The sequence below is a fragment of the Caloramator sp. genome (assembly GCF_020054765.1).
In the GTDB taxonomy this organism is placed as follows: Bacteria; Bacillota; Clostridia; order Clostridiales; family Caloramatoraceae; genus Thermobrachium; species Thermobrachium proteoclasticum.
Window position 1 is genome coordinate 1 of sequence record NZ_JAIHAO010000005.1, and the last position, 57,507, is coordinate 57,507.

Here is a 57,507-nt window from a genome sequence, read left to right on the forward strand (position 1 = left end):
CCTCGCGATGCCATCGTCCTGATGGCCGCTCGGCTCGGCACGTCCTGTGCCGAATTACGGACTTTTTCAAAGTCGAAAAGCTAAGAATTGCTAAAGCTCTCACTAAAGGACCCATTGAAATCCATTCATAGGACTTTTTCATAATTTAGCTAACAAGTAGGTTTGTCAACAATCTCAAAGAGAGGCATCATAGATGCCTCTCTTACTTTATCTCGTATATGTTTTTATAATCCACATAGAAAACCTCATTTTCTGTTATTGCTATATGTCCTGATTCATAGGGCTTTCCATCAACTGAAATATAAACTTTATCAACATTATAGTAATCACCAAGTGTATTTACAAGGCTTTGCAGTATCATTGATTCTAATGAGGAACCTGCATTCATTTCCTCAATGAATTTACTGTTAACATCTACATATACCTTGTTTTGACTGTTGTTAAAGTAAAGTTTGTTTATTTTTGTATTTGGCCCAAATACCTTATTTAAATCTTCCTTTGGAGGATTTTTTAAAAATTTTTCTATTGTGGTATTAACATTTTCATTTGTATAGAGTGAAACCTTTTCAGTTTTAAACGCAAGTTTTTCGTTATTGAAATCTGGATAATAGAATTTCATTGTTTGAACGTATGGTGTATTTTCAACTATTTTTTCAAGGTTGCTCTCAATTACTACATCTCCACTTTTATAAACTGTTTTTACAAAACCAATATTTTTTACATAGTAGTCAAAAATTTTGTAATCATTTCCTTCTGTTGTAACTTCCACAGCTGAATATTCCCCACTTGGGGTAGTTATTTTTGCCTCTGTATTTGAGATATACCTCTTTAATCCATCCTTTGTTGTCCAACTTGTTCCCTTTTCTATGGGTTCCTTCAATAGAATGTCATAGTTTGCATTTGTAGATGAAAGCAGATTTTCTTTATAGTAGTATTCTTCTCTTGAAGATATTAATCTTAATTCTCCATTCTTTATTTCATACACCTTTGATAGCGTAGTTCCAGGGTTTACATCTCTTATTTGTATCCTATCTCCTTCAATGTAGTCTACATAGGTTTCGTGCTCAGCATATTCATTACCAATACCTTGATATTTCATAAAAACGTTTTCTTTAAAGGGAAAATAATCTTTAACTGTAAGTTTGGTGTTATCTTTAGGCGTTGTATCTGTAGGTTTATTAGATTTTGAGCAGGATGCAAAGGAAGATAAGATTAGAACACTTGATATAGTAATACAAATAATTTTTTGAATCCTTTTCATATTATCCCTCCAATCTTTGTATATACATATTATACACCAATAGTGGGTAAAAAAACCATAAATAATGTTTACAGAAAAATTAAAATTTATTATGTTTACTTTTTAGATGTATATGATATACTAACATAGGAAAAGTTAATAGGACAGTTCGAAACCATCCTGTCCTTAAACAAAACTACGGGCTTTAGCTACAAATCTGTAGCTTTTAAGGGGCTGGTAGCCCCTTTTTTGATTTTTTGGAGGTGAATTATGAAAAAGATTGGTATAACAACAACAGTACCACAGGAGGTTTTGATTGCAGCAGGATATAAGGTTATTGACTTAAACAACATATTTGTTACATCAAATAATTATATGGAGTATATTGATATAGCAGAAAAGGATGGTTTTCCAAAGAGTATGTGTGCCTGGATTAAGGGGCTCTATGGTGTTTGTATTAAGGAAGGAATAAAAGAAGTTGTAGGTGTTATTGAGGGGGATTGCTCTAATACAAGGGCATTAGTGGAGGTTTTAAAGTTAAAGGGAATAAAGATATATCCCTTTGCATATCCCAACTCCCACAAATTAGAGGATGTAAAAAAGTCATTAGATGATTTTATGGAGATATTTAATGTTAAAAAATCTGATGTTGAGGATGTAAGAAATAGGCTAAATAAGGTAAGGGAACTTTTGATTGAAGTAGATAAGTTAACGGTAGGAGGATATGCTACAGGCTTTGAAAACCACCTATATTTAGTTTCATCCAGTGATTTTAATGGAGACTATTTGGAGTTTGAAAATACACTTAAACAAAAGATAAAAGAAATAAAGGATAGAAATAAAAAAGATTATCCTATAAGACTTGCCTACATTGGAGTTCCACCAATGATGGGTGATATATATGATTTTGTAGAGGGCATTGGTGCAAAGATTGTTTATAATGAGGTTCAAAGGGAATTCTCCTTCCCAAGATTTAAGAATAATAAGGACATATATGAGCAGTACTATGACTACACATATCCCTATGACATTGAGTTTAGACTTCAAGAAATAAAAAGGCAGATTAAAGAAAGGGAGATAGATGGTGTCATACATTATACTCAAGCCTTTTGTTATAGGGGAATAGAGGATATTATAGTAAAAAGTAAGTTGGAAGTTCCTGTTATAAACATTGAGGGAGATAAATTAAATGAACTTGATGCAAGAATAAAATTAAGGCTTGAGGCCTTTGTGGATATGTTAAAGGATAGAAAGGAATGGGGAAGGTGAGGATACTAGGAATAGATTTAGGAAGCAGAGAAGTTAAAATTGTTCTTTTTGAAAATGGCAGGATTGTTAGAAAAAATAAGATTAGTACAATGAGATTTTATAGAGATTACTGCGTCAAGGATAATGGTTTAATTATAGATAAAGAAAAACTTGATATGGGTGAGTTTGATGTTGGAATTTCAACAGGATATGGAAGAAATAATATAAACATAAAGGACTTTACTCCAATTAATGAGGTAAAGGCACATATATATGGTGCAATATTTCAAACTGGGCTTAATGATTTTATTTTATTAGATTTAGGAGGACAGGATGTTAAGGTTGTGAGGGTTGAAAAGGGTGTAATGACAGATATAGAACTCAATGATAAGTGTGCTGCATCCTGTGGAAGATATTTAGAAAATATGGCAAACATTTTAGAGGTTGATTTAGACTATATGACAAAGTTTTACAAAGAGCCAGTTTACTTAAATTCCACCTGTGCAGTTTTTTCAGAATCTGAGCTTATAGGGAAAATAGCAGAGGGAGTACCTATAGAAAATCTTTGTGCAGGTGTAAATTACTCGTTATATAAAAGATTAAGTCCAATGCTTACAAGGTTTAAAGCAAATAGAATAGTCTTATCAGGTGGAGCCTCCCTTAATAGTGCTTTGATAGAATATTTAAAAAAAGATTATAATGAAGTAATAACTTTACAGGATGCACAGTTTAATGGTGCAATAGGATGTTGTTATTATGGAGAAAGGATGGGATTAAAATGAAAAAGGCTGTTGTACTTTTATCAGGAGGATTGGATTCAACTACTGCATTGTATCTTGCAAAATCACAAGGATTTGAAACCTATGCCATATCCTTTGACTATGGTCAAAGGCACGATAAGGAGCTTGAATGTGCTAAAAGGGTAGCAGAGGCAGCAGGTGTTAAGGAACATATTATAGTTAAAACTAATATGGATGCTTGGGGAGGTTCGGCATTAACTGACAAAAACATTGATGTTCCAGAGGGAGATGTAAATAGAAGTGATATACCAATAACTTATGTTCCAGCAAGAAATATGATATTTTTAGCCTTTGCGGCATCCTATGCAGAAAAGATAGGTGCACAGGATATATTTATAGGTGTAAGTGAAGTTGATTATTCAGGATATGTTGATTGTAGGCAGGAGTTTTTAGATGCAATGGAGCAGGCTATAAACAAAGGCACTGTTTGTGGAGTTGAGGGAAGAAGGATAAAGATAAATGCACCATTTATAAATATGACTAAGGCAGAGGAGATTAAACTTGGAATGGAACTTGGAGTTGATTATTCTCTAACTTGGTCCTGCTATAAAGGTGAAGAAAAGGCCTGTGGAGTATGTGACAGTTGCCTTTTAAGGCTTAAGGCCTTTAAAGAGGCAGGATTTGAAGATCCAATTGAATATAAGGAGGAAAAATGATGCTTACTGTATCTAAAGAATTTGCCTTTGAGGCTGCCCATATGCTATCAGAACACGAGGGAGATTGTAAAAATCTACACGGACACAGCTACAAAATGATAGTTGAAGCTACAGGGGATATTAGAGATGGTATGATTATAGACTTTAAAGATTTAAAAAGGATTGTAAAGGACACTATTATAGATAAAATAGACCATTCATTTATTTATTTTAATGATTCAAAGGATGAAGTAGAACACCAAATAGCAGATATTTTAAAAAAGGCGGGAAAAAGGATATTTGAGGTTAATTATAGACCTACTGCAGAAAATATGGCAATGGATTTTTATAATATTTTAAATGATAAGTTAGCGGATAAAGGGATGAGGGTTGTATCTATAATACTTTATGAAACACAAACAAGCTTTGCAAAGGTGGTAGGTTAATTGAAAAGAGAAGAATTTTTAAATGAAAAAATACCTATGGTTGAGATATTTAACAGCATATCAGGAGAAGGAATAACAAGTGGTTTTTTAACAACATTTGTAAGGGTATATGGCTGTAATTTAAGATGTAGCTATTGTGATACAAAATACAGCTATGATGGAGAATATAGTCTAATGACACCTATTGAAATTTTAGGTGAGGTTAATAGATTAAACTGCAAAAGAGTTATTGTTACAGGTGGAGAACCACTTGATGAAGAAAAGAAAAGATATATTCCACTTTTTCTTGCACAAAATGGTTATGAGGTTAGAATTGAAACAAATGGAAGTGTAAGACTTTATGACGAGGATGAAATATATCAATTTACCAGTAAAAAAGAAAGGAAAAATCTCTTTTACACATTGGATATAAAATGTCCCTCCTCCAATATGGATAAATTTAATATATTTGAAGAAAACTTCAAAAAATTAATCTGGGGTGACGAAATAAAGTTTGTTGTGGGAAATGTTGATGATTTAGATTATTCAATGGAGGTAGTTAAAAAGTATAAAGAATATTTCAAAGGAGTTACATTAAATTTTTCTCCTGTGTTTTCAAAGATAGAACCAAGTCAAATTGTAGATTATTTAAAGATAAGAAATAAATTTTTTGCTGAAAATAATTTAGATGTAAGGCTCAACCTTCAACTTCATAAAATTATCTGGGATAAGGATAAGAGGGGAGTATAATATTAATGGCAGCCATATCACTTATAACTTTTAATTATATTTGATAAGTATGAGAACTTGGTATAAATAAATGTTTTTTTAGGGAAAATAATAGTGATTGAGAGGAGGGGTTTTATGGCAAGTAGAGAACAATTAAAAGCAGTTGCAGCATCTTGTACTAAATATCAAGCAGAAGGATTTACATCTTCAGCAGGGGTAGTTGATAAAAGCTGTGAAAACTGTGTAAACTTTGATGGTTATAAGTGTACAGTAAACGCTTTTGATAAGGTATTAACAGGATTAGACCAAGGATAAAAATAACAGCCACATAGAATTATACTATGTGGCTGTTATTTTTGTCTATTTTTCAATAATAGAGATATTAAATAAGAATGATTGTTCTTTTGTTTGAGGGTGATTTTGAAATAAAGGTTGGATGAAGTAGATTACTCCTAAAATGCATTGCAAAAATATTAACGGAAGAAAAAACTTTAAATGTTAACTTTATATATAGTTGAAAAATTCTGAAAAATAATATACTATTAAATTAATAAATATATAAGGGGTGATACTGTGAAGGTTATAAAAAGGGATGGTAGTTTACAGGAATTTGATATTGATAAGATTATAAAAAGCATAAGAGCGGCTTCAGATGATATAGGAGAACCACTTAATGAATCTGATTTACATAATATTGCAAAGGACATAGAGGATGAGATAAAGGGGCTTGGAAAAGAAGAGGTTTCCTTTGAAATAATAAGAAGAATAACAGTAGATATATTAAATAAAGAGGGCTTTAAGGATGTTGCAAAGGCTTATATTGAATATTAGTTTATTACATAGCTGTCACAAAGGTGGCAGCTATGTATTTTTGTGCTAAAATTATAATTATTATGGGTATAGTAATTAGTATAAATAATAGTTTTAGACTTTTTATTGTTTACGTACGAATTTAACCTCTTAAATAACACTATAAAAAGTTCAAGGAGGATATTATGGTTCTGATAGTAGATAACTATGATTCATTTACATATAATCTATATCATTATTTTTTAATATTAGGAGAGAAGACCATAGTTAAAACAAGGGATGAGATAAGTATTGATGATATTGAAAAGCTAAAGCCCAATTATATTGTTTTATCACCAGGGCCAGGGCAACCAGATGAGTCTATTTTATCTTTAGAAATACTTGAAAAATACAAGGGAAGGATACCAATACTTGGAGTATGTCTTGGGCATCAGTGTATAGGACACTTCTTTGGTGCAGAGGTTGTAAAGGGCAAAAGTCCTGTCCACGGAAAGGTTCATAAGATATTTCACGAAGGGAAGGGTGTTTTTAAGGGTTTAAAGAGTCCTTTAAATGTAACAAGGTATCATTCTTTAGTTATAGATGAAGGGACTTTGCCTAACTGCCTTGAGGTTACTGCAAGAACTATAGAGGGAGAAATTATGGGGGTAAGACATAAGGAGTTTGATATAGAGGGGGTACAGTTTCATCCTGAAGCAATATTAACAGAAAATGGTCTTGAAATGCTTCAAAACTTCCTAAGGAGGAGCAAAAATGATTAGATTAGACTATAAGTTAGACGTTTTTAAGCTCTATAATTTGCTCATAGATTTTAAGCCACAGCTTTTAGAAAGTAGCTATATGGTTAAGGATACTGGAGATTATTCTATTTTGTGCTTTAAGCCAAAATATAGTATAAGCTATTTAGACGGGAAAATAGCTGTTGATTATGGGGACAGAGTTGAAATAATTAAGGAGCTACCTTTAAAGGTTTTAGATGAATATATTAAGAGAAATAAAGAGTTAAAAACAGGATTGATTTTTGATGGAGGATTTGTTGGATATCTATCCTATGATTTTGGCGAAGAGATTATGGGGATAAGGGGGAAGGATAACTCTCCTATAAAAATACCAAGCATCTACTTTGAGTATTTTGAGGACTATATAGTTGTAGATAACAGAAATAAGCTTACATATATAGTTACAGACGATGAGGAGATTATGGATAGAATTAAAACTAATAATTATGCCGAGACTATAGATGATATTGATGTAAATTTAAAATCTAATCTTGAATTTGATGAATACTGTAGGGCAGTTGAAAGGGTTAGGGAGTATATAAGGTGTGGTGATGTATATCAGGTAAATATTTCACAGCAGTTTTATGGAAGAGGTAAATTAAACCCAATATATATCTATTCTAAATTTAGAAGGGCAAACTATGGTCCCTATAATGCATTAATAAGAGTACAGGATAAATACATACTCTCAACTTCACCAGAGCAGTTTTTAAGAAAAAGAGGAGATACAATAACCACAAGGCCAATAAAGGGTACGGTTAAGAAGGTTGAGGATAAAGAAGAAAACGAAAGGTTAAAAAGGGAGCTTCATGAAAGTGAAAAATGTCGTTCGGAATTGTTAATGATTATAGATTTAGAAAGAAATGATTTATCAAGGATATGCATACCTGGTACAGTAAAGGTTGAAAGCCTATTTGATGTAGAGGAATATTCAACTGTTAACCACCTTGTTTCAACGATACAAGGCAAATTATTAAAGGATATTGGATTTAAAGAGATAATAGAGGCTATGTTTCCAGGAGGTTCTATAACAGGTGCTCCAAAGCTTAGGTCTATGGAGGTTATAAATGAAATTGAAAAGGTAAATAGAGGAATATATACAGGTTGTATAGGATACATTTCAAACAATGGTAATATGGACTTTAATATAGCAATAAGAACAGCTGTTATGGACAAAGAAAATATAATATACAATGTAGGTGGAGGAATTGTATGGGATTCTAACCCTGAGGATGAATATGAAGAAACACTCCATAAGGGAAGGGCGATTTACAATTCCCTTGTTAAAGGAGGGAAAAGATGATTGATTTGTTTGATAGGGGAGTAGCCTTTGGGCTTACTCCTTTTGAAACATTATTTGCATATAAGGGAGAAGTCCTTTTTTTAGATGAACACTACAAAAGACTTAAAAGAAGCTTAAAAATACTTGGGATAGATAATAACTTAATCTTTGAAAAGTTTAAAGAAGAAGCACTAAATTCAATTAAAGGTATAAATAATCCTGTTGTAATTAAAATTATATATATAGACGGTAAGCTACATATAAAATTAAGAACTCCCTCATACAATAAAGAACACTATGATAGAGGGCTTAAGCTTGCAATTTCAAGGGAGAGAAAGCCTAAAAGCATTTTAAACTATATAAAAACCTTTAATTATGGGCAAAACTACATTGAGGATTTAAGGGCAAAAAATAAAGGATATGACTCCTGCATATTTTTAGATTACAGGGGATTTATAAGTGAGGCAGCCTATGGAAACTTATTTTTTATAAAGGATAGAGTAGTCTATACTCCAAGCATAACCTGTTCAATACTACCTGGAATTATAAGAAAAAAACTAATAGAGCATTTCAAATTAAAGGGGGTAGAAGTGGTAAAAACAAATATTACCTTAGATGAGCTTGAAAATTTCGATTCAGCCTTTTTTACAAACAGTGTTGCAGGAGTGCTTCCTGTATCAAAAATTGGAAACACCTCCTTCTCAAAAAGTGCCACCCAGGTGAAATGTGAAATTATTCAATTTATGGAAAGATATTTCTCTTGTTGGTTAGGTTATTAATAATGTATTGTAGATAACAGATAAATTATTTTCCAGAAAATTTTATAAAAACATTACTTGTAATATTAATAATAAGTGATATAATATTATTAATAGAAAATGATTATCCATAAAGGAGGGGTAAAAATGACTGAGGTTAGGCAAGTTTATAAATGTGAAATATGTGGGAATATTGTAGAGGTTCTTCATAAGGGGGCAGGTACTTTAGTTTGCTGTAATAAACCAATGACACTTAGAGAGGAAAACACAGTAGATGCATCAAAGGAAAAACACGTGCCTGTTGTAGAACTTGTGGATGGTGGAGTTCTTGTTAAGGTTGGAAGTGTAGAACATCCAATGGAGGAAAAACACTACATTGAATGGATAGAAGTACACACTAAGGATAAGGTATATAGAAGGTTTTTAAACCCAGGGGATAAGCCAGAAGCCTTCTTCAAACTAAATGATGGAGAAGAAGTTTTATTTGCAAGAGAATACTGCAACCTTCACGGACTTTGGAAGGCATAAAAAAGTGCCACCCAGGTGATTTATTGTGGTATAAATAGGAAATGTCACAATTCACCTGGGTGGCACTTTTATTTAAACACCCTATTTGCAAAATATTTTCCAAACCAAGATGCACTTTGAACCTGAAGTATAAACGCAAGTGTTACAATTAGTGCAGCCTTTGAACCAAAGCTTGATGCAGCAATTCCAAGTGCTAAGGACAGATTACGCATAACTGTACTATAAACAAGTGCTATTGCATCTTCTCTGTTTAAAAAGATTTTTCCTATAATTGTGCTTATAGTATAGTTTAACAGGTAGAATACAGCAAGCACAACTAATGACCATAGAATTAAATTTGGTTTAGAAATTATAACCTTTGATTTCATACCAATGCTTATAAACACAATTCCAAGAAGGAACCATATACTTATAGCTGGTAGTATAGGTTTTATTTTTTTGTTGTACTCCTCAACTGAATACTTCTTAAGAAGCAATTTATAAGTTATTGTACCTAATATTAATGGAATAACAACAACTTGAATGATTGTGATAAAGGTCTTTACAATATCAATAGGTATATACTTTCCAACCATAAGAAGTAAATACCAAGGTGCTACAAGAGAACCGACAAATAAGCTAAGTGCAGTTATTTTAATCGCAGCCGACACATTTCCCTTATTTAACATTGTCCAAGAAATAGTCATACCACTTGTAGGTAATAGTGATGCTATCGCAAGTCCTGCAAACATATCCATATTGTCTTTAAATAATGTAATTCCCATTAAGTACGCTATAACAGGTATAATTAAAAAGTTTATAAGTAAAGATAAAAGAACCAATTTTGAATGGGACAAATCAAAGGCACTCTTGTAATTAAAACCAATCATAGTTGGATAGATCATAAATACAGTAAATATCAGGATATAGCTTTTCATAAAATTCAAATCGAATTTAAGCCCTGTTAAAAATCCAAGTAATAAAACAAGGGGTATAACCTTAACAAGATTTTTTGATGGATAGTAAAATATCTTTTTTATCATTCCAATTCCTCCCTTCGACAAATTTAATTATATTTATATGTCGAGTTTTTCTCAAATACCCTATAGGGGTATATACAATTGATTTTGGATGATTTTCTTTAAATATCTTACCCAATTTAATTAAATCGTATAATTTAATAGCATATGCTCAAAACTCTGTTATTTTGTTAAAAAATAATTAAATTGAAATATTAAGCATAATATTGTAATATTATAATATAAAAATACTTAAAGGGGGTATAGGTATATACGTGAGTAAAAAAATTCAAAAATTAGCAGACAAGTTTAAAGTTCTATCAAATCCAATTAGAGTTTCAATATTACTGTGTCTATTAAATGGACAATCTAATGTTACTAAGATTCAAGACTGCTTAAACATACCTCAATCAACTGTATCAAAACATTTAGGAATCTTAAAAAATGCAGGTGTAATTGAGGGAGAAAGAAATGGACTTGAGGTAATATACAGCATAGTCGATGATGGTGTAAAGAATATGATTCTTTCCCTAATGGAGGAGTAGTTAATCTTGGAGGTGAGCCTGTTGAATAATTTTATATTTATTTTCTTTTCACTTTTTTTAGTATGGACTACGTTAAGTTATCCACTTACAAATCAAGAAATCATATATGGTTTAATTCTCTCTTTATTCATATCAATTTTAACTCAATATTATAACCAAAGGAGTAAAAGTTTTAAAATAAAATCCCTCTATCATTTAATTAAATATTTTATTGTATTTTTAATTGAATTAGTTAAGGCAAATTTAAATATGGCAAGGATAGTAATAACTCCTTCACTTCCTATTTCACCAAAGATTTATGAGGTAAAAACAGAACTAAAATCAAATATAGCAAAGGCCCTTCTTGCAAATTCAATAACATTAACTCCAGGTACCATTTCAGTAGATTTAGATGACGACACAATATATATACACGTTGTTGAAGGCACAAGGGTTTCTAATGTTGAGGACTTAAAGGGACCCTTTGAAAAAATACTGAAGGAGGCATTTGAATAATGTTTTATGTAACCATTTCACTAATTATATTAGGAATGCTCCTTAGCATAATTAGATTAGTAAAAGGAGATTCAATAGAAAGCAGAGTTGTTGCTATAGACGTTTTAACAACTATAACATCAAGTTTAATTATTGTATTTGCCTTTATATCAGATAATATGCTTCTTTTAGATGTTGCTCTTGTTTATGGTCTTTTATCCTTTGTTGGTGTTGTTGCAGTAGCACGTTATTTAGAGGGAGGAATTTAATATGCATTACGTTGGTTGGTTCTTTATATTAGTTGGAGCAACATTTTCATTTCTTGCGGGCCTTGGAATATTTAGAATGCCAGATGTACTTAATCAGTCACAAGCTGGAACCAAGGCTTCAACGCTTGGAATATTAGCATTACTTGTTGGATTTTCCTTTATAAATCCTAATGTGTCACCAAAGCTTATTCTAATGGCACTATTTTTTCTATTCTCATCTCCTATTGCATCCCACACAATATGTAAGGCGGCACTTAGGAGAAATAAAGCAAAGCTAATATTAGATTCAAATCCTCTTTTAAAGGAGGGAGAAGCAAATGAATAATCTTGCAATATTTATAGCTTTAATTATGTTTTTAGGAGCAGTATGGACAGTTTTGACAGAGGATGTTTTTAAGGCAATTGTTATTTTTGGCATAGTATCCCTTATGTCTTCTGTTATGTTCCTATTAATGCAGGCACCAGATGTTGCTATAACTGAAGCTGCAATTGGTTCAGGTATAACAACAGCATTATTTATATTCACATATAAGAAAATGGAGGAAAGAAAAGATGAAAGATGAAAAGTCTTTGTTTATAAATATAGTTGCTCTTTTGATTCTTTCATTTATGGCCTTTTATATCTATAAGGTTTCAATAGATACAGGAGAAGGAATAAAGATTACTGACAATATTACTCCAAAGATGAGGGTTGCAGATAGATTCTTAAAAAAGAATGTGATAGATGAAAATAGCACCTATAATTTTTCTCAAACTGCAGAAGATACATCTGCAAATATAGTTACATCAATTGTTGTAGATTATAGATTATTTGATACAACATTAGAGGTTATAGTTTTATTTGTAACTATCTTAGGATTTGGCTTTGTTATACCAAAGGATAAAAGAAGAATTATAAAGCCTTCTGTAATTCTTTATAGATGGTCACCAATACTTATGATTTTAATGCTAATGATTGGTGGATATATGTTTATAAATGGACATTTATCACCAGGGGGAGGATTCCCAGCAGGTGCGATTATATCAACAGCAGTATTGATAGGAGTTTTAGCTGGAAGAAAGACTGTAAACCCAAAAACTCTAAAGGTAGTTGAAGCAATAGCAGGTATATCAATATTTGGTATAGGAATAGCATCCTTCTTTATAAAGGGTGTATTCTTCCAAAACTTCTTAACAGGTGACAAAATAGGGGATTTATTTTCAGGTGGTTTAATACCCGTATTTTATGGTCTTATAGCTTTCAAAGTTGCGGCAGAACTATCGAATATTTATTTTGAATTTTATGAGGAGTGTTGATTATGACAAAAATCTTTATATTATCTTCACTTTCCCTTGTGTTTGTTGGTCTCTATGGAGTTTTAACAAGAAAGAACATAGTTAAAATTCTAATAGCATTAAACATAATAGAAACAGGAATCAATATGCTCTTAGTAGCCTTTGGGTATGTTGAGGGAGGAATTACCCCAATACTACAATCAGATTTAAGCATTGCAAATTTGGAGAAAATGGTTGATCCTGTTCCACAGGCATTGGTATTGACATCAATAGTAATAGGCCTTGGAACAACAGCCTTTGCTTTATCGCTTGCAATGAGATACAAAAATACACACAATTCAATTTCAATTAGAGCAACAGATGAAGAGGGGGTAAATGTATGAATAGCATAGTGTTTTTAGTAGTAATCCCTCTAATTGCAGCATTTTTATCCCTTTTCTTAGGAAATTTAAATAAGATTATAATGTATATTGCTACGTTATTTAACTTAATATTTTCGATAGTAGTTTTTATGAGTGGAAAAATTCCATTTAATGTTGCAATAGGAGGTTGGAAGGCACCCTTTGGAATAAACTTTGTTGTAACTAACATTACAATTTATTTTTTACTTCTTGTAAATATAGCAGCCCTAATTTCTATAACAATGGTTAAAGATATAAAGGAATATCAATTCTATTCCTTCTACTTTGTGCTTTTAGCTGCTACAAATGGTATGGTTTTAACTGGTGATATGTTTAACTTCTACCTATTTACAGAGTTATCAACGTTTGCAATTGCAGGACTTGTTGCCTATAAAAGAGACAGATTATCAACAGGTGCAGCACTTAAATTTTTAATTTTATCATCAACAGCTTCATTGTTTAGCCTATCTTCCATTGGGCTTATTTATAAAACCTTAGGAACACTAAATTTTGCTGATATTGCTTTAAAACTTAATAAACTAAACCAAGCATCCTATAATCTAATTTTAATTTTATTTTTAGCAAGTATGCTTGTAGAACTTAAAATATTCCCATTTAACTTATGGGTTGTTAAATCTTATGAGGGTTCAATTACATCAGTAAATATGTTTACACACGGAATGCTTGGAACAGCAGGAATATACGGTGCTATAAGAATTCTTTTAATAGTATTTCCAAATATGTATAACACTAATATTTCAAAGGTATTAATAGTACTTTCAGTATTTACAGTTTTAATAGGCGAAATAGGAGCACTTAAGGAAAAGAATCTTGTAAAGGTACTTGCCTTTTCTTCTATGGCTCAAATGGGAATATTTATGTTTGGTATAGCCTTAGGTAGCTTTGAGTCAATTAAGGGTTCATTATATATAGTAGTTTCAAATTATCTTGCAAAATTAGTAATGTTTATGGTTACAAAGCAATATTTAAAGGCTGTAGATAGTAAAAATTATGTTGATATGAAGGGGCTTGGAAGGAAATATCCAATACTTGCAATTTCATTTACAATAGCAGCCTTAAGCCTTATGGGAATGCCCTTCTTTGCAGGTTTTTGGGGAAAGTTTTCAATAGTTGTAAGTGCACTATCAGTAGATAGATTATCTACTTTAGGTATAGCAATTATATTAATTGCATCAGTTGTTGAGGGAGTCTACTACCTGAGAATTTCACACACATTCTTTGTAGAGAAGGATGTGAACAGTGTGAATATTTCAAGGGTCTACTCAATAATCCCTTTTGCTTTAGCCCTATTAATTTTAGTTGTAGGTATATACCCAAATTCAATTGAACAGATATTATTTAATGTAATTGATGAAATAAAGAATGCACCAGATAAGTATATAAACATAATTTTATCATTGAAGTGAGGTAGAGAATATGATAGAGCTGCTTTTAGTTCCCTTAATTATAACTCTCTCTATAGCATTTTTTATAAAGTATAAACGAGTTACTTGGACGCTGTTTTTAGCTGCTAATGGCTTTATATTATACAAGCTCTATAGTATATATGGAATATGGAGTTTAAGCTATAGCTTCAATACAGGCTATGAATTATTGGGGGCAAAGTTAAACTTAGGAGTTTCCAACAATCCAATAGGATGGTATTTTGCATTTTTTTCTGCTTTGATAACGCTAATTATTTCAATATTTTCAATAGGATTTAATAAAAATTCAAAGAGCAATGTATCGGTTATATGGATGTTAATTATATTTTCAAATTTAGGTATTTTCTTTGCAAAGGATTGGGTAACCTTCTTTATGATGTGGGAACTTATGGGATGGACAAGTTTCTTTGCAATCACAAATGGTAAGGACAAGGCACTTGATGGAGCAAAATATTATCTATCACTATCATTATTTGGTGCTGCATTGCTGTTAATTGCAATATCACTTTTGGGTGCATATACAGGTACCTTTGAAATACTTCCATCAGCCTATGGACTTCTTCAAATAATAAATTCTTCAACAAAATTAGGAATAGCAATCCTTCTGCTATTTTTAACAACTTTTATAATAAAATCAGCCATATTCCCATTTTATATGTGGCCGCAAAAGGTTTATGCAGAAGGACCAGAGGATTATATTACGTTTATGTCCTCTGTAATGATTAAATATGGAATTTACCCAATGGCTATATTTATTGTTCCTGTAGTAGGTAGTGTAAATCTTCCAAAGATATTAAACACAGGTAATGTGCTTCAATATGTAATAGGATACTTAGGAGCAATAAGTGCTGTACTTGGAACATTACTTGCAATATTCCAAACAGATATGAAAAAACTATTTGCATATTCTTCAGTTTCAAATATGGGATATATTTTACTTGGATTTTCCTCAATGACTATAGTTGGATTTGAAGGTTCGCTTTTCCACGTAGTAAACCATATGATTTTAAAGGCGGCAATATTTTTAACACTTGCAGCAGTAATTTTTAGAACTGGAGAAAGTGAAATGCACAAGCTTGGTGGGCTTGTTTACAGAATGCCACTTACATTTATGACATTCCTTCTTGGAATAATAGCCGCAGCAGGCATACCACCACTTAATGGGTTTGGTTCCAAGTGGATGATAATACAGGCCCTTATGTCAAAGAAGATGGTTGTATTTGCAATAGCAATGATATTTGCTTCAACAGGTGCATTTATGTACCTATTTAGGGCTTTAGCATCTATATTTTTAGGACAACTGCCAGATAGATATAAGGATGTAAAGGAAGTACCACTAACTATGGCAGTACCTATGTTTATAATGATGGTTATTATGTTACTTGTTGGTGTAGTACCAGGTGTAGTTATGAAACCTTTAACAACAGCGTTAAAGGCAGTTGGATATAATGTTGATATTGCTTCTTGGACAGTACTTGAGGGAAGCCTAAAGAATGCAACAATTGACCTTAAAATAGTATTCTATATGTTCGTTGCAGGAGTTATAATATCAGGATTAATGTATTTCTTTGGAAATAAATCAGAGACTGTTCCACAAGAAGATAACTATACAGCAGGTGAATATCCAGAGGAATGGGGTGTAGATGCTGATAGATTTAACTATTCATATTCCTTCTATCAACCATTTAAGGAGATGTTTGATCCTCTACTTGAATCTATTTCAATAGACGATTTATATACAAGCATTGGTAGAAATTTTGAATATTTAAGCACTACAATTCAAGGACTATTTAAAAGAGGAGAAGGTGCAGTACTTCTATTTAGTATAGGAGTTCTCCTATTGATATTAGGAGGGTTGATTATATGATGGCAGTATTAAGGGTGTTTTTATTTAGTTTATTTGCAATATTTATAGGACTACTATTTATGGGAATTGGAAGAAAGGTTATTGCAAGAATTCAGTTAAGATATGGCCCACCATTTTATCAAGCCTTTCTTGATGTAGGAAAGTTATTCTCAAGAAAATCTATAACACATAATTTTGTAATGGACTTAGGTATGGTAATGTCACTTGGTGGACTTTTAGCAACAATGTTGTTTGTGCCAATTGCAGGACACGTTGCTGTTAAGACGAGTACAAATTTAATAGTTATTATGTATCTAATGGCGATAGGATATTTAGGAATGGCTATGGCTGTTGCAGCCAGTGGTAACCCAAATGCGACAATTGGGGTATCCCGTGCCCTTACAATGATGCTTGGATATGAAGTTCCATTTTTTACAGTTATGCTTGGGCTTATCATAGTAAATGGTACTTCATCACTTGAACTAATTTCACAATCTCAAGCAGGTTCAATCTTAAATTGGAATATGATAAAGTTTCCGCTTGCCTTTATTGCGGCAGAAATAGCACTTCAGGCAATGATGGGTGAAAAGCCCTTTGATGCAATGATTGCACCTGCTGAAATAGCATCAGGGCCTATGGTTGAATTAAGCGGTAAATACTTAGGTCTTGCCTTTTTAACCCACGCAGTATCAATATTTGTTGAAACTGCAATAATAGTAAATCTATTTATGGGTGGTGCAAGCAATATATTTACATTTGTATTAAAGCAATTTGAGATATATCTTATAACCGTATTTATTGAAGCAGTATTCCCAAGATTTAAAATCGAACAGGCTGTTAAGTTTCTATGGACTGTGCCAATGGGAATAGCTGTACTTCAGCTTATACTTATTCTTCTTAAATAGGAGGTGTTCTATATGCAAGAATTAAAGGTGGAAAAGAAGAGAAGCTGTATAGACAATGTTATAGATTTTTTTAGACAAAGATCAATTTGGATGCTTCATTACTGAACAGGCTGTGGAGCGGTGGAGTTGCCACCAGCAATGACATCCAGGTGGGATGTTGAAAGATTTGGAATAGGGCCTATGGCTACACCAAGACAGGCGGATGTACTTCTTGTAACAGGATATGTTTCTTTAAAGACTTTAAAGAGAATAATAAGAACCTATGAACAAATGCCTGAACCAAAATGGGTGTTGGCCTTTGGTTCTTGTACTGTAAATGGAGGAATCTATTGGGATTCATACAACACAATAACAAACTTAGCAGAGTATATACCAGTTGATATTACTGTATCTGGCTGTATGCCAAGGCCAGAGGCAGTAATGGATGCACTTCAGACATTAATGAAGATGATTCAATCGGGTGAAGCAGGGGCCTATAAAAAGTACAAGGAGAATTATGAATACTATAAAGCAAATCAGGATAGGGTGCTTAAAAAAACAGTACCAATATTAGGACAAACTCCTATAAATGATTTGGAGGGAAAAGATGAAGATGCAAAAGAGTGATATTATAAATATATTGGTGGATAGAGGATATAGTGTTTTTGATTTGTACCATAACCAAATAGCCCTTGCTGTAAAGAAAGAAAATCTATTAAATGACCTTATATTTTTAAGAAGTATAGGATTTGAGCATTTGTCCTTTATTACAGCTGTTGATTTTATTGACGAAGGTGAGTTTGAGGTTGTTTATCATATTTGGTCCTATACACATAAAATTCATATTTTAGTAAAGGTTAGGGTGGATAGAAATAATCCTGTAGTTCCAACAGTAATTAATCTTTGGGAGCAGGCACAATTTTATGAACAAGAGGTTCACGAGTTTTTTGGAATTAAATTTGAAGGAAATAATGATCTATCACCTCTATTCTTAGAAAACTGGGTAGATATACCGCCATTAAGAAAGGATTTTGATACAAGGGAATTTTCAATAAGGCTTTATGATGCAGAAGTAGATGGAGGTGATAGATGATGGATGCACCATCATATACACTAAGCAAAATAGCTGAAAAGGATAATTTAGCAGTATATGATTTATTCTTTGGTCCAAACCACCCAGGTATGCACGGAAATTTTGGATATGTTTTAGAGATGATAGGAACAGAAATAGTTAAGGTAAGACCAAATGCAGGTCATCTTCATAGAGGATTTGAAAAGTTAATGGAGCAAAAGCTTTGGGTACAAAATATAGCTCTTGTTCCAAGAATATGCGTTGTTGACCCTGATCCAAACGAAGTTGCCTACTGTACTGCAATAGAAAAAATTATGGGAGTTGAAATACCAGATAGAGCAAAGTTTATAAGAACAATAACTCTTGAGATGAGCAGGTTAACTTCATTTTTAATGGGAATGGGAGCACTTGGTGCAGCACTTGGGCTTTATACACCAATGTATATAATGATGGCAGATAGAGATTTAGTGCTGGACTTATTTGAATGGTTGACAGGTGCAAGAATTTATCACATATTCAATATTCCAGGTGGTGTAAGAAATGACCTGCCAGATGGATGGGTAGAAAGGTTAAATGAGGTTTTAGACCATCTTGAAAGAAGATTGATTGAATATGATAAGCTTGTGTTTGAAAATCCAATAATCCATAAGAGATTAAAGGGATTAGGATATATATCAAAGGATGAGGCTATAAAGACTGGAATAACAGGGCCAAATCTTAGAGCATCTGGTGCTGCCTTTGATGTCAGGGTTGATGACCCTTATGCGGCATATCCATATCTTGATGTAAAGGTTATAACTCAAGAGGGTGGAGATGCCTTAACTCGTGCAGTTCAAGTTAGATTGGAATTTGAAGAAACAATAAAATTGATAAGACAGGCATTAAATAAAATGCCAGAGGGTGATGTCAGATTAAACTTAGGTAACCTTTCAATGCTAAAGGTTCCAAAGGGTGAAGCATATGCAAAGGTTGAGTCATCAAAAGGTGAGTTTGGATACTATGTTGTGTCAGATGGAGGATTAAAGCCATATAGAGTAGGGGTTAGAGGCCCATCGCTTCCAGCAGGACTTTTATATGCACAAAAACACCTGCCAAAGATGAAGATAGATGATGTAGCAGCGTGGATGGCATCACTTGCAATATGTCCACCTGATATTGATAAATAGGAGGTGCTTCTATGGCATTAGGTGATAAGAGTGTTTATTCTCCACTGACGACGTTAAAAAATTTATTTAGAAAACCTGTTACAATAAAGTATCCAAAACAGATTTTAAGAGTTTTTCCTAAGGAGGGCGTATCTCCTAACTATAGAGGCCTTCATACAAACGATTTAGAAAAATGCGTTGGATGTGGAGCTTGTAAAAGAATTTGTCCCTTTGATGCAATAAAGATGAAGGTAGTAGGTAAGAATGAACAGGGAAGAGATATTAAAAAGCCTGTTGTTGATTATGGTAGATGTAGCTTTTGTGCCTTCTGTGTGGACGTTTGCCCGACAAATTCTCTAAAGATGTCAAGACACTACATCTATAAGATAAAAACAGTAATGTCAATGTCAGCAAAGGAAGAAGTAGAATACGTTAAGGAAAAGTTTAAACTTATGCCAGATGAAAAGTTAGGCGACGATATAGGATACAATACAGGAAAAGTGAAGAAGATACTGGGATAAAAAAGTGCCACCAAGAGCTCTGAAAAAATGATACCTTAAAAATTGTCATCACTATATATAGTATGTTTTTAAAAATGATTTGATTTTTTCGGAGGTCTCCCACCCAGGTGAAATGTGACATTTTCCTATTTATAGTATTAAATTTTGCGACATTCGTACCTATTTTTGATAGGATACGAGAATGTCGCATTTTATTTAGAGTAATATTGTTTGTAACTTTTTGTTATATGTAAGATATATCAATGTTATTATAGACAGTTTTTATAAATAATAAAGTTTTGCATTATTACCTTTAGTATGAATTTACTATTTAAAGTTATAATATTTACTTATAGTTACCCAATATAACTTCATCAATCAGCCATTTTTTATTTATTTTCTTTAAAATTAAATTTATAGGACTATAGGACGTTTTGCAGCCACACCATCTAAAACTATTTCGGAGCTTGTTATTTCGATGATTTCTCCCGTTACCTTATATGTGTATTTATCTATTTTGTTAATGCTTTTTATTTCGATTCTATCAGGCCAAGGACTTGAAGTTAATCTTCCAGGAGCTTTTTTAGGTTCTTTAATCCATTTTTCCAAAAGACGATCAATTACGTAAATACTATAATTATCTTTTATATACTTAATTATTATTTCTTTTGGTGCTAAAAGAGGTACATTTTTTAGTTTACTTCCAAAACCGTCAACAATTTTAACTACTTGGCATATCTCTTGATTATTTATGGTTTCTTTTTGTGAATATGGATTATTAATTAAAGCATTAGGTGTTTTGGCAACTGTATTATACAAAAAGCTGAAGTTAAAAAACTAAAAATAAAAAGTATAACTTTTTTCATATTACCTTCTATTACTTATATTAATATTTGTTTTGGTGTCTGATATAATTAATGATATAATTATTATCTACTCGCTGTAAAAGTAATAAACAATAAAACTGAGGATAAAAATATTTTAATTTTATCAAAAATATCAGAATTTTAATAGTAAATTGCATATATATGATTTTATAGGAGGTAATATAATGAAAGGTAAAACCAATAAAATAGTATATTCATCCTTATTTTTAGCTATAGGTATTGTGTTTCAAGTAATTGGAAGAAACATACCTCAAATTAATCAATTTTTAGTAGGACCTATTATTAATAGTATTTTAATACTTACAGCCTTCATTTGTGGAAGGTGGTGGGGTGTAGGAGTAGGAATATTAACACCACTTTTAGCTTGGTTTGTAGGCCAATTGGCAGCACCATTAGCACCATTTATTCCTTTTATTATGGTGGGGAATTTATTGTTTGTATTAGTATTTTCATTATTTGTAGAAGGAGATATATTTAGAAGGGCTATTGGTATAATATTAGGAGCTTTAGTTAAGTTTGCCTTTTTATCCTTTGCTTCTACAAAGCTTATAAAACTTATTGGTTTGAATTTTCCACCAAAGATAGCAAAAGCTTTAGCTACAAGTATGAGCTTTCCACAGCTAATAACTGCTCTTATAGGTGGTGTTTTAGCTTTATTGATTATTGAATTATTAAAGAGGAGAAGAGTTATTTAAAGAAAGATTAAAAAAGAGTACCTTTTTATAATAGAAGGTACTCTTCTTATTTGGTTATAAATGGATAATGTCACATTTCACCTTGGTGGCACTTATGAAAGCATTTTGTCGTATTCTTGCATTATTTTTTTAAGAATAGAATTTTTTACATTAAAGACTTTATTATCAATTTGGGATATAGGTAGTACCTTTGGTGAAGTTCCTGTTAAAAAGCAGGCATCAAACTCATATATTTGGTTTACCTTTATTTTATTCTCAACAACCTCAAGCCCTAATTTTTCAGCAATCTCCATAACCTTTATTCGTGTAATTCCAACTAAAACATCCTCTTTAGGTGCGGTGTATAATGTATTTCCTTTTATGAAAAATATATTTGAACGACTTCCTTCTGTTATTTCGTCATTATTATTTACAAGGATTGCTTCGTATAAATTATTCTCTTCAAGGTGTTTATTTATTTTTTTACGTAATGCAGAGTTTATAACCTTTGCATTAGGGTTTTCTCTAATAGCCTTAAAAAGTGTTGTTTTAACTCCATATTCATAAGAATCTTTTGCAGGATAGACTGATTTTATAAAAAATAGATATACATCAGGACTATCAAAGTTGTTTACAACAATCTTTACATTGTAATTTTGAATGTTGTTTAGCTTAGCTAATTGTATTATCTGTTGTCTAATTTTCTCTATATCAGCATAATAATCAACATTTAAAAGTTTTGCAGAGTTATTTAACCTTTGTATATGGTCCTCTAAAAATACAGGTTTACCATTGATTAATCTTATAACTTCATATATACTTGGAGATACTTCTTTGTATATGTTATCAAAATTATTTACCTCATATTCCTTTCCATTATGCAAAAAATATTGTAGAACAGCTTCTCCCATTTTAATCACCTCGTAAGATATTTTACACTATTATCATTAATATTGCAAAATAAGTTATTTTTAGGATATGATATATTAAGAAATTTGAAAAAGGAGAGATAAGATGTACGATATAGTAATAACTACGGCATTTGGAATAGAATCAGTTACGGCAAGCGAGCTTAAAGCATTAGGATATAGCGACTACAAGGTGGAAAACGGAAAAGTAACCTTAAAGGGAAAAGATGAAGATATTGCAAAACTAAATATGTATTTAAGAACAGCAGATAGGGTTTACATAAAGCTTAATGAGTTTAAGGCAGAAACCTTTGAAGACCTTTTTCAAGGAACCCTATCAATAAACTTCCCTGATTTTTTACCTAAAAATGCAAAGATGCACGTAATAGGTAAGTCAGTAAAATCAAAGCTATTTAGTGTATCAGACTGCCAGGCAATTGTAAAAAAAGCTGTTGTTGAGGCAATGAAGAGAAAATACAAAACCGATTGGTTTGATGAGGATGGGCCTACATATAAAATAGAGGTTGCAATATTAAAAGATATAGCGACAATAAGCCTTGATACATCAGGTATAGGATTACATAAAAGAGGATATAGAACTATGGCAGGAGAGGCACCATTAAAGGAGACTTTAGCAGCTGCAATGGTACTTTTAAGTAAATGGACTCCTGATAGACAGCTAATTGACCCATTTTGCGGTTCTGGAACAATTTTAATTGAAGCTGCATTAATGGGTAAAAATATTGCACCAGGCTTAAATAGAGGATTTGATGCAGAAAACTGGAATCATATAGACAAAAGGATATGGAAGGAGATTAGAGATAGAGCAAAGAGTGAAATAAATGATTTAGAGTTTAAGTTATTAGGTCAAGATATAGATGGAAAGGTGCTAAAGGTTGCAAGGGAAAATATAAAAAGAGCAGGTGTTGAAGATTTAGTATTTGTACAAAAGCTTCCTATGGAGGAATTAAGTTCAAAGAAGAAATATGGATGTATTATATGTAATCCTCCCTATGGTGAGAGAATAGGAGAGATTAGACAGGTTGAAAAGCTATATAAAAAGATGGGAGAGGTATTTAGTAAATTAGATTCTTGGTCCTATTTTATATTAACAAACCATTTGGATTTTGAAAAATTATTTGGTAAAAAGGCAGATAAAAATAGAAAATTATACAATGGAAAACTGCTTTGCTATTTATATCAATATTTTGGACCACTACCACCAAAAAGAAGAGAAGAGTAAAATTTAATCTTTGTATAACAAATTATAAAAAAAATAAATAAAATAATTTTCGTTATTGAATGTATGAAGTTAAGCTGATATAATATAAATTGCTTTTTTCTAAAACAAAAATTAAGTTATGGAGTGAGTGAAGTGCCTATAAGAATAGCAATTATTGGTGGTCCAAGATGTGGAAAAACAACGCTTATTCAATATCTATATGCTGAAATGAAGATAATGGGACTAAATGTTGGATGTGCAACAGAATATTCAACAGAATATCTTAAGGATAAGGGAATGATTGAACACCTTGCAGAACAATATGGCATCTATCTTGGTCAAGCAAGGCTTGAAAATGAACTTGAAGTGTTTGACTATGCTATAACAGACTATGCTACATTTTTACCTTACATTTATGGAAGGTTTATGCTTGGAAACAAAAAAAGAACAACAAAAGAAATTGAAATCTTAAAGGACCTTTATGCTCTTGCAATTAGGGATCTTCCAAAGTATGATTACATCTTTTTCCTGCCAAGAGAGTTTGGATATGAAAGGGATGGAGTAAGATGGCAGGATGAAGAGACAGCTATAAAGGTAGATGAGGCGGTTAAGCATTTCTTAGATGCTGAAAATGTGCCATATATTACATTAGATGGTTCTACTAAAGAAAGAGCAAAGAAGATTTTTGAAATAATAGGACTAACTAAAAAGAGCAAAGAAGAAAAGGGTGCGTAATTTTTAGTGGCTAACAAAGGTAATATCATACCTTTGTTAGCCACTTTGTTTTATTTAAATCATAAATTTGCATTATAATTTTAAAGTGAATTTTTGTATAATTTTATATAAGGGGGTGAATATATGAAAAAGGTACTTTTTACTTATGATTATGGTAGAGACAAAATGAAAAGGATTGAGGATTTAGGGTATGAAGTCTTAATAAGAGATGAAAATAAAGTAGTTTATGAGAAAAATTTTAAGGATGTTGAGGTTTTGGTATGCTATAACCCTTTTTCTACGTTAGATATAAGCTTAATGGAGAAACTCAAATGGATTCAACTTTCGAGTATTGGAATTGATCAAATTCCAAAGGATATAGTGTCAGCACGAAGGATTATAGTAACCAACAATAAAGGTGGATATAGCATTCCTATGGGAGAATGGATTGTTCTTAAAATACTTGAGATGATAAAAAATAGTAGAGAGTTTTATGAAAAACAAAAGCAGAAAATATGGAAGGTAGATACAAGTATTTTAGAGCTCTTTAATAAGACAGTTGGATTTATAGGTACAGGAACAATAGCACAGGAGGCTGCTAAAAGGTTAAAGGGTTTCGAAGTAAAATTGATTGGTGTAAATACAAATGGAAGGAAATTAGAGTATTTTGATGAGTGTTATAGCTTAAATGAGATAAAAGATGTAGTAAAAAAATGTGACTTTGTTGTTGTATCTGTACCATTAACAAAAGAGACATTTTATCTAATAGATAAAGAATTGATAGAGAATATGAAGGATGGAGTTTATATAGTAAATATTGCAAGGGGAAGTGTTATAAATACTGATGCACTAATTGAGGCTGTAAAAAAGGGAAAGATAAAAAAGGCTGCACTTGATGTTTTTGAAGAAGAACCCCTTACTGTGGAGAGTCCTCTTTGGGATATGGAAAATATAATCATAACACCTCATAATTCCTGGGTTTCAGAAATGAGGAATGAAAGAAGATATAATATAATTTATGAAAATATGAAGAGATATGCAGAAGGACGCGAACTTCTAAACACAGTAGATATTATAAAGGGATACTAAAAATAAACAAAAGGTGCTTTGCACCTTTTGTTTATTTTTGCTATTCAAATATGGTTACAAATCTTATTGAATAAAAATCACACATAACCTTTGCATTTGAAGTAGTTTCCCTTATTACAACATAGCTTACACCAACTTCAAGTAGTATTCCTTCCTTATCAATAAAAAGGTTAGTTCCAATTAAAAAGTCTATCTTTACCTTTTTACCTATTTGTGTTCTTAAGTATGCTTGAGTGAAGTTTATGTTTTTTAGTGTTGGTTCTTCTTCAGGATTTACAGGTTGGAATGTTAGATCCTCTTGTCTGTCATCAACTAATGGACAAGGATAGCGGTAGAAGGTTGGAACAAAATAAACTGGTTCAGCCTCTAAATTTGAATTTTTCTCTTGTATAGGTTCATTAGAATTTTTTTTACTCATAAAAGACCTCCTTATATCAAGTTTTTGCATACAAAGGTGTTGGGTTATAGAAGCAGTGCTGGGCAATTCTTGTTACATATATTCCTGTCTTTGTTTTAGGAAAATAGGTTGCACATACTGCACTAAAGGGGTTGTAGTACCAAAGTGCATTACCTACACCAGATAATTTATTTCCAGATAGTGCCCAATCTGCAATTTGGTAGTGAAAAGCATCAGGACGCATATTGTATATATTTTGTGGATTATATTTTCCGTATACTGTAGTTAATGCACAAGTAAACTGAAAGGGCTGAAGTATGACACGGCGAAGGCTTCCTTGGCAAACTCTAAAATATTCACCATAGCTTACGTGTACTCTATTCATAACAACAGTTGCAACCGCCTTCATACCAATTTCGCCTTCTCCTTCTGCCTCGCATTTTATAAGCCTTGCGAATAATTCTCTATCGGATAATGGCATATAATCACCTCTTAAAATCCTAACTAATACTAATATATTCTAATTAATGAAAAAAAGTGATATTTAGTTTAAAATTACATTGTTAATATTGTGTACAGAATATTGAATATAAAAATTAATTTATTTAAAATAATAATTAAATAAAATGGAAAAGGGGTGGTGGGATGAAAAAAGTCTTTAAAATTAATGCAGTATTTCTTTTGATTATATTGCTGACTACATTGATTTCTAATGTCCCTTCTATTAAAACATTTAGTACTATAAATAACAAAAAGGTTTATGCTGCCAAAATTAGCCCTGTGGGTTTACTAACAAATAAGTATACAACAGTTTTAAATATACAGATGAAAAAAGGGCTCCGATTATAGTATTATCCTCCAATGGATATACTGAAAAAACAACAGATGCTGCATTAAATAGAGCAATAAATACAACAAAAGGTATTAATAATGTTGAAAATATAAGGGTAATAAAACATTATAGGATTAGTAAAAAGAAAAGGGTTTTTGTAGGATATTCATTAAAGATAAATTATAAAAAAGTAAAAAATACATCTATTTCAAATCAAAATAATGGACAAGCTACAATAGATCAACAATCATATTTACAGAGGTTAGATTTTTTCCTTTTAGATAAGGACAAGGAATCAAATAATAAACTTAACTTCGAAATTGCAAAAGCAATATTTGAGGGTAAAAGCACTATATTTATAGATAAATCTCTTTACTCTGGTGATATTAAAATTCTATCGGCTGCTTTAGAGGATGTACTTTACTCATATTCTGATTTTGCATATCTTAGACAAATAAGATATTCTTCTGACTCAAAGGGTACAACAATATATTTTGGATATTCACTGCCTCAACAAGAAATTTTAAAGATGAATTTAGGACTATATGATGTAATAAAAAATACTGCTACAAAAATTGAAACAAAAGTAAATGAGGCAAATACAATTGAGGAAAAAATAAAAATTATTCACGACTATATTGCTTATAATCTAAGCTATGATGTTGAATTTTTAAAGACAGGTGATGAATCTCAATATGCAAGGGATTCCCACGCATACTATGCACTAACAACAAATAAGGCTATATGTGGTGGGTATTCATCGGCCTTTCAAAGATTGGCAAAGTATTTTGGAATAGATTCTATGATAGTAGTTGGTACGGCAGATGGTGAAGGTCACGCTTGGAACAAAGTAAAGGTAGGAGATGCTTGGCTTCACGTGGATGTTACCTTTGACGACCCTATTGTTTATGGTTATTCAAGTAAAAATGTGGTAAGGTATGATTATTTCCTAAAAACAGATGAGGAAATGTCTAAAACTCATAAATGGAATTAGAGTTTGAAAGGCACCAAAGGGTGCCTTTTCTTTTGAGTATTTATTTGGTAACATTAATATATAATTTTGATTGGGGTGATGCTATGAGGATTTACTCTTGGAATGTTAATGGACTTAGAGCAATTGCTCAAAAGAATTTTTTTGAATGGATAAGGGAAGAAAATCCAGATATTTTATGTATACAGGAAACAAAACTACAAGAAAATCAGCTAAAGGATGAATTAAAAAACATTGAAGGATATTTTTCATATTTTAGCTTTGCAGATAAAAAAGGATATAGTGGTGTTGCTACATATACAAAGATTCAACCTAACGAGGTTAAATATGGTATAGGAATTGAAGAGTTCGATAAAGAGGGCAGAATAGTTATAACAGAGTTTAATGAGTTTACTCTTTTAAATATATATTTTCCTAATGGGCAGATGAGTGATGAGAGGCTGGATTATAAATTAAGATTTTATGATGCAATATTAGATTATTGTAATAGTGAAGTTAAAAATGGCAAAAGACTTATAATATGTGGTGATTATAATACTGCCCACAGGGAGATTGACCTTAAGAATCCAAAGGCAAATGAGAAGTATTCAGGTTTTTTGCCCATTGAGAGAGCTTGGATAGATAAGTTTATTGAAAATGGGTATATAGATACATTTAGATATTTTTATCCTGAAAAGGTTGAATATACGTGGTGGAGCTATAAATTTAAAGCAAGAGAAAAGAATATAGGATGGAGGATTGATTATCATTTTGTTTCAAAGAATTTTATAGATAAAGTAAAGGATGTAAAAATATTAACTGATGTGATGGGGTCAGACCATTGTCCTATTATGATAGAGGTTGAAGGAGAGTAAAGAGTGCCTTTTGGCACTCTTTTTTGTATAAAAGCTGCAATTTTGGGGAATAATTTATAAGGAATTTTGATATAAGGGTGATGATATGATTATAGGAATCCCAAATGGACTTTTGAATATAAAATATCGTGATGCAATACAGGAATTTTTAAACACTATTGGATTTACAACAGTTGTAAGTCCTAAAACTAATAAGGAAATACTTGACCTTGGAGTATTAAACTGCGTAGACGAGGCTTGTTTGCCTGTTAAGATATTTCACGGCCACGTTGAATATTTAAGGGATAGGTGCGATATTGTTTTAGTCCCAAGAATAATGAAATTAAATAAAAATGAGTTTATATGTCCTAAATTTTGTGGTTTACCTGAGATGGTTAAGTACTCACTTGATATTAAAAACATAATTTGCCCCACAATAACAGCTTACAATGAAAAGACTTTAAGAAATTCTCTATACAACTTTTCGAAAACCTTTAGAGTTGATAAAGAAAAATTTAAAAGGGCATATAAGGGTTTTAAGAGCAATATATACAAATATACCAAAACAAGCATATCTAATCCCAATATAAGAGTACTGTTACTTGGACATTCGTATTTAATCTATGATGATTTTGTGAATATGAATTTGGTAAAAAAGTTACATCAAAATGGAGTAGAAGTTTTTACAGAGGATAATATAGAGCCCTATGACTATACCTATAGATTGATTAAAAAGCCTTTTTGGACTTTTTTAAGAAACACATACAACTGTGCAATTTCTCTTGTTGAAACAGGAAAAATAGATGGAATTATATATATATCCTCCTTTGGGTGTGGTATAGATTCCTTTTCAATAGACTTGATTAAAAAGGATATAGGTAGTTTTCCATATCTTGTACTAAAGATTGATGAGCATACAGGGGAAGCAGGTATCGATACACGAATAGAAGCATTTATTGATTTATTAAAGAGGAGGGCAAAAAATGAATATAACATTTCCTCACTTGGGTAATACATATATTGCAGCTAAGGTACTATTTGATGCACTTGATGTTGAATATACAATTCCCCCAATCTCTACTAAAAAGACATTAGAAATAGGATGTCTACATTCTCCTGATGATGTTTGCCTTCCCTTTAAGATAATGATTGGGAATTATATAGAAAGTATAGAAAAGGGTGCAGATACAGTTCTTATAACAGGAAGCTGTGGGCCCTGTAGATTTGGAGAATATTGTGAACTCCAAAAGAAGGTGCTTATGTCCTTAGGAAGGCAGATAAATTTTATTGTAATAGATGAGCCATCAAAAATAGGAATAAAAGAGTTTTTAAATAGATTAAGTAGTGTTGCAAAGGATAGCGGACTTTCAACCTATAAGAAGATAAAGGCTCTAAATATAGCCTTAAAGGCAATCAATTTAATAGATGAAATAGAAAAAGAATGTAGGTTTTTTGCTGGTTATGAAAAAAATAAAGGTGAATTTTCAAAACTTTTAAAGGATGTAAAAAAAGAAGCAATAGAAGCAAAGGGAGCAGAAGGTACTTTAAAGGTATTAGAAAATTATAAAGACAAAGTGGATAGGATAGAAATAGATAACTTTAAAACACCAATAAAAATAGGCATTATTGGCGAAATATATACAATAATTGACTCACTATCCAATTTATACATAGAGGATATTCTTATGAGTTTAGGTGTATCAACAAAAAGAACCCTTTATCCAAGCTGGTGGGTTAAAAATACTGTATTATCATCACTTAAAATTAATAGAAGCCCTATATATAAAGAGGCAAAGCATTATTTAGGAATGTGTATAGGTGGACACGCACAGGAGTGTGTAGGAGAAGCAATGCTAAACTATAAAATGGGATTTGATGGTCTTATACAAATTTTCCCCGTTGGATGTATGCCGGAGATTGTGTCTAAGGCGATACTACCTGATATAGAGAAAAGATACAATATACCAATTCTTTCTTTAGTAGTAGATGAAATGACGGGAGAAGCTGGTTATTATACAAGAATTGAAGCCTTTTTGGATTTGATAGAGGGGAGGAAAAGGATGTGTATTTAGGAATAGATGTAGGTTCTGTGAGTACAGATATAGTTGTACTTGATGAAGATTTAAAATTAGTACATAAACTTTATTTAAGAACAAAGGGAAGGCCAATCAAGGTAATTCAAGAGGGACTTTTAATTTTAAGTGAATTTTATAAAGACAGTGACATAAAGGCAGTTGGAACAACAGGAAGTGGGAGATACTTAGCAAAGGTTTTAGTAGGTGGAGATATTGCGAAAAATGAAATTACATCCCACGCAGTTGCAGCAGTCAATTTAGACAAAGAGGTAAGAACAATAATAGAAATTGGAGGACAGGATAGTAAAATAATAACTATTGAAAATGGTGTAGTTACTGATTTTGCTATGAATACTGTTTGTGCAGCAGGTACAGGTTCCTTTTTGGATAGGCAGGCAGAGAGGCTTGAAATACCGATTGAAAAGTTTGGAGAGTATGCTCTAAAGTCCCAAAATCCCGTTAGAATAGCAGGAAGATGTGCTGTATTTGCTGAATCAGATATGATACATAAACAGCAGTTAGGATACGATGTTTCTGATATAATAGCAGGGCTTTGTAGTGCACTTGCAAGAAATTTTATAAGCAATGTAGCAAAGGGAAAAAATATTAAGCCAAAAGTTTTCTTCCAAGGTGGGGTTGCAGCAAATATAGGTATGAAAAAGGCCTTTGAGGAACTCTTAAATATAGAGGTTTTTGTACCAGAATATTATGATGTTATGGGAGCAATAGGTGCAGCAATTTTGGCGAAGGAACAAATTGAGTTAAATGGGAGAACGAACTTTAGAGGGTTTGGAATTCATAATACTATTATTATGCCAAATACGTTTAAGTGCAACGGATGTTCAAATATGTGCGAAGTCGTAGAATTAAAAGAAGGAGAATTTAAAATTGGTTATTTTGGAGATAAATGTGGAAGATGGAGTAGAGTTGCGGTATAATTAAAGAGGGTATGATAAAATGAAAAGAATTACAGAAATAGATTTATTTAGATTTACAGCAATTTTACTTATGGTCATTTTTCACATAGTCTATGATTTAAATGAATTTATGGGTATAGATATTAACTATGAAGTTGGGTTTTGGTATTATATAGGAAAAGTTTCGGGATTGCTTTTTATAATAGTAGCTGGTATAAGTAGTAATTTAGGTAAAAGTCCAATTAAAAAAGCCTTAAAACTTTATATATTTGCATCAATTATAACAATTATTTCCTTTATCTTTTTTAAAGAAGAGTATATAAGGTTTGGTATATTACATTTTTTAGCTACTATGACTTTGCTTTCAGTTGTTTTAAACAAGTTAAATACTTATTGGCTAATATTAATTCAATTAATAGCCTATTTTCTATATAGAATTACTCAGAGTATAAAGATAACAAACCCTTTTTTAATCCCCTTTGGGTTTACATATTATGGATTTGTATCGGTGGATTATTATCCTATTTTCCCATACATCATCTACTACATACTTGGAATATTTATTTTTAGATTAGTATATAAAAGAGGAAATAGAATTTTACCCTTTGAAGTTAAATCTAAATGTATTGAATTTATAAGCAGAAGGTCTCTTGAAATATATTTGCTTCATCAACCCCTTATCTTGGTAATTTTATATTCTATAAAATTATTACAAAAATTAACTTTTTTAGCCTAAATTTAATTGTTTAATAGAGCTGCACTCTCCAAAAAATAAATTCAGAAATAACAAACAGGAGGTGCAGCTCTATGTATTTAAAACCTATTGAACCCTTTAGAGAAATTGAAAGACTGAGAAGACAAATGGATAGTCTATTTTCCTTTGAAGATTTTGAAAGACCAAGGATAGATGTAATTGAAACTGAAAATGAAGTTAAGGTTAAGGCAGAAATACCTGGCATATCAAAGGATGATTTAGACATTGTTGTTTATGATGAAGAGGTAAGAATTTCTGGAGAGTTTAAAAAGTCAGATGAGTATAAGGATGAAAATTTAAGAAGAGTTGAAAGATATTATGGTAGTTTCTCAAGAGTGGTGCCTCTTCCAGCAGAGGTAAAGGCAGAGGAGGCAAGAGCAGAATATAAGGATGGAATACTAACCTTAACTATACCTAAATCAGATAGACAAATAAGTAGGGGTAAAAGAATAAAGCTGCAGTGAGGATAATCCTCACTGTTTTTTGACACTGAAATTTTTAATCCTTTAAATATTATGATAATATGATATAATTAAATAAAATAATAGAAAATAATTATTTATTACAAAAATGAATAGACGGAGGTGTAGTATGAGGGTTAAAATAAAAGATGAGGTTTTAAAGGAACTAAAGGATGAACTTCAAAAAAGAGGAAAAACTGCTGTTAGAATATCATTAGAGGGCTTTGGCTGAGGAGGCCCAAGATTTGGAGTTGTTCTGGATGAACAACGTGAAAATGATGATGTATTTGAGTATGAAGGAGTAAAGTTTGTTGCTGATAATGAGTTCGCATTCCTTATAAATGATTTTGAAATAAACAAGGATTATAGAGGATTTAGAATTGGTGGAAGAAGCTATTGTTAAGGGGTTGAAGTTCAACCCCTTTAAATTTGGAGGTGGTATTATGGTTAATAGTAATTGTAAAAAATGCATATATTTTAAAGAGGGAAAATGTAATGGTGAAGATGTAAGTTGCATTTGTAAGTTTTGCCCAAGGAATTTAAGTATATGCATAACAACAAGATGGTGTAGAGAGACTGAATCACCAGTGACCTTTGAGGATTAAAACCTATCAGTTTATTTTAAATCCCCTTTTAATATATCAAAATATTTAAAATTATGATATAATTTTATCAAAAGGTATAAAGGGGGATTTTATGAACAAGAATTATAGATTACATTATTTATTTATTTTCATATTTTTGAGCTTTATTGTATTTGGAATTGTAAACGATGGATTAATGAATGTAGTTTATGGTTTAGGAAGGATTATAAAGGAGCCAGACATACTAATAACAGACTACTTTGAAGTAGGTGGAATAGGTGCAACCTTTGTTAATGCTGGTTTGATTGGTATAATAAATACTTCAATTTTTCTAATCTTAAAGACTAAGGCAAACGGTGCAATAACAGCTGCTATTTGGACAAGTGTTGGATTTGCTATGTTTGGTAAAAATATAGTAAATATTTGGCCAATTATGTTTGGTGTATGGCTATATTCAAAATACAAAAGGGAGAGCTTTTTAAACTATGCACTTATTGCAATATTTTCAACAAACCTTTCACCAACTCTTATTCAGTTTAGAGGTCTTGAAATAGTTCATTCTTATTTTAGTATGATACTTGGCATATTGATATCTATATTTATTGGTTTTATTTTTCCACCTCTTGCGGCATATTGTTTAAAATTTCATCAGGGCTATTGCTTATACAATACTGGTCTTACCGCAGGATTTATAGCTACGATATTAGTTAGTAATGTAAGAGCCTTTGGTGGAGACATACCCAAAAGGCTACTATGGTATAATAATAGAGATGTAGGTGTAGAATTTATACTTCTATTTACTTTCTTAATTATGATTTTATATTCTATTAAGATTGGTGGTAAAATAAAAGTTGATGAATTAAAGGAATTAAACAAGACTTCAGGAAAACTTGTTACAGATTTTACAGTATTATATGGAGAAGACGTAGCACTTTTAAATATGGGAATTATGGGGATTGTGTATATGGCCTTTACATTATTAATTAGTAATTTAAATGGGCCAATAATAGGAGGTTTATTTACAATAGTTGGATTTTCTGCTCTGGGAAAGCATTTAAATAATACATTACCAGTTGTATTAGGTGCAGCAATATCTTCATACTTAAATGTACACAGTTTAACTTCCCCAGCTGTTTTACTGGCAATGCTTTTCTGTACCACATTAGCACCTATTTCAGGGGAATTTGGACCAATATGGGGTATGGTTGCAGGATTCTTACACGTTTCAATGGCATTGAGTGTAGGCTACCTTCACGCAGGACTTAATCTTTACAATAATGGTTTTGCAGGTGGGCTTGTTGCGATGTTTTTAATTCCATTAATAAGTGCCTATCGTGAAAGGAGAAATGTATAAAAATGTTGAGTAAAGAGAGAAGTAAAGTTTTAAAGATTATGGATGAACTTAACAAATACTTTATAGAGAATACAGATACTTGCCATATAACATCTACATTGGATTTTAATAAAGAGACTAAAATAAGATTTAGAGTGCATCTTAAGGATAAAGAAGAGATAGAAAGAGTAAAGCAGAAACTTGAAAAGATATTTTCAGTTCAAAGATACAGAGAAGTTGAGGAACTTTATTGGAATTTAACTGGGGATTCATATACATCAGATGAAACTAACTTAGTTGGGATGATGGTTGATGAATTTTCTATAGAAGTAGAAGATAATGTTTTAATACTTAATTTAATTAGGAGGTAGTAATTTGAAGGGGGCTATTATCTATTTTTCAGGTACAGGTAATACTGAGTTTGTTGCTAAATTATTCAAAATGGCATTTGAAGAAAAAGGATATGAAATGGATTTAATAGAGGTTACTAAGCAAATAAAATTCAAAGATGATTATTCTATTTTGGTATTTGGAAGTTGTATTCATTCAGAAGTTTTTCCAGATGTTTATATGAGATGGGTAAATAAAAACATAATAAATGGAAATAGCAGAAGGTGTATTGTATTTTCTACCCAAGCAGCTAAATCAGCGTCAGGTGCAAATATATTATCAGATATATTAAAAAAGAGAGGATTTAATGTTAGTATTATAGAACATATTGTAATGCCTAACAATTTTTATGTGGTTGCATTTGGTAAAGATAATAAAGAAGAAGTAAAACAAAAGACTAAAAAAGCTGAAGAGTTGGTGTATGAAATAGTAGACTCTTTTCTAAAAGATATAAAAAAAATCAAAGAAGTATCAGAGATTAGAAAAAGATATGGGAATTTAGCCTACAGCTTTTTTAAAAAATATGCTAAAACTTGGGCGATGAAAAAAATCAGTGTAGATTATGATTTGTGCGTTAAATGTTTGAAATGTGTAAATAATTGTCCAACAAAAAACATAAATTTTAAAGATGAAATAGAATTCCAAGATAAATGCATTTGTTGTCAGAGATGTATACATCAGTGCCCCGTAAATGCTTTTAAATATAAAGGCAAACATTTTGAACAATATAAAATATAAAGAGGTGTTATTATGAAGGGGTGTTTGGTTGGCTATTTTGATGATAAAAATAGGGGAATGGCAGATGTTATTTCGAAGGTTTTAGGGCCTTCTATATGTATAAATTTAAAGAAAGAGCAAGGAATTGACTTTGACTTAATAAATTTTTGTGTATTTATTTTAGATAGTGAAGAAGAATGCGTTTTAAAATTCTTTATAGAGAATTTAAGTGCTATTAAACAAAAACATAAGTGCTTTTTAATTATTGGTGAAAATGAACTCTTAGTTCCGATAAGGCAACTATTTAAAGATATAGATAAAGAGATATTAGTAGATGAACAAAGTATAGAAATAATATGCAAAGTAGCAAAAGAGTTAAAAACACTAAGGGACAAATTAGTTATAAAAGAGATGCCAACAGAAAAACTAAAATTTTTTGTTGAGGAATATCTTAATAGCAATACAACTTGTACTTTAACAACCTGTGGAATAGAAGTTAGGGCAACTCCAATTGAATACACCTATAAAGATGGATATTTATATTTCTTAACAGAGGGTGGAGAAAAGTTTGCTAATATTTATTTGAATAACAGAGTATCTGTTGCAATATATGATAAATACCAAGGTATGAATAAACTCTTTGGTATGCAAATTGAGGGTGAAGTCTCTTTTGTTGAGTTTGCTTCAAATGAATATAAAAAAATTGTTGATTTAAAGGGATATAAGTTTGAAAATATAGTAAACCTACCGTTTAAGCTTAATATGATTAAAGTTAAAATAAATAAAGTTGAATTTTTAAATTCAAAATTTAAACAGATGGGATATGATGTAAAACAAATATTTTATTTTTAGGTGATAAAATGAGTAGATTGATATGTATAAAATATGAGGATAAAGAGGGGATACAATTATCGGTAGAGCAGGTTGAGGCCTTAAAGGATGGAGGAATAAAGGGAGCATATAAAAAGGGAAAAGAGGTTTTAGACTGTGTGATTTATTTTGATGAAAAAATAAACCCAAAGGGATTATGCAGCAGACGCTTTAAATATAATCTGTTGTTTGATGAAGTGGTAAACCTAAATAAAGGACAGAATTTTAAAATAGGAGATATAGAGTTTGTAGTTTTAAGGAATAAAGAGTGCTTTTCTGAATGTGAACTTGTGAAACAAAAATCCTATTGTCCTTTAAGAAATTCTGTTTTTATAAGGGCTTTAGAAAATGGAGTTATTAAAGTAGGAGATGAAATAAAGAAGTAAATATGGGCCAAAGGCCCATATTTACTTCTTTGCTAATTTGTTATAGATTAGGATAAGTCCAGAGATACCTACAAGTGCATAGATTACTCTTGATAATACAGCTTCTGCACCACCAAAGATTGCAGCAACGAGGTCAAATCCGAAGAATCCAACAAGTCCCCAGTTGATTGCACCAATAAGTACAAGAACGAAGGCAACCTTGTAGAGCTTATTCATAATAGGACCTCCTAATATTACTTACAATATAATTATATTTAATGTATAATATAAATATTACTAAACATATAATTTTTTAGGAGGTGGAGACTTTGAAAAGGATAATAAATTTAATAGTCTTTATATTATTGGCTTTTGGGCTTTTGACTGTATATAAAAACATAGAGAAAAATAATGGATTAAACATAGAGGCAATAAACAAACTTTCAGATATTAAATTAGAAGATGTAAAAAAGATTGTAAAATCAGAAAATCTTGATTTATCAAAGATTGATGAGGATAAACAGGAAAGTATTCTATCAATTATAAAAGGTTTTGACCTAATAGACTTTAACAGCTTAAATAAGTTTATAGAACAGGGGAAGAATTTAACAGGTTCAGCAAAACAGCTCTATACAGATATAATATACAATAAATACAAGAAAAACCCTGATTCCTTTATGAAGGAGATTTTAAAGCTTGATTCTGATGATATGACAAAGCTTCTCAAAACCTTTGCAGATAAGTATTTAGAAAAGCCAAAGATAGTTGATGACTTAGAAAAATTATTAAAGGATGATAGTATAAGTGATAGTGATAAGAAAAAAATACAGGAGACAATAAAACAACTCAAAAGAGATTGACTCAAACTAAAAAATATGGTACTATAATAAAAACCTTTAAAAACAGTCCAGAGAGGCTGGGAAGGTTGAGAAAGTCAATGGGTGTATTATGCCTTCCCGCAGGGGAAGGCTTTTTTATACCTTTAAATTAGCCCCGTGAGGCTAAAAAGGAGGAGATAGTATGTTAAAGGGAAGACATTTAATTGACCCTATGGATTTTACAACTTCTGAGCTTGATGAAATCTTTTCACTGGCAGAAAAGATAATTGAGGACGAAGGCAGATTTAAGGATGCTTGCAGAGGGAAACTATTGGCAACTCTTTTTTATGAACCAAGTACAAGGACAAGATTTAGTTTTGAGGCAGCGATGCTTAGACTCGGTGGAAGCGTTATAGGCTTTTCAGAACCTAACTCATCTTCAGTTGCAAAGGGAGAAAGCATAAGAGACACAATTAGAACCATCTCTTGTTATGCAGATATTGCAGTTATGAGGCATCCTAAAGAGGGGGCACCAAAACTTGCTTCAATGTATTCATCTATCCCTGTTATAAATGCAGGTGATGGTGGGCATCAACATCCAACTCAAACATTAACAGATCTATTAACAATAAAATGTCTAAAGGGCCAATTTTCAAATCTTACAATTGGTCTTTGCGGAGATTTGAAATTTGGTAGAACAGTTCATTCCTTAATTAAGGCCACGTCAAGATATGAAAATAATAGGTTCATATTAATATCCCCCAAGGAACTTAGAGTACCAGATTATATACGAAAAGAGGTATTAGATAAAAATAATATTGAGTATGTTGAAGTTGAGAGATTAGAGGATGTAATAGGAGAACTTGACATACTCTATATGACACGTATTCAGAGGGAGAGATTTTTCAACGAGGAAGAATATTTAAGGCTTAAGGATAGCTATATACTTGATATGGATAAGGTAAATAGAGCAAAGGAAGATATGATTATAATGCATCCACTCCCAAGGGTAAATGAAATAGACTATGAGGTAGATGAAGATAAAAGGGCCTGCTACTTTAAACAGGCAAAGTATGGAATGTACGTTAGAATGGCACTTATTATGAAACTTTTGGGGGTGGAAGAAAATGCTTAATATAGATAGCATTAAAAATGGAATTGTAATTGACCATATTAAAGCTGGTCTTGGAATACACATATTTAAATATTTAGGGCTTGATAGGGCAGATTATAATGTTGCACTTATTAAAAATGCAGAGAGCAATAAGCTTGGAAGAAAGGATATTATAAAAATAGAAAACATAATTGATTTAAACTATGAGGTTTTAGGTTTGATAGACTCAAATATAACAATAAACATAATAGAGGATGAAGTTATAACAAAGAAGATAAAGCTTAATCTTCCTGAAGAGGTTGTTAATATCATAAAATGTAAGAACCCAAGGTGTGTAACCTCCATTGAGCCTAATATAAAACATATATTCTACCTTGTCGATAAGCAAAGGGGAGAATATAGATGTTTATATTGTGATGAGGCTTATTCAAATATGGAGGTGTAGTATGAATATTTTAATTAAAAATGTTAGGGTTGTAGATTTAAATAAAGATGAAATATCAGATGTTTATATAGAAAATGGAGTAATTAAGGAAGTTAGAACAAATGTTGAGAAGGACTGTAAAGTTGTTGATGGGAAGGGCCTTGTGCTTCTTCCCTCCTTTGTGGATATGCACTGCCACTTTAGAGATCCTGGGTTTATCTATAAAGAGGATATATTAACAGGCAGTTTAGCTGCTGTAAAAGGAGGATATACAGGGGTAAACTTAATGGGAAACACAAACCCACCCTGCTCAAATAGTAGTATTTTAGAATACGTCATATCAAAATCTAAGGAAGTAAATCTAATTGATATACATCAAACTGTTACGATTACAAGAAATATGGAAGGCAAAGATGTGTCACATCTTGATGAATTAAGATTCCCAACAAGGTTTATATCAGATGACGGTAGGGGAGTATTAAGAAGTAAGGTTATGCTGGATGCTATGATGAAGGCAAAGAAGATGGGCATAACTGTAATTTCCCACGCAGAGGATGAGGAAATTTCAAAGATAGATACGAGGCTATCAGAAAACATAATGACCATTAGAGACATATCCCTTGCTAAGTTTACAGGGACACCTCTCCATATTGCCCACGTCAGTACTAAGGAATCAATAAATGAGATAATAAGGGCAAAGGAGGAGGGAGTAAATGTGACCTGTGAGGTTACTCCCCACCATATAGCATTATTTGATAATGATTACAAGGTTAATCCTCCAATTAGAGAAAAGGAGGATGTAGATAGATTAATATATGCTATAAAGAATGAATATGTCGATGTAATTGCAACTGACCACGCACCACACACAAGGGCGGACAAAGAAAAAGGAGCACCAGGTATTTCAGGCCTTGAGACTGCCTTTTCAGTTTGCTACACATATCTTGTTAAAGGAGGACACATTGATTTAAAAAAATTAAGCAGGCTTATGTCTAAAAATCCTGCAAAACTTATGGGATTTAATAAGGGGCAAATAGATGCAGGATTTGATGGAGATGTTGTTCTGGTGGATTTAAATAAAAAATGTAGGGTGGATTCTAAAGGATTTGTTTCAAAGGGCAAAAATACACCCTTTGATGGTATGGAACTGTTTGGAGAAGTTGTAATGACAATAAAGGCAGGCAGGATTGTTTATAAAAGAGGTGATGAGGATGATAATAGATAAGTTATATAGATTCGTAGAAGAAAGAGGCCCTGTGTGTGTAGGACTTGATACTTCAATCAATTATATACCAGAAGAATTTCTGAAAAAACATAAGGATGAGTATAGTGCCATATTTGAATTCAACAGAAGTATAATTGATGCAACTTATGATATAGCTGCCTGCTATAAGGTGCAGATAGCATACTACGAGGCACTTGGAGTGGAGGGACTTAAGGTTTATAAAGAAACACTAAAAAATATAAAGGAAAAGGGACTAATTGCAATATGTGACATAAAAAGAAGCGATATATCAAGTACAGCAAAAATGTATGCAAAGGCACACTTTGAGGGGGACTTTGAGGGAGATTTTATAACGCTAAATCCCTATATGGGATTAGACAGCGTAGAAGAATATTTAAATTATGTAAAGGAGAAGGAAAAGGGGATATTTTTACTTCTTAAAACATCCAATAAAGGTTCAAATGATATACAGATGATGAAGCTTGAGGATGGAAAAAGAATATATGAGCATGTAGGAGATTTGTTTAATAAAGTAGCTGAAGGATATAAAGGTGAGTGTGGGTACAGCAGTATAGGCTTTGTTGTTGGGTGTACAGATACAAAGGAGGCAGCTAACATAAGAGAAAGATATAAAGATAGTTTCTTTTTAATACCAGGTTATGGTGCACAGGGAGGAACATCCGAGAATGTAAGAAGGCTTATAAAGGGGAAAAATGGTGGAGTTGTAAATTCCTCGAGGGGAATACTCCTTGCTTATAAGAAATATGGAGATGATTTTGATGTAGCTGCAAGAAAAGAAGTATTAAGAATGAGGGAGGAGATTTTAAATGGAATATAAAGAGGTTTTAGTCTATTCAAATGTAAAGGTTCAGGATGATATATATGTTTTAAGTTTGGAGATAGATGATGATGTAAGGGCAGGACAATTTTATATGCTTAAGGCTTGGGAGGATGAGCCTATACTTGCAAGGCCTATAAGCGTTCATAGTAGTGAAAATGGTATAGTAAAGTTTGCTTATCAGGTAAAGGGAAGAGGTACAAAAATATTAAGTAGTTTAAAGGCGGAAGATAAAGTATATGTATTAGGGCCAGTTGGAAATGGGCTTTATACTGAAAAGTTTAAAGGTAAAATAGCACTTATATCTGGTGGAATAGGAATTGCACCGATGCTTCAGATTGCAAAGGGGTTAGATGGAGAGGTTGACCTTTATGCAGGATTTAATAAAAGTCCTTATCTAATAGATGAATTTAAAAAATATTGCAATAATATATATATTGCATCAGAAAAGGATACAGGATACTACAATGGATTTATAACAGAAATATTTAATCCCTTTGAATATAATGCAGTAATTTGTTGTGGCCCAGAGGCTATGATGAAGAGGGTTGTTGATATGTGTAAAACTTATGCAACACCTGTATATGTGCTTATGGAAAATAAGATGGCTTGTGGTGTGGGTGCCTGCCTTGGATGTACCTGCAACACAAAGGAAGGCAAAAAAAGAGTGTGTGTAGATGGACCAGTATTTAAAGGAACGGATGTGGTTTTCAGTGCTTAATGTTAAAATTTGTGGAGTTGATTTTAAAAACCCTGTGCTTGTGGCATCAGGAACCTTTGGATTTGGAGTTGAATACGATGGAATAATTGATGTAACAAGGATTGGTGGACTTATAACAAAGGGGCTAACATTAAACAAAAAGGAAGGAAACGAAGGTGTAAGGATACACGAGGTAAGGGGAGGGATGTTAAACAGCATAGGACTACAAAACCCTGGTATAGATGAGTTTATAGAAAAACATCTTCAAAGGATGAAGGAGTTTAAAGTACCTATAATTGCAAACTTAGGCGGATCCTCCATAGAGGATTATGTAAAGGGAGGAGAAAAATTAGATAAAACAGAAATTGATATGATTGAATTAAACATATCCTGTCCAAATGTAAAAGAAGGTGGTATGAACTTTGGAATAAAATCAAGTGTAGCAAAAGAGGTTGTAAATAGGGTAAGAGAGGTAACAAAAAAGCCTCTTATGGTTAAGTTATCTCCCAATGCAGAGGACATTATTGATATGGCTGTAAAGTGTGTAGAGGCAGGTGCTGATGCCATATCATTGGTAAATACCTTTAAGGGGATGGCGGTAGATATATATAAAAGAAAGCCGGTATTTAACAATATATTTGCTGGTTATTCAGGCCCTGCCATAAAGCCAATTGCACTACGAATGGTATATGAGGTTTCTAAGGCAGTTGATGTTCCGGTTTGTGGGCTTGGTGGAATTGTTGACTATAAGGATGCAATTGAATTTATAATGGCAGGTGCACACCTAATACAAATAGGTACAGCAAACTTTATAAACCCAAGAGCAAGCATTGAAATAATAGAAGGAATTGAAAAATTTATGATAGAGCAAAATATAAAGTCTTTAGATGAAATAAGAGGAATAATATAGGAGGGGTATTATGATAAATATATTTAAAGAGACAGGAGCAATATTAGAGGGACATTTTTTACTATCATCAGGAAGGCACAGCAATAGATATATGCAGTGTGCAAAGGTACTTATGTATCCAGATAAGGCAGAGAAGGTTGTAAAGGAGGTTGTTGAAAAAATAAAGTGTTTAGATATAGATGTTGTAGTAGGTCCTGCAATGGGGGGAATTATAGTTGCCTATGAAATAGGAAGGCAGATAAATAAAAGGGCAATTTTTACAGAAAGAGAAGATGGTATAATGAAGCTAAGAAGGGGATTTGAAATTAAAAAGGGGGAAAGGGTACTTATTGCAGAGGATGTTGTAACAACAGGAAAATCATCCCTTGAGGTTGCAGAGGTTGTGAAGGAATGCGAAGGAGAAGTTGTTGGAATAGCCTGTCTTGTTGATAGAACAGTAGGGGATGTAGGATACCCTGTGTATAGTGCATTAAAGATAGAATTAGAAACCTTTGAATCAGATAATTGTCCGCTATGTAAAGAAGGAATACCATATATAAAATTAGGAAGTAGGAAATAGTGCCACCAAGAGCTCCGAAAAAATGATACCTCAAAAATTGTCGCCACTATATATAGCGTACAAATGATAATTTGTGCTACTATATATAGTATGCTTTTAAAAATAATTTGATTTTTTCGGAGGTCTCCCACCAAAGTGAAATGTGACATTATCCAATAATAGGAATTGTTTTGAAAATCTACAACATATTCAACAAATATTAATTAAAAATAAAAAATTGATTTATATTTGAATCAGATATAAAACAAAAATTAATGCAAATAAAAATGTTGGGTATATCCCAACATTTTTTATCTCTATTAAGTATTTCCACGTTATTAACTGAAGGCAAGGAAAGTTCAATGCTTGTATATTTTATTGGTTGATTTAGTTTTGTATTTATTAATAAATTAATTAAAATCCATAATACACTTGCATAAATTGGCTTATTATATTGGTAATTAGTTATATACTAAGCAATTTATGAAAAATGTCACATTTCACCTGGGTGCCACTCTTGTTCTCCTGGAGTTAAAAGGTATGCATAAAAAGTCCAGAGGGAGGCAACCCCAATTATTATGTATGCAACCTTTGTATAGTAAGTTCCATATCCTCCTAAGATAGTAGCAAGTGGGTCGTATCCAAGAAATGCAGCAAGTCCGAGGTTAGCACCTCCTATAACCACAGCAATAAGAGATAACAAATCAATTGTGTGTCTATCCATAAAAATCCTCCTAATCAGCTATAAATTCCTATAATATTATAATAACCATAAAGTTGGTTTAATATGTTGATTAACATATAAAGTCGAATACAAAAATATTTAGAAATTGTAAAAGAAAAATATTATAAATCTTATTGCATAATTATAAAATAAATAGTATAATCTTAAATGTTCAGTTTAGTATGCTAAAATATTAAATTGAGAAGGTGCCAATTTATTTTCGCCTTATTTGTAAAGTTATATCGAACTTTAAATTATTAAGAATATTTTAAATATTCTTGAATTTTAAAATTTGTAATGCTAAAATTAAAGAAAAACAAAAATTGAAAGGATGGGGGTTAAATTATGTCAAATGTACCAAGAAGGCCTGCTGTTTGGGAGGCATTAATACCAGTTGTAGCACTTGTTGTATTTTTATCAGTTACAATTATTAAATTTAAGGGAAGTCCACACATCCCACTAATATTTGCAGCACTTGTTGCAGCACTAATGGCAGTTAAGGTTGGCTATAAATGGGAGGACATAGAAAAAGGAATTATAGATACTATTTCAATGTCAATGCAGGCAATTATTATACTTATGATAATTGGAACAGTAATAGGTGCTTGGATTTTATCAGGTACCGTTCCAGCTATGATATACTATGGTTTAAAGATTTTATCCCCTGGAGTATTCCTTGTTGCAACTTGCATAATTTGCTGTATAGTTTCTCTTGCAACAGGTAGTTCTTGGACAACAGCAGGTACAGTAGGTATAGCACTTCTTGGGGTAGGACAAGGACTTGGAATTCCACTACCAATGGTTGCGGGTGCAATTATATCTGGTGCATATTTTGGAGATAAGATATCACCACTATCAGATACAACAAACCTTGCACCAGCAATGGCAGGTTCAACACTATTTGATCACGTAAGACATATGTTATATACAACAGGGCCAAGTTTGCTAATATCACTTGTTTTATATGGAATTTTAGGTGTAAAATATGCAGGAAAGTCCCTTGATTATGAAAAGATAAACCAAATACTTAATGTATTATCAAGCCAATTTTCAATTAGCATATGGCTACTTATTCCACCTATTGTAGTTATAATAATGGTTGTAAAGAAGATTCCAGCAATACCAGGACTATTTATGGGAACTTTACTTGGTGCAATTTTTGCAGCAATATTCCAGCATCAATCAATTGGTACAATTGTTAATGTATTAAATGATGGATATGTATCTGAAACAGGATTTGAAATAGTAGATTCACTGCTCTCACGTGGTGGTTTGCAGAGTATGATGTATACAGTTTCACTTATTCTTTGTGCTATGACCTTTGGAGGTATAATGGAAAAGGCAGGATTCCTTGAGAGACTTGCAGAGGGATTACTTTCCTTCTCAGACAGCACAGGTTCCCTTGTTTTAGTTACAATATTATCCTGTATATTTACTAACATTGTAGCAGGTGACCAGTACCTATCAATCGTTGTTCCTGGAAGAATGTATAAGAATGCCTTTGATAGAAAGGGACTTCATCCAAAGAATCTATCAAGATGTTTAGAGGATGCAGGTACACTATCATCACCACTTATACCTTGGAACACTTGCGGAGCTTTTATGTTTAGTACATTAGGAGTGCATCCATTTGCATACCTTCCATTTGCCTTTTTAAACTTAATTAATCCACTTGTATCACTATTCTATGGATTTACAGGAATAACTATGGAGAAGGTTGATAGTGTAAAAACTGAGACTGTAACAGTATAATAAATTAGACCACAGGAATTTATATAAATGAATCCTGTGGTCCTTTATTTTTTGTTTTAAATGTGCCACAATATAATTAGGTGATGTGTATGTTTGATGATTTTCAACTAAATGATGATAAACCATATTATCTTCAGGTGAAGGACTATCTTAAAGAGATAATCCTAAAGGGAATGATACAGGCGGATACAAGGCTTCCATCCACAAGGGAGCTTTCAAAGATGTTAAAGGTTTCAAGAAATACAATAATTGAGGCATATAATTACTTAGAGGATGAGGGATTTATATATCAAAAAAAGGCAAAGGGATATTTTGTGTCTAAAATACAAAACACACAAAAAACAGTCTTTAACATTGAATGGAGAGAAAAATTAACAAAATTAGCTACTTTGGCGGATAAGATAGATATAACAAAAAGTGAACCAAAGTGGGAAAAGGGTATGATTTCTTTTAAAAGTATTTCCCCAGACCCGAACCTATTTGATGTTGATGAACTTAAAAGAGCCTTTTTAAATAGAATTTCCCTTGAGGAGGGTAAAATACTAAACTATGGTTATGCAAGGGGATATAAACCTCTGATAGATGAAATAAAAAAGTATTTAAAGCTAAAAGGTATAAATCTAAAGGGAAAGGATGTTATAATTACAAATGGCTATACGGAGGCACTAAATTTAGTATTAAGTGCTGTTTGTAATGATAAGGATGAAATACTTTGTGAAAATCCAACCCACAATACAGCCATTAATGCAATGAGGCTAAAAGGACTGAATTTAATTCCAGTTGATATGGAGGAATGGGGGTTAAACCTTGAAGTTCTTGAGGATAGGATAAATAATAACAATCCAAAGCTTTTTTATTTGACTCCATCGTATCACAATCCAACTGGAGTTGTTTTTTCACCAGAGAATAGGATTAAAATACTTGAAATTGCAAAAAAATATAAACTTCCAATATTAGAGGATGGATTTAATGAGGAATTAAGATACTATAGTTCTCATATATTGCCTCTTGCAGCACTTGATGATGGTAATAGCATTATATATATAAGCAGTTTTTCAAAGGTGCTATTTCCTGGTCTAAGGATAGGTTGGATTTTAGCAGATGAGGTTTTGATAGATTATATTGAAAGTTTAAAGAGGAGTCTTAATATACACACTTCCTTTTTAGATCAAGCCATTTTATTTGAGTATCTAAATGGTGGAAATTTAGAAAAATATATAAATAAAGTAAAAAGGATATATAGAGATAAGTTTGAATGGGCACTTGAATGTGTGAAAAAATATATACCACATAAAAAAATATTAGGTGAAGGAGGGCTTCATCTGTTTTTAGAGTTAAATAGTGCATCAGCAAGGGATGTATTGAAGGAGTGTCTAAAGCAGGGGGTTATATTTACACCAGGAGAAGTGTTTTATATAGATGGTAAGGGAAAAAATACATTAAGACTGGGCATATCAAGGGTTACAAATGAAGAAATAGAGAGAGGCTTTAAAATAATAGGAGATGTAGTAAAGAAATTGGAGGGATTAAAATGAAAATTGGAGTAATAATGGGTGGAATATCTTCAGAAAGAGAAATATCACTAAAAACAGGAATGGAAATAGCAAACAATCTTGATAAAACAAAGTATGAGGTTGTACCAATACAAATAGATAAAAAAGAGGAACTAATTGAAAAGGTTAAGGGAATTGATTTTGCCTTTATTGCACTTCACGGACACTTTGGAGAGGATGGAACAGTACAGGGTGTGCTTGAAACCTTGAATATCCCTTATTCTGGATGTGGAGTGCTATCAAGTGCAATATGTATGGATAAGGATATGACAAAGAGAATATTAAGGTTTGGAGGGTTAAATACAGCAGATTGGATTATTGCAAAGAGTATTGACTTTGATATGGAAAAGATAAAAGAGATGGGATATCCTCTTGTTGTAAAACCAAATTCAGGAGGGTCAAGTGTTGCAACTACAATAGTTAACAATGAAGATGATCTTAAGGAAGCAGTCAGAGAAGCTCTAAAATATGATACAGAAGTTATGATAGAGGAATATATTAAGGGAGACGAGATAACCTGTCCAATACTTGATGGTAAGATGCTTCCTATACTTGCAATAAAACCAAAATCTGCCTTCTTTGACTATACTTCAAAATATGCCGACGGTGGAGCTGATGAATTTGTTGTTGAGTTTGAAAAGGAGCTTCAGGAAAAGATAGAATATATGGCAGTTAAGACCTATGAACTATTAAAGTGTAGGGTATATGCAAGAGTAGATATGATAATAAAAGAGGGTATTCCTTATATATTAGAGGTTAATACTCTTCCAGGTATGACTAAAAACAGCCTTTTCCCAAAGAGTGCAAAGGCAGCAGGAATAAGCTTTTCACAGCTTTTAGATACTATTATTGAAAGGTCATTGCAAAAATAAGTAAACAAAAGGTGTTTGGCACCTTTTGTTTACTTATTTTCTTTTATAAACCCCTCATCTGTGTTATACTAAAATTGAGGTGATATTATGAATGTTTTTGAAATTATATCAAACACTAACATAGACTACAAAGAGAAAAAACACCTTTTAGCACAGGCAGCAGAAAATACATTAAGCTATGTAAACTTAAGTGTAAAAACTGAAAAGCATTTAAAGAAGGGAATACTTTGTGATATTTTTGAAGGACACGCTCCCTATAGACCAAGATATATACTTCCAGATTATGAGAAGTATATAGAAAAGGGAAGTGAGTATTTAGGAATAGACCCACCAAAGGATATGTATGAGGCAGTCAATGCACTTATGATAATATATCAGTATGTTCCATCTATAACAGGATATCCTGTTTATGTTGGACAGCTTGATTATATACTTGAAAAATTTATTGATACAGTTTTTGAAAAAGAAGCGAGAAATCTAATAAAGATGCTTCTTATAAATATAGAAAAGACACTTCCAGATGCCTTTGTTCATATGAATATAGGTCCAAAGGAAACAAGATCAGGAAGAATTATATTAGATATAGAAAGAGAGCTTAAAAAGGCGGTTCCAAACATTTCTCTTAAATATTGTAAGGATGAAACATCTCCAGATTTTGCAAAATTTGCAGCAGAGGTTGCTCTTGAAATAGGTAAACCATATTTTGTAAACCATAAAGAAATTAAGAATATATTAGGTGAAAACTATGGAGTTGCAAGCTGCTACAATACACTTAAAATAGGTGGCGGCAGCTATACATTGGTAAGATTAAATTTAAAAAAGGCAGCACAGGAGGCAAAGGACTACAAGGATTTTATGGATAATGTTCTTCCAAATGTAGTGGATTCCCTATGTGAAGTAATAAATGCAAGGGCAAAGTTTATAGTTGAAGAGGCAAAATTCTTTGAAACCTCCTTTCTTGCAAGAGAGGGGCTTATAGACATAAATAACTTTACCTCTATGGCAGGTGTTTTTGGCCTATATGAATGTATAGAGGTTTTAACAGGCCTTAAGCTTGGTCACGATGAAGAGGCAACAAAATATGGAGAAGAAATCTTAGAGAAGATAAAGGAAGTAATAGATAGCATTGAAGGATATGGATGTTTTGGAACTTTTGGGAAAATAGGACTTCATGCACAATCGGGAATAGATTCTGATATAGATGTTACAGCAGGAGTTAGAATAAAAATAGGTAATGAACCAAGTATATATGATCAAGTAAAAACTGAAGGAAGGCTGCATAGGCATTTTAATACAGGTGTTAGCGACATATATATATTTGATAAGACAGCAAAGAAAAATATAGATGGTGTTATTAAAATAATAGATGCAGCAATGAAGAGCGGTATAAAGGTTTTTGCACTAAATACAAGTGATTCAGAGCTAATAAGAATAACAGGATATTTGGTAAAGAGAAGCGATGTTGAAAAATATAATCGTGGTCAAGTACTTCGAGAGGATACTGTAAAGCTTGGTGCGGAGAGCATAAAGAACAACAAAACATTAGATAGAAGGGTTAGAGAAATCGAATGAAGGGATTTGTAAATAGAATTATAGAAAATAGCTTTATTGATGGACCAGGTAATAGAATGGCCATATTTATGCAGGGATGTAATATGGCCTGTCTCTATTGCCACAATCCCGAGACCCAAAGGATGTGTACTTTATGTCAAAAATGTTTAAAGGTCTGCAGTACAGGGGCTTTAAGTATAGAGGAGGGCAGAATAAAATACGATACAAAAAGGTGTATAGGCTGCGATAAATGTTTAGAGGTGTGTTTAAACTTTTCATCTCCTAAATATTTTGAAATTGAATCTGATGAGCTTGTGAAACTTATACTAAAAAACGAAATATTTTTAGATGGCATAACCTTCTCAGGCGGTGAATGTACACTTCAAACAGATTTTATAGTTGATGTAGTAAAAAGGGTAAAGAAAAATAGCAACCTTACAGCCTTTATAGATACTAATGGACTTATAAGTGAGGAGAATTTATATAAGCTAATATCCTGTGTTGATGGTTTTATGCTTGATGTTAAGGCAGTTGATAATGACATACACAGAACTCTTACAGCAGTTTCCAATGAATCTGTATTAAAAAATTTAAACATACTTGCCAAAACAGAACTTTTATATGAAGTGAGGTATGTTTTGGTTGAGGGATATAACGATAGCATAGAACAGATAAAAAAGTTAGCAGAACTTCTAAAGGAGTTAAATGATTATACCCGATTGGTTTTAATACCCTTTAGACCTCTTGGGGTTAAAACCCATTTTAGGAATATGCCACCCTTTAATAGAGAAAAATATGATATAATATTTGAGGAAGTTTACAAAATACTAAAAGAAAGACTAATAAAAAAGGACTGATGAGGATGAAGACAAGAGGTTTTATATATGCAGTAATTTCGGCTGTACTTTTTGGTTCAGCCGGTATTTTTGTTAAAGAGGGTTATAGCAGCAACTTTTCACCAGTTGATCTTTTAATGCTACAATATATAATTGCTGGAGTTATTTTATTTCTAATATGCTTGATTAGATATAGAGATTCTCTTAAATTAACTAAAACAATGTTTAAAAAATTATTTATACAGGGTGCTATATTTAATACACTTATGACGGTGTTTTTTTATACATCCTTCAAATATTTAACAGCAGCAGAGGCGACTCTTCTTCTTTATACTTATCCTTCTATGGTTGCTATTTATACTTCTTTATTCAAAAAAAGTAGAATTGGATATAAGAAAGTAGTTTCTATTTTATTTTCGTTTGTAGGCAGTGTACTTGTTTTAAATCTTTTCAACATAGAATTAACAAGAGGTATATACAAAGGGATAATTTATGGACTTTTATCGGCAGTATTTTATTCAGCTATGAACATTTATGCAGAGGAGATTGTAGAAGATGTAAATGAGCTGATTATAACCTTCTATACGACAATGTTTTCACTAATAGTCCTGTTTATTTTTAATTATAAATTTATACTAAAGCTATCCTATGTTGATTTTGTTTCAATAAAAAATGCACTAAATTTAGCACTGTTTTGTGAGATAATACCTCTAACACTTTTATATTCAGCAATAAAGCATATAGGACCAGTTAGTACATCCATTATAAGCACCTTTGAGATTCCTTCATCTGCAATACTTGGTGCTGTATTCTTAGGCGAAATTCTATCGCCTATACAGATATTTGGCATTCTAATCGTAGTGTTAAGTATAATATACCTAAAAAAGAGTTAAAAATAAAGGATAAGTCGAAGGGGGAGCAATGACTTATCCTTTATTTTTAGAAATTTAGTATATCTATTGTAACACCTTTAAAAGTATCAATAACCCTATCAGCATCGCCTAAAATTTCAGGTGAACCAACACCAATAACCTTCATATTTGCACGTCTTGCAGCTTCAATTCCAGCAACTGCATCTTCAAATACACAGCATTCCTCTGGTTTTAATTTGAGTTCTTCAGCAGCCTTTAAAAACACTTCTGGATCTGGCTTTGCATTTGTAACCTTTGTCCCATCAATAACAGCATCAAAATATGGTAAAAGATTTATATTTTTAAGTATTGTCATTGCATTTTTGCTAACTGAACCTAAAGAAATTTTTATCCCTTTTTCTCTAAGTTCTGTTAAAAAAGCCTTAACTCCATCTAATATTTCGCTCTCATCCATTTTTGATATGTATTCTACATACCAACCATTTTTCTTTTCAGCAAGCTTAAGTTTTGTTTCTTCATCAAATTTTTTATTTCCTATTTCAAGTAGTATCTCAAGGGATTTCATTCTACTAACTCCCTTTAATCTTTCATTGTCTTCTTCTGTAAATTCAAATCCAAGTTCATTTGCAAGTCTCTTCCAGGCAAGATAGTGATATTTTGCTGTATCAACAATTACTCCATCTAAATCAAATATACATCCTCTAATCATTATTCTTATCCTCCTTTATACAGTCTAATATAATTATAACAAAAACGTTTTTGAAAACAAAGTATATTTTAAACAAAAATAATTTTGTATTTTGCTTAAATAAGCGTTTATTTTTGAAAAATTAATACATAACATTAAATTTCTAATATTATTCATGTAGTATAAAGTAGAAAAAAAGAGAAAAATGGAGTTTAAAAAGTCTAAAAATTTTTTCAAAAAAGTATTGAAAACGTTTTTGGTATAATATATAATTAAAATTAGCAAAAACGATTTCGAAACAGGAGGAAAAATATGCATAGGGTATGGAATGTTGAAATAAACGAGTATAATTCAACTCAGAATAGAAAGTACGAAACAATTTTTACTTTAGCAAACGGATATAGAGGTTTAAGAGGAGCAATAGAGTTTTCTAAAATAGGTGAGAGAGGAAATTTTATTGCTGGTGTTTTTGATAAAAATACTGCTCAGGTTACGGAAATAGTAAATTGCCAAGACCCTCTAATTTTTAATATTTATGTAGATGGGGAGATAATTGATATAGATAGCACAAACCTTTTGGATTTTAATAGAAGTCTTGATATGAAAAACGGAATTTTATATTCAAATTATAAGGTAGAACTTAAGAGTGGAAGAATAGTAGAAATAAAAACAGAAAGATTTGTAAGTAGAAGTAATGTTCACAGGTGGGCTGCAAAATACAGCATAAAGCCTGTAAACTTTAAGGCAAAAATGTTTATTGAAAATATAATTGATGGAACAGTAGTAAATAGTACATTAGATCCAGCAAATCTTACAAAGCATTTTGAAGTTTTAGATGCAGAGGATTTTAAGCCAGGCATAGCACTAAAAACAAGAACCTTTGACAACAAAATAGAGATAGTTGAGGCCACAGCAGTTTTATCGGAGGATGAAAATGGCAATATATTCAAATCAAGAAAATACACAAAACTTGGAGAAAAGGTAAGGGAACTTTATGAGTTTTTCGTTGAAGAAGGCAAAGAATATACAGTCTTTAAGTATGGTATTACTTATACTTCAAGGGATACGAAAAAAGAGCTTTTTGAAGTAGCACAAAGGGAGTTAAGAGATTTTATAAACATAGGATATGAAGCTGAAAAAGAAGCACATTCTAATGTATGGCAAAGATTGTGGGATGGTATGGATGTAAAGATAAAGGGTGATGACACAGCTCAAATAGGAATTAGATTTAATTTATTTCAGCTTGCATCATCTGCCTACCCTGATGATCCAAGGGTAAGTATAGCAGCAAAGGCTCTACACGGTGAAGGATATAAAGGACACGTATTTTGGGATACTGAAATTTTTATGCTTCCATTCTTCGTTTATACAAACCCTGAAGTTGCAAAGTCTTTATTAATGTATAGATACAATACATTAGATGGTGCAAGAAGAAATGCACAATTAAATGGGTTTAAGGGAGCTCAGTTCCCTTGGGAATCTGCAGATGATGGTACAGAGGTTACTCCAAAGTGGGGAGTTGACTACGATGGAAATCCGGTTAGAATATGGACAGGTGATGAGGAATATCATATAAACTCAGATATAGCCTTTGGTATATGGGAATACTTTAGAGCAACTAAGGATGAGGAGTTTTTAATAAATTATGGAACTGAAATACTTCTTGATACAGCGAAGTTCTGGAATAGTAGATTAGAATATAATAAGGCTGAAGATAGATATGAGATAAATAGAGTAATAGGCCCAGATGAGTTCCACGAACATGTGAACAATAATGTATATACAAATTATCTTGCAAAGTGGAATATGAAAAAGGCATTAGAGGTAAAAGAGTGGCTAAAGGAGAAGGATAGAATAAAATATGAAACACTCTGCAACCAATTAGGTATTTCAGAAGTAGACTTTAAGGAATGGGAAGAAAAACTCAATAAAATATATATTCCAATGGCTAAGGATGGAAAACTCATTGAACAATTTGAAGGGTATTTTGATTTAGTAGATATTGAAATAACAGAACACGATGAAAATGGAATGCCTGTATGGCCAGATTTAAAAGGGCATAAGCTTCACGATACACAGCTTATAAAACAACCAGATGTAGTTATGCTAATGCTTGTTCTTGGTGAAGAATTTGATTTAGAGTCAAAGAAAATAAACTATGAATACTACGAGAAAAGAACAATGCACAAGTCATCACTTAGTCCATCTATGTATTCAATAATGGGGCTTACGGTGGGTGACACGCAAAATTCATATAAGTATTTCCTAAAAACAATATTAACAGATCTTGAGGATAACCAAGGAAATGCTGGACACGGTCTTCACGCTGCCTCAACTGGTGGTTCTTGGCAAAGTGCAGTTTTTGGATTTGGAGGATTTAGTGTTGATGAAAATGAAATTCCAAACTTTAACCCTTGGATACCAGAGGTTTGGGATGAATTCACATATACAATAAATTGGAGAGGTTCAAAGGTTGAGGTTACTGTAGATAGGAAAAATGTAAGCATTTATTCACAAAAGGATATAGATGTAAAGGTGTATGGTAAAGATTACAGTATAGCAGCAAATGAAAAATTAGTGGTCGCAAGATAAAGTAGTAACAGTAGAACTTGAAGGGTGCTTGCAGAAGTAATATCATTAATATAAAAAGAATTTAAGGGGTGTAATTATGGAAAATAAGGTTGTTACTATAAAGGATGTTGCAAAAAAAGCTGGTGTTTCTGTAAGCACTGTTTCAAGGGCCTTTAATAATTACAGTGATATAAACCCGGAAACAAGGGAGCTTATCTTAAAAGTTGCTGATGAATTAGGTTATAAGCCTAATATTATTGCAAGAAGTTTAAGCTCTAATAAGAGCTTTAGACTTGGTATGTTGGTAGAGGACTATGACTTAGTTGGAATGTTAAATCCTCTTGTCTTTGAAATATTAATGAGTTTTAAAAACACAGCCACAAAATTAGGTTATGAAACAGTGCTTTTATCAACAACATCCGATATACAAAAAAATGAAAAGCTTTCAAAATTGTTTTCGGATAAACAGTTAGATGGAATGTTTATTATGGGACTTAAAATGACGGATGAATATTATAGAGAACTTTCAAAGATAGATAGTCCCTGTGTACTTTATGATATAAATATAAACAACCCTAATGTAGGATGTGTTGGTGTAGATAATACAAGAGGAGCATTTTTGGCAGTTGAGTATTTACTTAAAAATGGACATAAAAAGATAGGTTTTATAAATGGACATAAGGATGCCTATGTAAGCTATGAAAGGCTTGATGGATATTACCTTGCCCATAATAGATATGCAATAAATGTAGATAATACTCTAATTGAATATGCAGATTTTACAGATAAGGGTGCAGAGGAAGCGGTAGAAAAATTAATAAATAGGCATAGGGATTTAACAGCAATATTCTGTGCAAGCGATATTATGGCAATAGGTGCTCTAAATAGGCTAAATGATTTAGGATATACAGTTCCAGATGATATTTCTATAATAGGTTTTGATGGAATATATCTATCCCAATGTGTTTCACCTAAACTTACAACAATAAAGCAGGATACACTGAAAATAGGTGAAGCAGCTGCAAATTTACTATTCAATTTAATTCAAGGACAGCGTATAGGACGAGTTGTTATAGAACCTGAACTTGTGGAGAGGGAATCAGTTAAAACAGTTTAATACTGCATTTGCAGTAAAAATAAATAATAAAAGATAGAGGGGGAAAATCTATGAAATTCAAACGCTTTGTAGCGACAGCTACTGCACTTTTAATTGCCACTTCATTATTTGTAGGATGTGGTAAAAAGGAAGAACAAACTACAGAACAGCCAAAGGAAGAAAAAGTTACAATTACACTTGGCTGCTGGGGTTCATCACCTGCAGAAACTCAGCTTCTTGATGACCAAATTAAAAAGTTTGAGGAAACACATCCAAACATTAAGATTGAAAAGCAGGTTATAACTGGAGATTACAATCAAGCATTGCAAGCAAAGATTGCATCAAAGACTGAACCAGATGTTTACTATCTTGATGTATTCCAGGCACCAGCTTACATATCAAAGGGAGTTGTAGAACCACTTGATAGCTACCTTGATATGGATGATGTTAAGGATTTTGAAGAATTCCTAATTGAAGGTTTCAAGAAGGATGGAAAGATTTACGGTCTTCCAAAGGACTTTAACTCACTTGCAATCTTCTACAATAAAGATATGTTTGAAAAGGCGGGCGTTAAGGAACCAACTACTTGGGCAGAACTTGAAGAAGCTGCAAAGAAGCTAACTAAAGATGGAGTATATGGAATGTCTTTAAGTGCTGATGCAGCAAGATTTATACCATTTATGCTTCAAGCTGGTGGAAAGATAAATGAAGGAGATGCAGTTGCATTTAATACTCAAGAGGCTGCAAAGGGATTAGACTTCTACTTCTCATTAATAAAGAAGGGCTATGCAAAGCAACCAAAGGATCTTGGCGAAGGATGGAATGGAGATGCTCTTGCACATAAAAAGGTTGCTATGGTTATAGAAGGTGGATGGATGATTCCATTTATGAAGGATGCAGGTCCAGATGTTAAGTATGGTATAACTAAACTTCCAAAGGGAGATAAGGAAGGAAACCTTGCCTTTACTGTTGCTTATGCAATGAGTGTTAATTCAAAGCACAAGAAGGAAGCTGCAGAAGTTATAAAGTTCTTAACAGGAAAAGAAGCACTAAAGATGGTTGCAGAAAGTGGTCTTGCAATTCCATCAAGAAAGTCAATGGAACAACTATATACAGAAAAATATCCAGAAAGAACACCTCTTGTTGAAGGAACAAAGGGTGCACAAGTATTCCAATTTGGTGCTAATACAACTAAGATTATGGATGCTTTAAATAAGGCTGGTGAAAAGCTATTATTTAACAAAGTAAATGATGGCAAGGCTGCATTAGATGAAGCTGCCAAGGAAGTAGGACAATAATATTAAGGAAGCACCTTGAGTGCTTC

67 protein-coding genes and 1 pseudogene are annotated in these 57,507 nt (G+C 32.0%); 59 read left to right on the top strand and 9 right to left on the bottom strand.

Annotated elements, in window-relative coordinates; genetic code table 11:
* Positions 1-202: 202 nt before the first annotated feature.
* Positions 203-1,261: a GerMN domain-containing protein gene (locus JG776_RS02785; protein WP_291964492.1), complete on the bottom strand. Its 1,059-nt coding sequence runs from the start codon at positions 1,259-1,261 to the stop codon at positions 203-205.
* Between the two features lie 249 nt (positions 1,262-1,510).
* Between JG776_RS02785 and JG776_RS02790 the strand changes: the two genes are divergently transcribed.
* The 11 genes from JG776_RS02790 (at position 1,511) to JG776_RS02840 (ending at position 9,234) form a co-directional block, all read left to right on the top strand.
* Positions 1,511-2,509 (top strand): 2-hydroxyacyl-CoA dehydratase, encoded by a 999-nt coding sequence (locus tag JG776_RS02790; RefSeq protein ID WP_291964494.1) that lies wholly within the window; start codon positions 1,511-1,513, stop codon positions 2,507-2,509.
* Positions 2,506-3,270 (top strand): acyl-CoA dehydratase activase, encoded by a 765-nt coding sequence (locus JG776_RS02795; RefSeq protein WP_291964496.1) that lies wholly within the window; start codon positions 2,506-2,508, stop codon positions 3,268-3,270. The genes JG776_RS02790 and JG776_RS02795 overlap by 4 nt, the downstream gene beginning before the upstream one ends.
* A complete protein-coding gene (gene queC / locus JG776_RS02800) occupies positions 3,267-3,944 on the top strand; it encodes a 7-cyano-7-deazaguanine synthase QueC (RefSeq protein WP_291964497.1) in 678 nt (225 codons plus the stop codon). The genes JG776_RS02795 and queC overlap by 4 nt, the downstream gene beginning before the upstream one ends.
* The gene (queD, locus tag JG776_RS02805; RefSeq protein ID WP_291964500.1) at positions 3,944-4,369 is read left to right on the top strand and encodes a 6-carboxytetrahydropterin synthase QueD; all 426 of its coding nucleotides are present in this window, start codon (positions 3,944-3,946) and stop codon (positions 4,367-4,369) included. Before queC ends, queD begins: the two co-directional genes overlap by 1 nt.
* Complete coding sequence (locus JG776_RS02810; RefSeq protein WP_291964502.1) at positions 4,370-5,098, top strand: radical SAM protein; 729 nt, start codon at positions 4,370-4,372, stop codon at positions 5,096-5,098. It abuts the gene before it with no gap.
* 114 nt (positions 5,099-5,212) lie between these two features.
* Positions 5,213-5,392, top strand: coding sequence for a hypothetical protein (locus JG776_RS02815; protein ID WP_291964504.1), 180 nt, complete (start codon positions 5,213-5,215; stop codon positions 5,390-5,392).
* Between the two features lie 258 nt (positions 5,393-5,650).
* Positions 5,651-5,908: an ATP cone domain-containing protein gene (locus JG776_RS02820; RefSeq protein WP_291964506.1), complete on the top strand. Its 258-nt coding sequence runs from the start codon at positions 5,651-5,653 to the stop codon at positions 5,906-5,908.
* A 164-nt stretch (positions 5,909-6,072) separates the two neighbouring features.
* On the top strand, positions 6,073-6,648 hold the full coding sequence (locus tag JG776_RS02825; RefSeq protein ID WP_291964508.1) for an aminodeoxychorismate/anthranilate synthase component II: 576 nt from the start codon (positions 6,073-6,075) through the stop codon (positions 6,646-6,648).
* Positions 6,641-7,969 carry an aminodeoxychorismate synthase component I gene (gene pabB / locus JG776_RS02830; protein WP_291964510.1) on the top strand — a complete coding sequence of 443 codons (1,329 nt, stop codon included), beginning with the start codon at positions 6,641-6,643 and terminating at the stop codon, positions 7,967-7,969. Before JG776_RS02825 ends, pabB begins: the two co-directional genes overlap by 8 nt.
* Entirely contained in the window at positions 7,966-8,727 is a 762-nt protein-coding gene (locus tag JG776_RS02835; protein ID WP_291964511.1) for an aminotransferase class IV, read from the top strand. The genes pabB and JG776_RS02835 overlap by 4 nt, the downstream gene beginning before the upstream one ends.
* Positions 8,728-8,853: 126 nt before the next feature.
* The gene (locus tag JG776_RS02840; protein ID WP_027307767.1) at positions 8,854-9,234 is read left to right on the top strand and encodes a desulfoferrodoxin; all 381 of its coding nucleotides are present in this window, start codon (positions 8,854-8,856) and stop codon (positions 9,232-9,234) included.
* Between the two features lie 68 nt (positions 9,235-9,302).
* Here JG776_RS02840 and JG776_RS02845 read toward each other — a convergent pair whose 3' ends face one another.
* Positions 9,303-10,256 carry an arsenic resistance protein gene (locus tag JG776_RS02845; RefSeq protein WP_291964516.1) on the bottom strand — a complete coding sequence of 318 codons (954 nt, stop codon included), beginning with the start codon at positions 10,254-10,256 and terminating at the stop codon, positions 9,303-9,305.
* A 251-nt stretch (positions 10,257-10,507) separates the two neighbouring features.
* Between JG776_RS02845 and JG776_RS02850 the strand changes: the two genes are divergently transcribed.
* From JG776_RS02850 to JG776_RS02915, 14 genes and pseudogenes are all read left to right on the top strand, one after another.
* Entirely contained in the window at positions 10,508-10,777 is a 270-nt protein-coding gene (locus tag JG776_RS02850; protein ID WP_291964518.1) for a metalloregulator ArsR/SmtB family transcription factor, read from the top strand.
* A 21-nt stretch (positions 10,778-10,798) separates the two neighbouring features.
* Complete coding sequence (locus JG776_RS02855; protein ID WP_291964520.1) at positions 10,799-11,272, top strand: Na+/H+ antiporter subunit E; 474 nt, start codon at positions 10,799-10,801, stop codon at positions 11,270-11,272.
* Positions 11,272-11,520 carry a monovalent cation/H+ antiporter complex subunit F gene (locus JG776_RS02860; RefSeq protein ID WP_291964522.1) on the top strand — a complete coding sequence of 83 codons (249 nt, stop codon included), beginning with the start codon at positions 11,272-11,274 and terminating at the stop codon, positions 11,518-11,520. The genes JG776_RS02855 and JG776_RS02860 overlap by 1 nt, the downstream gene beginning before the upstream one ends.
* A 1-nt stretch (position 11,521) precedes the next feature.
* Entirely contained in the window at positions 11,522-11,845 is a 324-nt protein-coding gene (gene mnhG / locus JG776_RS02865; protein WP_027307772.1) for a monovalent cation/H(+) antiporter subunit G, read from the top strand.
* The gene (locus JG776_RS02870; RefSeq protein WP_027307773.1) at positions 11,838-12,083 is read left to right on the top strand and encodes a hydrogenase subunit MbhD domain-containing protein; all 246 of its coding nucleotides are present in this window, start codon (positions 11,838-11,840) and stop codon (positions 12,081-12,083) included. The genes mnhG and JG776_RS02870 overlap by 8 nt, the downstream gene beginning before the upstream one ends.
* The gene (locus JG776_RS02875; protein ID WP_291964527.1) at positions 12,073-12,816 is read left to right on the top strand and encodes an MnhB domain-containing protein; all 744 of its coding nucleotides are present in this window, start codon (positions 12,073-12,075) and stop codon (positions 12,814-12,816) included. Before JG776_RS02870 ends, JG776_RS02875 begins: the two co-directional genes overlap by 11 nt.
* A gap of 2 nt (positions 12,817-12,818) precedes the next feature.
* The gene (locus JG776_RS02880; RefSeq protein ID WP_291964529.1) at positions 12,819-13,178 is read left to right on the top strand and encodes a sodium:proton antiporter; all 360 of its coding nucleotides are present in this window, start codon (positions 12,819-12,821) and stop codon (positions 13,176-13,178) included.
* Positions 13,175-14,623 (top strand): proton-conducting transporter membrane subunit, encoded by a 1,449-nt coding sequence (locus tag JG776_RS02885; RefSeq protein WP_291964531.1) that lies wholly within the window; start codon positions 13,175-13,177, stop codon positions 14,621-14,623. Before JG776_RS02880 ends, JG776_RS02885 begins: the two co-directional genes overlap by 4 nt.
* A 10-nt stretch (positions 14,624-14,633) precedes the next feature.
* A complete protein-coding gene (locus JG776_RS02890; protein ID WP_291964533.1) occupies positions 14,634-16,508 on the top strand; it encodes a proton-conducting transporter membrane subunit in 1,875 nt (624 codons plus the stop codon).
* A complete protein-coding gene (locus JG776_RS02895; RefSeq protein ID WP_291964536.1) occupies positions 16,505-17,392 on the top strand; it encodes a respiratory chain complex I subunit 1 family protein in 888 nt (295 codons plus the stop codon). Before JG776_RS02890 ends, JG776_RS02895 begins: the two co-directional genes overlap by 4 nt.
* 117 nt (positions 17,393-17,509) lie before the next feature.
* Positions 17,510-17,998 (top strand): annotated as a pseudogene (gene nuoB / locus JG776_RS02900) (NADH-quinone oxidoreductase subunit NuoB); the annotation flags it as partial.
* A complete protein-coding gene (locus tag JG776_RS02905) occupies positions 17,979-18,464 on the top strand; it encodes an NADH-quinone oxidoreductase subunit C (protein WP_291964538.1) in 486 nt (161 codons plus the stop codon). The pseudogene nuoB and the gene JG776_RS02905, both read left to right, overlap by 20 nt.
* Complete coding sequence (locus JG776_RS02910) at positions 18,461-19,609, top strand: NADH-quinone oxidoreductase subunit D (RefSeq protein WP_291964540.1); 1,149 nt, start codon at positions 18,461-18,463, stop codon at positions 19,607-19,609. The genes JG776_RS02905 and JG776_RS02910 overlap by 4 nt, the downstream gene beginning before the upstream one ends.
* Before the next feature lie 11 nt (positions 19,610-19,620).
* A complete protein-coding gene (locus tag JG776_RS02915; protein ID WP_291964542.1) occupies positions 19,621-20,109 on the top strand; it encodes a 4Fe-4S binding protein in 489 nt (162 codons plus the stop codon).
* A gap of 393 nt (positions 20,110-20,502) precedes the next feature.
* Here JG776_RS02915 and JG776_RS02920 read toward each other — a convergent pair whose 3' ends face one another.
* Positions 20,503-20,907, bottom strand: a complete 405-nt coding sequence (locus JG776_RS02920) for a hypothetical protein (protein WP_291964544.1) — start codon at positions 20,905-20,907, stop codon at positions 20,503-20,505.
* 232 nt (positions 20,908-21,139) lie between these two features.
* On the opposite strand from JG776_RS02920, the gene JG776_RS02925 reads away from it, so the two are divergent.
* A complete protein-coding gene (locus JG776_RS02925) occupies positions 21,140-21,670 on the top strand; it encodes an ECF transporter S component (RefSeq protein ID WP_291964546.1) in 531 nt (176 codons plus the stop codon).
* 92 nt (positions 21,671-21,762) lie between these two features.
* On the opposite strand, the gene JG776_RS02930 is transcribed toward JG776_RS02925, so the two are convergent.
* Positions 21,763-22,560 carry an aminotransferase class IV gene (locus JG776_RS02930; RefSeq protein ID WP_291964548.1) on the bottom strand — a complete coding sequence of 266 codons (798 nt, stop codon included), beginning with the start codon at positions 22,558-22,560 and terminating at the stop codon, positions 21,763-21,765.
* 103 nt (positions 22,561-22,663) lie between these two features.
* Between JG776_RS02930 and JG776_RS02935 the strand changes: the two genes are divergently transcribed.
* The 3 genes from JG776_RS02935 to JG776_RS02945 all read left to right on the top strand — a co-directional run bounded on the left by JG776_RS02935 (position 22,664) and on the right by JG776_RS02945 (position 25,582).
* Positions 22,664-23,800, top strand: a complete 1,137-nt coding sequence (locus JG776_RS02935; RefSeq protein ID WP_291964550.1) for a class I SAM-dependent RNA methyltransferase — start codon at positions 22,664-22,666, stop codon at positions 23,798-23,800.
* A gap of 132 nt (positions 23,801-23,932) precedes the next feature.
* A complete protein-coding gene (locus JG776_RS02940) occupies positions 23,933-24,514 on the top strand; it encodes an ATP-binding protein (RefSeq protein ID WP_291964552.1) in 582 nt (193 codons plus the stop codon).
* A gap of 123 nt (positions 24,515-24,637) precedes the next feature.
* Positions 24,638-25,582 carry a phosphoglycerate dehydrogenase gene (locus tag JG776_RS02945; protein WP_291964554.1) on the top strand — a complete coding sequence of 315 codons (945 nt, stop codon included), beginning with the start codon at positions 24,638-24,640 and terminating at the stop codon, positions 25,580-25,582.
* Positions 25,583-25,622: 40 nt separating this feature from the next.
* Here JG776_RS02945 and JG776_RS02950 read toward each other — a convergent pair whose 3' ends face one another.
* Together JG776_RS02950 and JG776_RS02955 are read right to left on the bottom strand one after the other, a co-directional pair.
* A complete protein-coding gene (locus JG776_RS02950; protein WP_291964556.1) occupies positions 25,623-26,000 on the bottom strand; it encodes a hypothetical protein in 378 nt (125 codons plus the stop codon).
* Between the two features lie 16 nt (positions 26,001-26,016).
* Entirely contained in the window at positions 26,017-26,460 is a 444-nt protein-coding gene (locus JG776_RS02955) for a cell wall hydrolase (protein WP_291964558.1), read from the bottom strand.
* Between the two features lie 880 nt (positions 26,461-27,340).
* Here JG776_RS02955 and JG776_RS02960 point away from each other — a divergent pair.
* From JG776_RS02960 to JG776_RS03020, 13 genes are all read left to right on the top strand, one after another.
* Positions 27,341-27,805, top strand: a complete 465-nt coding sequence (locus tag JG776_RS02960) for a transglutaminase domain-containing protein (protein ID WP_291964560.1) — start codon at positions 27,341-27,343, stop codon at positions 27,803-27,805.
* Between the two features lie 83 nt (positions 27,806-27,888).
* Entirely contained in the window at positions 27,889-28,656 is a 768-nt protein-coding gene (locus JG776_RS02965; RefSeq protein ID WP_291964562.1) for an exodeoxyribonuclease III, read from the top strand.
* An 85-nt stretch (positions 28,657-28,741) separates the two neighbouring features.
* Entirely contained in the window at positions 28,742-29,647 is a 906-nt protein-coding gene (locus JG776_RS02970) for an acyl-CoA dehydratase activase-related protein (protein ID WP_291964564.1), read from the top strand.
* On the top strand, positions 29,619-30,707 hold the full coding sequence (locus JG776_RS02975; protein ID WP_291964566.1) for a 2-hydroxyglutaryl-CoA dehydratase: 1,089 nt from the start codon (positions 29,619-29,621) through the stop codon (positions 30,705-30,707). The genes JG776_RS02970 and JG776_RS02975 overlap by 29 nt, the downstream gene beginning before the upstream one ends.
* The gene (locus JG776_RS02980) at positions 30,698-31,648 is read left to right on the top strand and encodes an acyl-CoA dehydratase activase (RefSeq protein ID WP_291964569.1); all 951 of its coding nucleotides are present in this window, start codon (positions 30,698-30,700) and stop codon (positions 31,646-31,648) included. The genes JG776_RS02975 and JG776_RS02980 overlap by 10 nt, the downstream gene beginning before the upstream one ends.
* Before the next feature lie 19 nt (positions 31,649-31,667).
* Positions 31,668-32,363: a heparan-alpha-glucosaminide N-acetyltransferase gene (locus JG776_RS02985; RefSeq protein ID WP_291964571.1), complete on the top strand. Its 696-nt coding sequence runs from the start codon at positions 31,668-31,670 to the stop codon at positions 32,361-32,363.
* 71 nt (positions 32,364-32,434) lie between these two features.
* Positions 32,435-32,845, top strand: a complete 411-nt coding sequence (locus JG776_RS02990; protein ID WP_291964573.1) for an Hsp20/alpha crystallin family protein — start codon at positions 32,435-32,437, stop codon at positions 32,843-32,845.
* A 440-nt stretch (positions 32,846-33,285) separates the two neighbouring features.
* Entirely contained in the window at positions 33,286-33,447 is a 162-nt protein-coding gene (locus JG776_RS02995; RefSeq protein ID WP_291964575.1) for a hypothetical protein, read from the top strand.
* 91 nt (positions 33,448-33,538) lie between these two features.
* Complete coding sequence (locus JG776_RS03000; RefSeq protein WP_291964577.1) at positions 33,539-34,780, top strand: DUF1576 domain-containing protein; 1,242 nt, start codon at positions 33,539-33,541, stop codon at positions 34,778-34,780.
* Between the two features lie 2 nt (positions 34,781-34,782).
* Positions 34,783-35,130, top strand: coding sequence for a hypothetical protein (locus JG776_RS03005; RefSeq protein WP_291964579.1), 348 nt, complete (start codon positions 34,783-34,785; stop codon positions 35,128-35,130).
* A 4-nt stretch (positions 35,131-35,134) separates the two neighbouring features.
* Entirely contained in the window at positions 35,135-35,887 is a 753-nt protein-coding gene (locus JG776_RS03010) for an EFR1 family ferrodoxin (RefSeq protein ID WP_291964581.1), read from the top strand.
* A 12-nt stretch (positions 35,888-35,899) separates the two neighbouring features.
* The gene (locus tag JG776_RS03015; protein ID WP_291964583.1) at positions 35,900-36,718 is read left to right on the top strand and encodes a pyridoxamine 5'-phosphate oxidase family protein; all 819 of its coding nucleotides are present in this window, start codon (positions 35,900-35,902) and stop codon (positions 36,716-36,718) included.
* Positions 36,719-36,726: 8 nt separating this feature from the next.
* Entirely contained in the window at positions 36,727-37,122 is a 396-nt protein-coding gene (locus tag JG776_RS03020; RefSeq protein ID WP_291964585.1) for a hypothetical protein, read from the top strand.
* A gap of 21 nt (positions 37,123-37,143) precedes the next feature.
* Here JG776_RS03020 and JG776_RS03025 read toward each other — a convergent pair whose 3' ends face one another.
* Positions 37,144-37,338 carry a DUF378 domain-containing protein gene (locus JG776_RS03025; protein WP_027307797.1) on the bottom strand — a complete coding sequence of 65 codons (195 nt, stop codon included), beginning with the start codon at positions 37,336-37,338 and terminating at the stop codon, positions 37,144-37,146.
* Positions 37,339-37,430: 92 nt separating this feature from the next.
* On the opposite strand from JG776_RS03025, the gene JG776_RS03030 reads away from it, so the two are divergent.
* The 8 genes from JG776_RS03030 to pyrE all read left to right on the top strand — a co-directional run bounded on the left by JG776_RS03030 (position 37,431) and on the right by pyrE (position 43,689).
* On the top strand, positions 37,431-37,961 hold the full coding sequence (locus JG776_RS03030) for a hypothetical protein (protein ID WP_291964588.1): 531 nt from the start codon (positions 37,431-37,433) through the stop codon (positions 37,959-37,961).
* 160 nt (positions 37,962-38,121) lie between these two features.
* A complete protein-coding gene (gene pyrB / locus JG776_RS03035) occupies positions 38,122-39,054 on the top strand; it encodes an aspartate carbamoyltransferase (RefSeq protein WP_291964590.1) in 933 nt (310 codons plus the stop codon).
* Positions 39,047-39,478, top strand: coding sequence for an aspartate carbamoyltransferase regulatory subunit (locus JG776_RS03040; protein WP_291964592.1), 432 nt, complete (start codon positions 39,047-39,049; stop codon positions 39,476-39,478). Before pyrB ends, JG776_RS03040 begins: the two co-directional genes overlap by 8 nt.
* A 1-nt stretch (position 39,479) precedes the next feature.
* Complete coding sequence (locus JG776_RS03045; RefSeq protein ID WP_291964594.1) at positions 39,480-40,682, top strand: dihydroorotase; 1,203 nt, start codon at positions 39,480-39,482, stop codon at positions 40,680-40,682.
* Positions 40,669-41,520, top strand: a complete 852-nt coding sequence (gene pyrF / locus JG776_RS03050) for an orotidine-5'-phosphate decarboxylase (RefSeq protein ID WP_291964597.1) — start codon at positions 40,669-40,671, stop codon at positions 41,518-41,520. Before JG776_RS03045 ends, pyrF begins: the two co-directional genes overlap by 14 nt.
* Positions 41,510-42,241 (top strand): dihydroorotate dehydrogenase electron transfer subunit, encoded by a 732-nt coding sequence (locus JG776_RS03055; protein WP_291964599.1) that lies wholly within the window; start codon positions 41,510-41,512, stop codon positions 42,239-42,241. Before pyrF ends, JG776_RS03055 begins: the two co-directional genes overlap by 11 nt.
* On the top strand, positions 42,234-43,130 hold the full coding sequence (locus JG776_RS03060; protein ID WP_291964674.1) for a dihydroorotate dehydrogenase: 897 nt from the start codon (positions 42,234-42,236) through the stop codon (positions 43,128-43,130). The genes JG776_RS03055 and JG776_RS03060 overlap by 8 nt, the downstream gene beginning before the upstream one ends.
* 10 nt (positions 43,131-43,140) lie before the next feature.
* Positions 43,141-43,689, top strand: a complete 549-nt coding sequence (gene pyrE / locus JG776_RS03065) for an orotate phosphoribosyltransferase (RefSeq protein WP_291964601.1) — start codon at positions 43,141-43,143, stop codon at positions 43,687-43,689.
* A gap of 472 nt (positions 43,690-44,161) precedes the next feature.
* On the opposite strand, the gene JG776_RS03070 is transcribed toward pyrE, so the two are convergent.
* Complete coding sequence (locus JG776_RS03070) at positions 44,162-44,392, bottom strand: DUF378 domain-containing protein (protein WP_291964602.1); 231 nt, start codon at positions 44,390-44,392, stop codon at positions 44,162-44,164.
* A gap of 345 nt (positions 44,393-44,737) precedes the next feature.
* Here JG776_RS03070 and nhaC point away from each other — a divergent pair, with 345 nt between their 5' ends.
* From nhaC to JG776_RS03100, 6 genes are all read left to right on the top strand, one after another.
* Positions 44,738-46,144 (top strand): Na+/H+ antiporter NhaC, encoded by a 1,407-nt coding sequence (gene nhaC, locus JG776_RS03075; protein WP_291964604.1) that lies wholly within the window; start codon positions 44,738-44,740, stop codon positions 46,142-46,144.
* 89 nt (positions 46,145-46,233) lie between these two features.
* The gene (locus JG776_RS03080; protein ID WP_291964605.1) at positions 46,234-47,679 is read left to right on the top strand and encodes a PLP-dependent aminotransferase family protein; all 1,446 of its coding nucleotides are present in this window, start codon (positions 46,234-46,236) and stop codon (positions 47,677-47,679) included.
* Complete coding sequence (locus JG776_RS03085; RefSeq protein ID WP_291964607.1) at positions 47,676-48,569, top strand: D-alanine--D-alanine ligase; 894 nt, start codon at positions 47,676-47,678, stop codon at positions 48,567-48,569. The genes JG776_RS03080 and JG776_RS03085 overlap by 4 nt, the downstream gene beginning before the upstream one ends.
* A gap of 87 nt (positions 48,570-48,656) precedes the next feature.
* Entirely contained in the window at positions 48,657-50,141 is a 1,485-nt protein-coding gene (locus JG776_RS03090; RefSeq protein WP_291964610.1) for a YjjI family glycine radical enzyme, read from the top strand.
* Entirely contained in the window at positions 50,138-50,977 is an 840-nt protein-coding gene (locus JG776_RS03095; RefSeq protein ID WP_291964612.1) for a YjjW family glycine radical enzyme activase, read from the top strand. Before JG776_RS03090 ends, JG776_RS03095 begins: the two co-directional genes overlap by 4 nt.
* A gap of 5 nt (positions 50,978-50,982) precedes the next feature.
* Positions 50,983-51,849, top strand: a complete 867-nt coding sequence (locus JG776_RS03100) for a DMT family transporter (protein ID WP_291964614.1) — start codon at positions 50,983-50,985, stop codon at positions 51,847-51,849.
* A 46-nt stretch (positions 51,850-51,895) separates the two neighbouring features.
* On the opposite strand, the gene pgmB is transcribed toward JG776_RS03100, so the two are convergent.
* Positions 51,896-52,537 carry a beta-phosphoglucomutase gene (gene pgmB, locus JG776_RS03105; RefSeq protein WP_291964616.1) on the bottom strand — a complete coding sequence of 214 codons (642 nt, stop codon included), beginning with the start codon at positions 52,535-52,537 and terminating at the stop codon, positions 51,896-51,898.
* 291 nt (positions 52,538-52,828) lie between these two features.
* Here pgmB and JG776_RS03110 point away from each other — a divergent pair, with 291 nt between their 5' ends.
* The 3 genes from JG776_RS03110 (at position 52,829) to JG776_RS03120 (ending at position 57,481) form a co-directional block, all read left to right on the top strand.
* Positions 52,829-55,108 (top strand): glycosyl hydrolase family 65 protein, encoded by a 2,280-nt coding sequence (locus tag JG776_RS03110; protein ID WP_291964618.1) that lies wholly within the window; start codon positions 52,829-52,831, stop codon positions 55,106-55,108.
* Between the two features lie 76 nt (positions 55,109-55,184).
* Positions 55,185-56,204: a LacI family DNA-binding transcriptional regulator gene (locus JG776_RS03115; protein WP_291964620.1), complete on the top strand. Its 1,020-nt coding sequence runs from the start codon at positions 55,185-55,187 to the stop codon at positions 56,202-56,204.
* Positions 56,205-56,254: 50 nt separating this feature from the next.
* Entirely contained in the window at positions 56,255-57,481 is a 1,227-nt protein-coding gene (locus JG776_RS03120) for an ABC transporter substrate-binding protein (RefSeq protein WP_291964623.1), read from the top strand.
* Positions 57,482-57,507: the final 26 nt, after the last annotated feature.

What these genes read in the sequence shown, in the direction of transcription:
- JG776_RS03095 (WP_291964612.1), top strand. Translation starts at nt 50,138, where the DNA reads ATGAAGGGATTTGTAAATAGAATTATAGAAAATAGCTTTATTGATGGA.
- JG776_RS03085 (WP_291964607.1), top strand. Translation starts at nt 47,676, where the DNA reads ATGAAAATTGGAGTAATAATGGGTGGAATATCTTCAGAAAGAGAAATA.
- JG776_RS03055 (WP_291964599.1), top strand. Translation starts at nt 41,510, where the DNA reads ATGGAATATAAAGAGGTTTTAGTCTATTCAAATGTAAAGGTTCAGGAT.
- JG776_RS03115 (WP_291964620.1), top strand. Translation starts at nt 55,185, where the DNA reads ATGGAAAATAAGGTTGTTACTATAAAGGATGTTGCAAAAAAAGCTGGT.
- JG776_RS03090 (WP_291964610.1), top strand. Translation starts at nt 48,657, where the DNA reads ATGAATGTTTTTGAAATTATATCAAACACTAACATAGACTACAAAGAG.
- JG776_RS03100 (WP_291964614.1), top strand. Translation starts at nt 50,983, where the DNA reads ATGAAGACAAGAGGTTTTATATATGCAGTAATTTCGGCTGTACTTTTT.
- JG776_RS02990 (WP_291964573.1), top strand. Translation starts at nt 32,435, where the DNA reads ATGTATTTAAAACCTATTGAACCCTTTAGAGAAATTGAAAGACTGAGA.
- JG776_RS03000 (WP_291964577.1), top strand. Translation starts at nt 33,539, where the DNA reads ATGAACAAGAATTATAGATTACATTATTTATTTATTTTCATATTTTTG.
- JG776_RS02955 (WP_291964558.1), bottom strand. Translation starts at nt 26,460, where the DNA reads ATGCCATTATCCGATAGAGAATTATTCGCAAGGCTTATAAAATGCGAG.
- JG776_RS02970 (WP_291964564.1), top strand. Translation starts at nt 28,742, where the DNA reads ATGATTATAGGAATCCCAAATGGACTTTTGAATATAAAATATCGTGAT.
- JG776_RS03025 (WP_027307797.1), bottom strand. Translation starts at nt 37,338, where the DNA reads ATGAATAAGCTCTACAAGGTTGCCTTCGTTCTTGTACTTATTGGTGCA.
- JG776_RS02925 (WP_291964546.1), top strand. Translation starts at nt 21,140, where the DNA reads ATGAAAGGTAAAACCAATAAAATAGTATATTCATCCTTATTTTTAGCT.
- JG776_RS02935 (WP_291964550.1), top strand. Translation starts at nt 22,664, where the DNA reads ATGTACGATATAGTAATAACTACGGCATTTGGAATAGAATCAGTTACG.
- JG776_RS02960 (WP_291964560.1), top strand. Translation starts at nt 27,341, where the DNA reads ATGAATTTAGGACTATATGATGTAATAAAAAATACTGCTACAAAAATT.
- JG776_RS03110 (WP_291964618.1), top strand. Translation starts at nt 52,829, where the DNA reads ATGCATAGGGTATGGAATGTTGAAATAAACGAGTATAATTCAACTCAG.
- JG776_RS03040 (WP_291964592.1), top strand. Translation starts at nt 39,047, where the DNA reads ATGCTTAATATAGATAGCATTAAAAATGGAATTGTAATTGACCATATT.
- JG776_RS03070 (WP_291964602.1), bottom strand. Translation starts at nt 44,392, where the DNA reads ATGGATAGACACACAATTGATTTGTTATCTCTTATTGCTGTGGTTATA.
- JG776_RS03120 (WP_291964623.1), top strand. Translation starts at nt 56,255, where the DNA reads ATGAAATTCAAACGCTTTGTAGCGACAGCTACTGCACTTTTAATTGCC.
- pyrB (WP_291964590.1), top strand. Translation starts at nt 38,122, where the DNA reads ATGTTAAAGGGAAGACATTTAATTGACCCTATGGATTTTACAACTTCT.
- JG776_RS02840 (WP_027307767.1), top strand. Translation starts at nt 8,854, where the DNA reads ATGACTGAGGTTAGGCAAGTTTATAAATGTGAAATATGTGGGAATATT.
- pabB (WP_291964510.1), top strand. Translation starts at nt 6,641, where the DNA reads ATGATTAGATTAGACTATAAGTTAGACGTTTTTAAGCTCTATAATTTG.
- JG776_RS02845 (WP_291964516.1), bottom strand. Translation starts at nt 10,256, where the DNA reads ATGATAAAAAAGATATTTTACTATCCATCAAAAAATCTTGTTAAGGTT.
- JG776_RS02930 (WP_291964548.1), bottom strand. Translation starts at nt 22,560, where the DNA reads ATGGGAGAAGCTGTTCTACAATATTTTTTGCATAATGGAAAGGAATAT.
- queD (WP_291964500.1), top strand. Translation starts at nt 3,944, where the DNA reads ATGCTTACTGTATCTAAAGAATTTGCCTTTGAGGCTGCCCATATGCTA.
- JG776_RS02905 (WP_291964538.1), top strand. Translation starts at nt 17,979, where the DNA reads ATGAAGATGCAAAAGAGTGATATTATAAATATATTGGTGGATAGAGGA.
- pyrE (WP_291964601.1), top strand. Translation starts at nt 43,141, where the DNA reads ATGATAAATATATTTAAAGAGACAGGAGCAATATTAGAGGGACATTTT.
- JG776_RS02875 (WP_291964527.1), top strand. Translation starts at nt 12,073, where the DNA reads ATGAAAGATGAAAAGTCTTTGTTTATAAATATAGTTGCTCTTTTGATT.
- JG776_RS03020 (WP_291964585.1), top strand. Translation starts at nt 36,727, where the DNA reads ATGAGTAGATTGATATGTATAAAATATGAGGATAAAGAGGGGATACAA.
- JG776_RS03015 (WP_291964583.1), top strand. Translation starts at nt 35,900, where the DNA reads ATGAAGGGGTGTTTGGTTGGCTATTTTGATGATAAAAATAGGGGAATG.
- JG776_RS02785 (WP_291964492.1), bottom strand. Translation starts at nt 1,261, where the DNA reads ATGAAAAGGATTCAAAAAATTATTTGTATTACTATATCAAGTGTTCTA.
- JG776_RS02975 (WP_291964566.1), top strand. Translation starts at nt 29,619, where the DNA reads ATGAATATAACATTTCCTCACTTGGGTAATACATATATTGCAGCTAAG.
- JG776_RS02790 (WP_291964494.1), top strand. Translation starts at nt 1,511, where the DNA reads ATGAAAAAGATTGGTATAACAACAACAGTACCACAGGAGGTTTTGATT.
- JG776_RS02965 (WP_291964562.1), top strand. Translation starts at nt 27,889, where the DNA reads ATGAGGATTTACTCTTGGAATGTTAATGGACTTAGAGCAATTGCTCAA.
- JG776_RS02835 (WP_291964511.1), top strand. Translation starts at nt 7,966, where the DNA reads ATGATTGATTTGTTTGATAGGGGAGTAGCCTTTGGGCTTACTCCTTTT.
- JG776_RS02870 (WP_027307773.1), top strand. Translation starts at nt 11,838, where the DNA reads ATGAATAATCTTGCAATATTTATAGCTTTAATTATGTTTTTAGGAGCA.
- mnhG (WP_027307772.1), top strand. Translation starts at nt 11,522, where the DNA reads ATGCATTACGTTGGTTGGTTCTTTATATTAGTTGGAGCAACATTTTCA.
- JG776_RS02945 (WP_291964554.1), top strand. Translation starts at nt 24,638, where the DNA reads ATGAAAAAGGTACTTTTTACTTATGATTATGGTAGAGACAAAATGAAA.
- JG776_RS02860 (WP_291964522.1), top strand. Translation starts at nt 11,272, where the DNA reads ATGTTTTATGTAACCATTTCACTAATTATATTAGGAATGCTCCTTAGC.
- JG776_RS03080 (WP_291964605.1), top strand. Translation starts at nt 46,234, where the DNA reads ATGTTTGATGATTTTCAACTAAATGATGATAAACCATATTATCTTCAG.
- JG776_RS02880 (WP_291964529.1), top strand. Translation starts at nt 12,819, where the DNA reads ATGACAAAAATCTTTATATTATCTTCACTTTCCCTTGTGTTTGTTGGT.
- JG776_RS02910 (WP_291964540.1), top strand. Translation starts at nt 18,461, where the DNA reads ATGATGGATGCACCATCATATACACTAAGCAAAATAGCTGAAAAGGAT.
- queC (WP_291964497.1), top strand. Translation starts at nt 3,267, where the DNA reads ATGAAAAAGGCTGTTGTACTTTTATCAGGAGGATTGGATTCAACTACT.
- pyrF (WP_291964597.1), top strand. Translation starts at nt 40,669, where the DNA reads ATGATAATAGATAAGTTATATAGATTCGTAGAAGAAAGAGGCCCTGTG.
- JG776_RS02995 (WP_291964575.1), top strand. Translation starts at nt 33,286, where the DNA reads ATGGTTAATAGTAATTGTAAAAAATGCATATATTTTAAAGAGGGAAAA.
- JG776_RS02815 (WP_291964504.1), top strand. Translation starts at nt 5,213, where the DNA reads ATGGCAAGTAGAGAACAATTAAAAGCAGTTGCAGCATCTTGTACTAAA.
- nhaC (WP_291964604.1), top strand. Translation starts at nt 44,738, where the DNA reads ATGTCAAATGTACCAAGAAGGCCTGCTGTTTGGGAGGCATTAATACCA.
- JG776_RS02985 (WP_291964571.1), top strand. Translation starts at nt 31,668, where the DNA reads ATGAAAAGAATTACAGAAATAGATTTATTTAGATTTACAGCAATTTTA.
- JG776_RS02895 (WP_291964536.1), top strand. Translation starts at nt 16,505, where the DNA reads ATGATGGCAGTATTAAGGGTGTTTTTATTTAGTTTATTTGCAATATTT.
- JG776_RS02890 (WP_291964533.1), top strand. Translation starts at nt 14,634, where the DNA reads ATGATAGAGCTGCTTTTAGTTCCCTTAATTATAACTCTCTCTATAGCA.
- pgmB (WP_291964616.1), bottom strand. Translation starts at nt 52,537, where the DNA reads ATGATTAGAGGATGTATATTTGATTTAGATGGAGTAATTGTTGATACA.
- JG776_RS02885 (WP_291964531.1), top strand. Translation starts at nt 13,175, where the DNA reads ATGAATAGCATAGTGTTTTTAGTAGTAATCCCTCTAATTGCAGCATTT.
- JG776_RS03005 (WP_291964579.1), top strand. Translation starts at nt 34,783, where the DNA reads ATGTTGAGTAAAGAGAGAAGTAAAGTTTTAAAGATTATGGATGAACTT.
- JG776_RS02950 (WP_291964556.1), bottom strand. Translation starts at nt 26,000, where the DNA reads ATGAGTAAAAAAAATTCTAATGAACCTATACAAGAGAAAAATTCAAAT.
- JG776_RS02915 (WP_291964542.1), top strand. Translation starts at nt 19,621, where the DNA reads ATGGCATTAGGTGATAAGAGTGTTTATTCTCCACTGACGACGTTAAAA.
- JG776_RS02825 (WP_291964508.1), top strand. Translation starts at nt 6,073, where the DNA reads ATGGTTCTGATAGTAGATAACTATGATTCATTTACATATAATCTATAT.
- JG776_RS03045 (WP_291964594.1), top strand. Translation starts at nt 39,480, where the DNA reads ATGAATATTTTAATTAAAAATGTTAGGGTTGTAGATTTAAATAAAGAT.